Origin of the sequence: Nonomuraea rhodomycinica, from assembly GCF_013363995.1 — a bacterium.
Lineage (GTDB): Bacteria > Actinomycetota > Actinomycetes > Streptosporangiales > Streptosporangiaceae > Nonomuraea > Nonomuraea rhodomycinica.
Window position 1 is genome coordinate 1 of record NZ_JABWGO010000003.1, and the last position, 57,431, is coordinate 57,431.

The window sequence follows — 57,431 nt, forward strand, 5'->3', positions numbered from 1 at the left end:
CTTGAGATGAGGTCTCCCACCCTGTGAGGGGGTAAGGCTCCCGGTAGACGACCGGGTTGATAGGCCGGAGGTGGAAGCGCGGTAACGTGTGGAGCTGACCGGTACTAATAGGCCGAGGACTTGACCACAAAGCAGACTTTTTGAAGTGTTTTGCTCGCGTCCACTAGGCAATTCTGAGACAGCAAGCGGTGCTTGTGTGTTTCGGAGGGTTACGGCGGTTATGGCGGGAAGGAAACACCCGGTTACATTCCGAACCCGGAAGTTAAGCTTCCCAGCGCCGATGGTACTGCACTCGGGAGGGTGTGGGAGAGTAGGTCACCGCCGGACAATCTTTTGAGAAGGGGTTCATGCGGGCCTGGCTTGATGCCGGGTTCGTGTGGGCCCCTTCTCGCATGTCCGGGATCGGTATCGCATGCCGGATCGAGGCATCCAGCGTCGGGCACCGCTTCGACGTCGGAGCCGGTAGCGCACGGCCGCGGTCGTACGCCCGCTCTCGCTGGCCAGAGGGTCGCGAACACCCGGACGGTGAGACGGGGGAAGCCGGCGTCGGCGAGAGTGGAGGCGAACCGCTCGATGAAGCCGCCGATCTCGTCGATCTCGTCTTTGCGCACGGAGCGGCTCTTCTTCGGGCTGTGTTGCGACGAGCCTGTTTCTGCTGAATCGTAGATCGGGCGCCTGTTGTGGGCGGAGGAGAGAGATGCTCCAGCGTGCGAAGGATCGGACGTTCTGGCAACGGCTCGCCGACCAGCAGTGGACGAAGTACGCCCGGCTTCCGGCTCCGACGAGCGACTACACGGTGACCCGCGACGCACGGATCCCGATGAGGGACCGCGTCGACCTGCTCGCCGATCTCTACGAGCCGAAGGGACCGGTGTCGGGAACGATCCTCGTCACCTCGCCCTACGGCTACAACGTGATCGGCGCGGCGATGACCGGCGGAGTGTTCGCCTGCCGTGGCTATCGGGTCGTGCTGGTCCGGTGCCGGGGGACGTTCGGATCGGGGGGAACGTTCGAACCGCACATGCGGGACGTCGACGATGCGGCTGACATCGTCGCTTGGATGCGCGAGCAGCCATGGTTCGATGGGCGCTTCGCCGCGCACGGCTATTCGTCTGTCGGCTTCGCCGTGTGGGCGTCGCTGATGGATCCGCCTCCAGAGCTGGTGACCGCGGTCATCGCGTGCGCGCCGTACGACTTCGGCGCCTTCGTCTACACCGGCGGGGCGTTCCAGCTCAGCACGATGTTCGAATGGTCGTTCGTCACGAGCAGGCAGGAGGAGCCGCTCCTGCCTCGCATCCTCGGGGTGCTCTCGTCCCGGGGCCGCGTCCGGGAGGCGCTGGCGGCCCTTCCGTTGACCGACGCCGCCGACAAGCTGATGGACGGGAAGGCGCCCTGGTACCGCGAGTGGGTCAGCCGGCGGGATCTCGGCGACCCATGGTGGCAGCGCGCCGACCTGACCGACGCGCTGGAACGGGTGCACGTCCCCGTGCTGCTGCAGGGTGGCTGGCAGGACGGCTTCCTCCGCCAGACACTGGCCGGGTACGCGCGGCTGGCCGGTCGCGGCGTCGATGTCGGGCTCACCATGGGCCCGTGGACGCATGCCCAGGGCGGCGCCGCGGGCGCCCGGGTGCTGCTTCCCGAAGCTCTCGCCTGGTTCGACGAGCACCTGGCCGGGTCGGGCGACCGGCGTCGCGCCATGCCGGTCAAGGTGTTCGTCAGCGGCCCCGGCGAGGGGTGGCGCGACCTTCCGGCCTGGCCGCCGGCGACGGTTGACCAGGTCTTCCATCCACGCTCCGGCAAGACCCTGGCCGCACAACCGGCCCAGCCGGGCGAAGTCGGCGAGTTCACCTACGACCCGGCGAACCCGACCCCCACCTACGGCGGCGCCTTCGTCACCCAGCTCTCCCCGGGAGTATCCGCCGGCTACACCGACGACAGCGCGCTCGCCTCGCGTCCCGACGTGCTGACCTTCACCTCGGACCCGTTGACCGCACAGCTCGCGGTCATCGGCAGCCCCGTCGTGGAGGTCGGGCACGGCTCCGACAACCCCTTCGCCGACCTGTTCCTCCGCCTGTCGGAAGTCGACGCCGACGGCCGCTCACGCAACGTCAGCGACGGATACGTCCGGCTCGACCCTTCCCGACCCACGGGCGTGGTCCGGCTGGAGCTCGACCCGGTCGCCCACTGCTTCGCGCCGGGCAACCGTCTGCGGCTGATCATCGCCGGCGGATCGCATCCCCGCTGGGAACGCAACCTCGGAACAGGCGACGACCCAGCCACCTCGACCAGGATGCAACCGTCACACCGGACGATCGACCTCTCGACCACGCGGGTTCTCGTTCCGGTCGCCCATCCAGGACATGACGCGGGGTGAACCCACGTCAGCCGGCCGATCCGCCCTTCCACAACGCCCTTCTGACGCGGTGATCAGCCCGGTCACGGCGCACGGGAAGCACGCCGCACTTGTCGCCCGGCCCGGTGATGAAGCCAAGGAGGCCGGCGTCCCCGCGTACCGTTGAGCGAGGGAGTGATGCCGGCGGCCCGCCCGGACACCGCTCCCTCGGCGACGGAGGACGTCAGGAGCTCGTGAGGATGACGAGCCGCTGGGTCGCCCTGGTCATCGCGACATAGCGGTCCACCGCCCCCTCGACGCCCTCCCCGAACCTCTCCGGGTCGACGAGGACCACCAGGTCGAACTCGAGCCCCTTCGACAGCTCCGGAGCCAGCGACCGTACGCGGGAGGTCTCCTCGAACGTCGGATCGCCGATGACGCAGGCGGTGCCCTCGGCGTTCGCGGTGAGCCAGGCGTCGAGGATCGAGCTCAGCTCCGCGACCGGCCCGTGGACGACCGGGACGCCGCTGCTGCGGATCGAGGTCGGGACGTTGGCGTCCGGGAGCGCGGCCCGGATGACTGGCTCCGCCTCCGTCATGATCTCTTCCGGCGTCCGGTAGTTGATGCTCAGGGAGGCCAGGGTGATCCGGTCGAGCCCGACCCGCTCCAGCCGTTCCTGCCACGACTCCGTGAACCCGTGCCTGGCCTGCGCCCGATCGCCGACGATGGTGAAGCTGCGGGACGGGCACCGCAGCAGCAGCATCTGCCACTCCGCGTCCGTCAGCTCCTGCGCCTCGTCCACGACGACGTGCGCGAACGGCCCGGCGAGCCGGTCCAGGTCGAGGGCGGGCAGCTCGGACTCGTCGACCAGGTTGCGCTGGAGGTCGGCGCGGCGCAGCTGCGTCACCAGGCCCTCGCCGTCGTCATCGGCCTCGATCAGGTTGTCGACGACCTGGGCCATGCGTTCGCGCTGCGCGGCCAGGGCCGCTTCCCGCCGTCGCTTGCGCCGTGACGTCTCCGGGTCGCCGAGGCGCTGCCGCGCCGCGTCCAGGAGCGGCAGGTCGGAGAGGGTCCACGCCTGGGCCTCCTCGCGCTGGAGCTTGCGTACCTCGTCGGGACTGAGCCAGGGGGCGCACATCCGCAGATAGGCGGGTACGGTCCACAGGTCTCCCACCAGGTCGGCCGCCTCGATCAGCGGCCAGGCCCGGTTGAACGCCGTCAGCAGCTCCCGGTCCCGCAGCAGCGACCGGCGGAGCAGGTCGGGCGCGACGTCCTCGTCGTCGTGCTTGTCCGCCAGGATCCTGAGCAGTTCCTCCCAGATGAGGTCGCGCGCGTCGTTGTGCGCGATGCCGGGCTCCGCCGCGTCGAACGCCTCCGCCCAGTCGTCGGGGCTCAGCCAGACGTCGGACCAGGGCGTCGTGACCGTCATCCCCTGGGTGGGCGGGTTCTCGTAGAACCTGACGGCCGGCTCGATCGCCTTCACCATGTCCGCCGACGCCTTCAGGCGGGCCACCTCCGGGTCGGTCTCGGCCGCCGCCGCGGCTCCCTCGGCGACGAGGTCCCGCAGGGTGCAGGTCTGCACGCCCTCCTCGCCGAGGCTAGGCAGGACGTCGGCGACGTACGCCAGGTAGGGCTGATGCGGGCCGACGAACAGCACGTCGCCCCGCCGGTGGCCGAGACGGGGGTCGGAGTACAGGAGGTAGGCGGAGCGGTGCAGGGCGACGACGGTCTTGCCCGTGCCCGGGCCGCCGTCGACGACGAGGGCGCCGGCGGATCCCGCGCGGATGATGGCGTCCTGGTCGGCCTGGATGGTGCCGAGGACGTCGCGCATCCGCGGCGACCGGCTGCTGCCGAGGCTGGCGATGAAGGCGGACTGGTCGTCGAGCGCGGCGTGCCCGGCCAGCCCCTCCGAGGTGAACACCTCGTCCCAGTAGTCGCTGACCCGGCCGCGGGTCCAGCGGTACCTGCGGCGGCTCGCCAGGCCCATCGGGTTGGCGTGGGTGGCCCCGAAGAACGGCTCGGCCGCGGGGGAACGCCAGTCGAGCAGCAGCCGGCGGCCCTCGCCGTCGGTGAGGCCGAGCCGACCGATGTACGCGGGTTCGTGGCCGTCCACGCTCACCATGTGCCCGAGGCACAGGTCCAGGCCGTAGCGGCGGAGCGTGCGCAGGCGAGCGGCGAGCCGGTGGATCTCCAGGTCGCGGTCCAGCGCCGCCCGGCCTTTCCCGCCGGGCGCCCTGCGCGCGGCGTCGAGCCGCTCGGACAGGTCGGCGATCGCCTGATCGAGGCTGCGCGCGATGGCCGCGAAGTGCTGCTCGTCGCCGCCGATCAGCGCCGGGTCGGCCTTGGCGGCGAGGTGGTCGGGAAGGTCAAACGCGCTGGTGGTCAGCGGGTTCACGGGAGATTCAGCTCCGATCTGAGGGCGCTTGCGTCTGGCTCGGTGAAACACGCGCCCGGCTGGGCGAAACACGCGCCCGGCTGGGCAGGACACGTGCCCGGCTGGGCAGGACACGCGTCTGGCGCGGCGGGACATGCGTCTGGTTGGGCGGGAGCGGCGCGCGAGTGGTGCGACCGCGACGATCCGGTGTGGTTCAGGCGGAGACGGGCGGCCTTTCCCGGCTGACCGTGTCGAGCAGCAGCCGGGCGGCCACCGTCGCTCCGTCGGTGCGGACCGCGCCCGCCACGGCGGCCGCCCGGGCGCGGGTCCCGGGGGCCAGGGCGGTCGCCAGCGCGGCCGACAGGGACTCGAAGGTCGGCGCCGGCCCGTCGTGCGCCGCGCCGATGCCCAGCTCGGCCACCCGGCCGGCCCAGTACGGCTGGTCCGCCAGCTGGGGCACCACCACCTGAGGCGCGCCGGCCCGCGCGGCCGTCGTCGTCGTGCCCGCCCCGCCGTGATGCACGACGGCCGCCACCCGGCCGAACAGCTCCTGCTGGTTGACCTCGCCGACGACGAAGCAGTCGTCCCGGTCGTCGATCCGGCCGAGGCTGGCCCAGCCGCGGGCCAGGACCGCGCGGCGGCCCTGCGCGCGGACCGCCTCGACCGCGACCTGGGCGACGTCCGTCGACCCGCGCATGGGCATGCTGCCGAACCCCACGTACACCGGAGGCGCGCCCGCCTCCAGGAACGCCGTCAGCTCGGCCGGGAGCGGGCGTTCGTCCGGCAGGATCCACGCGCCGGTCTGCACGACGTCGAGATCTGGCGAGCCGAGCCACGGGTCCAGGACGGGGTCCGTCGCCAGCCACGGCCGGTCGCCGATGACGTGGTCGCGGACGTCGTCCACCGGAGGCAGGCCGATCGAGGCCCGGTTGCTGTTCAGCGCCTCACCGAACAGGGCGTTGACGCTCTGGGCGTCCAGGTCCCACAGCACCCGGCTGTCCGTCACCTCCGGCGGGAGCGGCCGGCCCGGATACGCCAGCGGCCGGTGGTGCGGCGACGGCAGCGTGAGCTGCTGGAACGTGACGGACACGGACGGGATGCCCAGCTTCTCGGCCACCGACCGGGCGCCGGCCGCGGCCGGCATCATGCCGGTCACCACCATCGCGTCGCACCCCTCGGCCGCCGGCATGACCGCGTCCAGCTGGCCGGCGATCACCTCGGCCGCGCGCCGGGGCAGGTCCGCCGGCGCCGACGGCGCGGAGGTCGTCAGCGCGCGCGCCGACCGGCCGACCGGCACCATCGGCACGCCTACGCCGGCGAGCCGCCGCGCGAACTCCTCGTCGGGCGGCGCGCACACCCGCACCTCCGCGCCGAGCTCCCGCAGCCGCACCGCGAGTCCCGCCACCGGCTCGACGTCCCCGCGCGACCCGTACGTCGACAACAGCACTCGCACTTCGCATCCCCATTTCCGCAGGCTGTGGCCTCACCATTCGGCCTCGGCGGACGATTCTGGGGGATGACCGGGGTCTTGCCGCAAGCCCCCCGGTGCGCTATACGTTGAGAGTGGAAAGGAGCGGGTACTTCCCCTTTCCCGCGCTCCCCCTACCGCCGGGCCACGAAGACGCCCCATCCCAGGTACTGCCGGCCGTACTCCAGATGCGTCCGGCGTGACTTGTCGAGAAAGTCGCGGATGGCGGAGGCGTCCGGGTCGTCCGGGTTCGCCCGCAGCCAGTCACTCAGCGTCCACCACTGGCTGGCCACGTACCGGTCCCAGCTGTCCGGGTCGGACAGCACCATCTCCACCAGCTCGAAACCGGACGCCTCCAGCCGCTGCGCCGTGCCGGCCAGCGAGGTGAAGGCGTCCTCGGGGATCTCCAGCGCCTCGCACGCCTCCACGGGTGGCGGCGCCAGCCAGAAGCACTCGCCCACCAGCACGATCCCGCCCGGCCGCAGCGGGCGGCGCATGAGCTCCAGGGTGCCCTGCAGCCCGCCGCCGATCCACGTCGCGCCGATGCAGGACACGATGTCGTACGACTCGGGTTCGTCCGTGTACGTGCCGGCGTCGGCCTCGACGAAACGTACCTGGTCACCGACCCCGAGGTCGGCGGCGCGCTCCCTGGCGGCCTCCAGGAACACCGAGCTGACGTCCACGCCCACCCCGTGCAACCCGTAGCGGGAGGCCCAGCGACTGAGCATCTCGCCCTTGCCGCAGGCCAGATCGAGCTGCCGCGTGCCGTGACTGATGCGGCAGATCTCGCCCAGAAGGTTGAGCTTGTCGGGGCTGAGGGGGTTCAGGATGCGGTGACGCGACTCGGCGATCTCATGGAAGCGAAGTGACATGGCTGGCAGTCTTCACGAAAACGGCAAAGTGGGCGACCGGATTCACTCCTCGTCGAGTCACGTGGACGTTCGGCGGCTTGCTAGGCTGGAGCGAGCGGGCCACCCCCACGGGTGGCCTTCGTCGCGTAAGGCCCGAGGGCGGGCGGCGGCGAGCCACGGCGGCCGCCATGTGCGATGCGGGTCCGCTGAGTGATCCAACGAAATGGACCAGAAGTGAACAGAGACAACGGACCCGACAGCGGACAGCGCGGGGGCGGCGAATACGGGGAGAGGCGTACGTACGGTAGCAGCAGAGGCGGCGGCTACGGCTCCCGGGGCAGTGACCAGGGGGGCTCGCGAGGCGACCGCCCGTACCGTTCCGACCAGCGCTCCGGCTCCGACCAGCGCTCCGGCGGCCGCGACGACCGGGGGCCGCGCCGCGACGGCGACGACCGCCGCTCCTCCCAGGACCGCGGCGGCGACCGGCCCGTGTACCGGAGCCGCGACGACTTCGACGACCGCGGCTGGCGCCGCGAGGGCGGGTTCCAGGGCGACCGTGGGCCGCGTCGTGAGGGCGGCTTCCAGGGCGACCGTGGGCCGCGTCGTGAGGGCGGCTTCCAGGATGATCGGGGTCCGCGTCGTGAGGGCGGGTTCCGTGACGACCGCGGGCCACGCCGTGATGACGACCGTCGTCCGTTCCGCGACCGCGACGATCGTGGTCCTCGGGGCGAGGGCGGGTTCCGGGGTGACCGTGGGCCGCGTCGTGAGGGTGGCTACGGCGGCGAGCGTCGTTCGTTCGGTGACCGTGATGATCGTGGGCCGCGTCGTGAGGGCGGGTACGGCGGCGAGCGCCGTCCGTACCGTGATCGCGACGACCGCGGGCCGCGTCGCGAGGGTGGCTACGGTGACCGTGGGCCGCGCCGCGAAGGCGGGTTCCAGGGTGACCGTGGGCCGCGTCGTGAGGGTGGCTACGGCGGCGAGCGTCGTTCGTTCGGTGACCGTGATGATCGTGGGCCGCGTCGTGAGGGCGGGTACGGCGGCGAACGCCGTCCGTACCGTGACCGCGACGACCGCGGGCCGCGCCGTGAAGGTGGCTTCCAGGGTGACCGTGGGCCGCGTCGTGAGGGCGGGTTCCAGGGTGATCGGGGCCCGCGCCGTGAGGGCGGGTTCCAGGGTGACCGCGGTCCGCGTCGCGAGGGTGGGTTCCGTGACGACCGCGGGCCGCGCCGTGATGACGACCGTCGTTCGTTCCGCGACCGTGACGACCGGGGTCCCCGCCGTGAGGGCGGGTACGCCGATCGGGGCCCGCGCCGCGACGACGAGCGCCGCCCGTTCCGCGACCGCGACGACCGCGGGCCGCGCCGTGAGGGCGGGTTCCAGGGCGATCGGGGTCCGCGTCGCGAGGGTGGGTTCCAGGGTGACCGGGGTCCGCGTCGCGAGGGTGGCCACGGCGATCGGGGCCCGCGTCGTGAGGGCGGGTTCCGTGACGACCGCGGGCCGCGCCGTGATGACGACCGTCGCTCGTTCCGCGACCGCGACGACCGGGGACCGCGCCGTGACGGCGGCTACCGCGACGGCGGCGCCCGCCCGTTCTCCCGCGACCGTGACGGCGAAGGCGGCGGCAACCGTGACGACCGTCCGGGCGCCGGCACCCGCGCCAGGTACGGCAGGGCGGACCGCGAGGACGCCCCTCAGCGCGAGCGGCTGCCCGAGATCGCCCCGGACGTCACCGCCGACGAGCTCGACAAGGAGGTGCGCGAGGAGCTGCGCTCCCTGCCCGGTGATCTGGCCGAGCTGGTGGGCAGGCACCTCGTGGCCGCCGAGCGGGCCCTGGAGGAGGACGACCCCGACCGGGCGCACGAGCACACCAAGGTGGCGCGCCGCTTCGCCGCCCGCATCGGCGTGGTCCGGGAGGCGGCGGGCATCGTCGCCTACCGCGCCGGCCACTACTCCGAGGCGCTCAGCGACCTGCGCGCCGCCCGGAGGATGACGGGCTCCGACGCGTACCTGCCGGTGATGGCCGACTGCGAGCGCGGCCTCGGCCGCCCGGAGCGCGCCCTCGACCTGGTCCGCTCTCCCGAGGCCGAGCGCCTCGACCGGCCCGAGCGCATCGAGCTGGCCATCGTCGAGTCGGGCGCCCGGCGCGACCTGGGCCAGAACGACGCCGCCGTCATCACGCTCCAGCGGCTTCCGGAACTGCGTGACCAGGACGTGAAGCCGTGGTCGGCGCGGCTGGCGTTCGCGTACGCCGACGCGCTGCTCGACGCCGGGCACCAGGAGGCGGCGACCGACTGGTTCGCGCGGGCGATGGCGTTCGACGGTGACGGCGAGACCGACGCCGCCGAGCGGTACGCCACGCTCACCGGGGCCGTCATCGACGACCTCGAAGAGGACTACGAGGACGGCGACGACCTCGACGTGCCGTTCGACGACGACATCGCCGTCGCGGCCACCGCGGGCGAGGCCGAGGACTCCGTCGACACCGAGGAGCCCTCCTCGGAGTCCGAGGAGCACGCCGAGGCCCTGGACGAGGACCTGGCTGAGGACCTGGACGAGGACGAGGTGTCCGAGGACGAGGTGCCCGAGGAGCAGCCGGTGCCGGACGAGGCCCCGCAGGGTGCGTCCGCTCCGGCGACCGCCGAGGCCGCCGACTCGGCCGGCCCCGGCAAGGGAGCCGACTCGGCCGAGGCAGCCGACTCGGCCGACTCCGCAGAGGCCGCGGCCCCGGCCGCCGCCGACGAGCAGAGCGACGTCCCGTCGGCGCCGGACATCAACCTGGCGTTCATCGAGCCCGACTTCGGCGACATCCTCGACGGATCCACTCAGGACAAGCCCAAGCGGGACGACTGACGCCTCGGCGCTCAGACGCGTGAGCAGACGGTACGGCCGGCACCATCAGGGGGTGCCGGCCGTACCGTCTGCGCGTTTTCCGGCTCATCCGGTGGCGCCGGGTGGGCTCAGGCGGACGGGGACGCCCGCCGGGCCGCACCCCCCGGTCGCTACGGGTTGACGCGGTTGAGCCAGTGCAGGATGCCCGCGACGTTGGACGGCGCCCCGCTCAGCAGCTCGAACTGCTCGGCCGCCTCGCCCTCCATCTCCAGCGCCGCATAGCGCTCCTTCGTCCGGTCGCGCACCATGGCGACGGCGTGGTCCAGGTCCATGCCCTCCGCGTGGGCCTGACGGGTCAGGTCCACCCAGATGCGCAGCTCTTCCGCGGAACGTTCGAGAGTGTCCTCGACGGCGTCGACCGGTCCGTAGTGGCTGAACAGCAGCCGTTGCGGACCGAGCGCCTTGAACAGGGCGATCGAGTTGAGCGCAGTGTCCAGGTCGAAGTCCGGCGGCGGCGTGGCGGGACGCAGGTCGCCGGTCTCGGGGAGGTAGACGCCGGCGGCGTCGCCGACGTAGAGGTCGCCGGTGCCGGAGTCGACGAGGCCGACGTGGTGTTTGGCATGGCCCGGCGAGTAGTGGCTGCTGAGGGTGCGGCCGTTGCCCAGGTCGACGGCGCCGGTGTCGCCGAGGGCGACGATGCGTTCCGTCTCGGTCGGCGACAGCTCGCCGAACAGCGTGTCGAGCTTGTCACCCCACACCATCCGGGCGCTGGCCATGAGACGGGACGGGTCGGCCAGATGCCTCGCGCCCTTCTCGTGGACGACGATCTGCGCGGAGGGGAAGAACTTCGCGATGTCGCCGACTCCGCCCGCGTGGTCGAGGTGGATGTGCGTGACCACCACGCTCGCCAGGTCGTCGGGTCCCACCCCGAGCGAGGCCAGGGCGTCGCGCACCACGGGCGCGGAGGTCGACGTCCCGGTCTCCACCAGGCAGGGCCGATCGGACAGGATCAGGTAGCCGGCCGTGATTCCCGAGTAACCGGCCATTTTCGTGTCGATCTCATAGACGTCGCCGCCAAGGGCGGTGATGTTGTCCACAGGAACTCCCGAGCAGCGGTCCGCTATCCCCAGAACGACATTCGAGCCGTCCTGGCCATGTCCACATCGTAGAGAGTGATCCCCGCCGGAGCATCGGATGGGAGGACGACAGTGGACCGCAACGAGGTCGTGCTGGCAGGGAGGGTGTCCGTGGCAGCCGAGGACAAGCCGCTGCCCAGCGGTGACACCTTGACGAGGTGGCGCCTGGCCGTGCGCAGGGATCGCCCGCACCCGAAGGGCGGCGTGATGACGGACAGCATCCCGTGCATCACGTTCGTCCCCGAGGTCGCGGCCGTCGTGCGTGACGCGGGGCCGGACGATCCGCTGGAGGTCAGAGGCGCGTTCAGGTGCCGCGTCTACGGCCCGCCGTCAGGGAAGACCTGGCGGTACGAGGTGGAGGTCTTCCGCGTCGAACCGGTCGGCGTCGATCAGGCGTCGCCTCCTCCCGGAGCGCGACGGCGCACGACCAGAGGACCGCGCACGCCCAAACCCTCGCCCGCCACCCCGCCTGGCGGCGGGGGCGCTCTGGGGCGCGCCTCCCTCGGGGAGGGCGCTCTTGCGGCGCCCGCCGCATCGCCTCGCCCGCCCGCGGAGTCGCCTCGTGCGGAGCCGCCTCACGTCGGGCCGCCTCACGTTGAGCCGCCTCGTGTCGGGCCGCCTCACGTCGGGCCGCCTCGCGTTGAGCCGCCTCGCGCCGAGACCGAGTCGCTCGTGGACGAGAAGGCTCATGAGCCCACCCCGAAGGACGATTCTTACGCTTCCCCACACATGTCGTCCGCGCCGAGCCGCCTCCAGGCAGTGCTCGACAGCTGTAGATCCGCGGGGAGAGGCGTGCTTTCACGTTCCAGCCGCTGAGGGCGTGAGCACCGCCGCTTCACGAGCGAAGAGCGTGCCGACGGGAGCGTTGGGGCGAGGCCGAGGTCGTGCGGGTGGACTGGTCGCGCCGCCGAGGTGCTGGCGCCAGGGATGTCGGCGCTCACCGAGGAGCGCCTGACGGTGGCCCAGCCCCATGGAGTGCCCCCGAACGGACGCAGCCTCGCGGGCGGGCCATCGAACAACCACAAACGCGGATGGAACCCGAAGGGCGGCAGGAGGGGGGAGGCGGCTCGGCCCTATGTAGGTGGATCTCGCTGGTCGGACGGGCGGCTCAGCCGGTGGCGAAGGTGCGCAGGACCAGGCCGGTTCGGGGCTTGGGGCCGAAGGAGGTGGACTTGCGGGGGACGCGCTCGCCGGACGCGGCGACCGCGAGCACCTCGGCGACGAGGAGCGGCTTGAGGATCACCGCTGTTCCCCCCGTCTGCACGGCCTGCTCCACCGCGGCATGGGCGTCGTGGTGGACGATCCGTACCGACTGCTCGTCGTCCCGCACGCCCCACACCTTGGGCATCAGGAACTCCGTCAGGATGGAGGTGTTCAGTGCGTTCCACCGGTCCGAACGGTCGGCGGGCATGGCGCGGGCCAGCTGCATCGGGTCGGGATCGGTCAGCAGATGGGCTCCGCCTTCACCGGCCACCAGGAACGCCAGACCGGGGGCAGCCTCCAGCGCGGCAAGGCCCTCGGCCAGATCGGGACACTCCTGGACCCGCCACGATCCCCTCGCCTTGGAGACCGCCTCAGCCAAGGGCAGCGCCGGGATGACCCGATGGATGGCCTTGAGGTCCGGCGGGTAGGCCGTGGCATCCACCAGCAACGCCAGGCCGAAGTCCCAGGGGCCGGAAGGCGGCCGTCCCGCCTCGGCCTGCCCCTCCACGTGTGTGCTCGCGGCGTTGTCCGCGGCGGCCTCATGAGTCTGCGGCGCGTCTGGCGAGGCGATCGGCGCGGATGAGTCGTCGGCGTCTGGCGCGCTGCCGTCGGGGCGGCTTGGGGTGGGTGGTGCGCTGCCGTCCGCGCGGGCTGGGGAGGGTGGCGCGCTGCCGTCGGGGCGGGCTGGGGTGGGTGGCGCGCTGCCGTCCGCGCGGTCTTGGGAGGCCTCCGGCGAGGGCTCCTCCGCGGACGCCAGCCGTGCCGGCGCGGCTTGCGGGGCGCTTGCCTGGGCGCGCGCCGTGTGCTCCTGGCGTTGCAGGACTCGGTACGTGGCGTACCGGTGATGGCCGTCCGCGATCAGGGCTTGGCGAGGGCGCAGATCGGCGTTGATCGCGGCGATCTCCGCCTCGTCGGTGATCGCCCACAGCCGGTGGGTCAGGCCGTCCTCGGTCCTGGCCACGACCAGAGGCTCACGCGTGGTGGCCACCTCGTCCACGAGACGCGTCGCCTGCCCGTGGTCCCCGTCGTACAGGAGGAAGATGGGTTCGAGGTTCGCCTGGGTGGTGCTCATGAGAGCGAGCCGGTCCGCCACCGGGCCGGGGAAGACGTGCTCGTGGGGCAGGATGACGCCCTGAGTCGGATCGGCGATGCCCACGTCACCGATGAGGCCGCGCTGCAGGACCGTGGGGCCGCTCTGCTCGTACACGTACAACGCGGGAAGCTCGTCCGTCACGAGGATGCCCGCGTCGAGCCAGGCGCGCAGGGTGTCGCGGGCCTCGGCGTAGCGTCTTCCGTCGATCCCGGGCACCTGCTGCGCGAAACCGCCCTCGTCCGGGCCACCCTGGTCTCGCGTGACGGGGCCGCCCTCGTCCGGGCCACCCTGGTCTCGCGTCACGAGGCTGCTCTCCGCGACTCTCTCGGCTGCGCCGCGCCCGCCTCGCGTCTCCGGGCCGGGCGCGTCCGGCGCCTCTGTCCCGCTCGTGGTGTGCCGTATTTGCGGGTTATCCGCTTGCGGGGCCTTTGCCGCCTCTGCGCCGCGTATTTGCGGGTTATCCGCTTGTGGTGCCTCTGGCCTGTCTGCGCCGACTGTCTGTGGGTTGTTCTCGTGTGGCCCCTCTGGCACGCCGCGTGCCTGCGGGCTGTTCGCGTGCGGTGCCTCCCGCAGGTTCGCGTCCGGCTCGCGTGCGCCGTTCACGTGCGGCGCCTCCGGGGCGTTCGGGGCTCGCGTGTCCGGGCTGCCCGCGTCTTGTCGGTCGGGTACCGGGGCTGCGTGCGGATGTCTCTCGGTCTCGTCGGCGGCTGCCCGGGTATCGGGGGCCGTTAGCGACCCGCTGGGTGCTGAGGCCGCCTCCGAGGCGCCTGAAGGGGTGCTGACCCGTACGGGTGGTGTGGTGGGGCGGGGAAGGATGAGGCGTACCACGTTGTTCGGATGAGAGTGCAGCAACGCTCGGACGTCGTCGTCCGAGATCAGGTCATACGGCGGGGAGGTGACCTTGGCGGGGTCGTCCACGGCGAAACGGACACCGCGGAAGGGACGCAGCACCAGCCCGTCGGGCACCGGCAGTTCAGGACTCCCCATATCGGGCATGCTCCCATCAACATCCGAGTCTTCCAGAAGCCGCCCCAGCACCCCCGCCGCGTCCGACTCCGTGGCGAGCCGAGCGGAGCCGTCGTCTGCCGATGAAGGAGGCCTCACGCAATGGTCCAAGGAAGAAACGTCCACGATGATTCCCCCGGCGCCCCCGAAGGTGACGTTTACGACTGGTACCAGCGTGGGGTGAAGCTGCTCAAGGACGGCAGCCCGGCCGCGGCGGCCGCGCTGCTGGAGCGGGCGGCCCTGGCCGAGCCCGACTCCCGCAGCATTCTGGAGGCGTTGGCGCGGGCGCAGTTCAACTCGCGGCAGTACGCGGAGGCTGCGGAGAGTTTCCGGCAGATCGTGGACGCCAACCCGGCTGAGGATTACGCCCATTTCGGGCTCGGGTTGTCGCTGTGGCGCACCGGTGACATCGAGGGCGCTCAAGAGCCGCTGGCCATCGCCGTGGCGATGCGCCCCGACGAGCGGCACTACGTGTCGGCGTTGAAGAGTGTTCGGGCGACATTGCGCGCCCGGCGGGAGATCTGACGGGCGAGGGCTGCAGGCGCGTCGCTTCCCCTCACGTTCACGGCCGTGTGAACCGGGAAGAGCGTCACCGTGCGGAGAGGCGTGCGGCCCCCACGGCGGCGGCCGGCCCGGCGGCCGGCCTGGGTGGTCGCGCGCCAAGGGTGAAGACGGCGGCGCTATTGTCTCGGTGATGGCGCCGACGTGTGGTCACACGCGGACGGCGTATGGCACACCCGCTCCGCGTAGGGCCGCCCGTCCCCAGCGTGCGGTCGCACGCGCACAGCGCGCGGCCACACGCGTCCCGTCAACCGTCGCACACGCCCCGTGTGCGGCCACACCCGCTCGGCGGGCGGCCACACCGCGCTCGCCGTGCGCACACCAGCGCTCGGCGTGCGGCACCAGCGCTCGGCGGGCCCACCGCGACCGAAAGGCGACCCGTGCTGATCGACGGCTACGACACCCTGCTGCTCGACCTCGACGGCGTGGTCTACCTCGGCAGCCACGCAGTCCCGGGCGCCCCCGAGGCGCTCGGGGAGGCGCGGGCCAGGGGCGTGCGGCTCGCGTACGTGACCAACAACGCCTCACGCACCCCCGCCGCCATCGCCGCCCACCTGCGTGAGCTGGGCGTGCCCGCCGTCGCCGACGACGTGGTGACGTCGGCGCAGGCCGCCGCGCGGCTGGTGTCGGAGCGGGTGCCCGCGGGCTCGAACGTGCTGGTCGTGGGCGGTTCCGGGCTGCGCATGGCCGTACGGGACCGGGGGCTCAGGCCGGTGACCACGGCGATGGACGCGCCCGCCGCCGTCGTGCAGGGCATCGCCCCCGGGCTGGCGTACGGGCTGCTGTCCGAGGGGGCCCTCGCCGTGCGGCAGGGCGCGCTGTTCGTGGCGTCCAACGGCGACAGCACCATGCCGACCGGCCGCGGCGAGCTGCCCGGCAACGGGGCGATGGTGCGGGTGATCGCCGCCGCCACGGGGGTCGAGCCGGTGTACGCGGGCAAGCCCGACCCGCCGCTGCACCGCGAGTCCATGATCCGTACCGGGGCCCAGCGGCCCCTGGTGGTGGGCGACCGGCTCGACACCGACATCGAGGGCGCCACCAACGCGGGCGTCGACAGCCTGCTCGTGCTCACCGGTGTGGCCACACCGCTCGACCTGCTCACGGCCGGACCGGAGCACCGGCCCACCTACGTCGCCGACGGGCTCGGCGCGCTGTCGCGACCGTACCCGGAGGTGCGGGACGGCGTCTGCGGAGGGTGGCGGGCCCGCTGGCAGGACGGCGCGCTGCGGCTGGAGGGCGACGGCAGTCCGATCGACGGTCTGCGCGCCGCCTGCGACGCCGTCTGGACGGCCGTGGGGGAGGGGCGGGCCGAGGAGGACGCGGTCAAGCACGCCCTCGACCGCCTCGGGTGAACGGCTTCGGCCCCCCGGTCACACCCCACAGTCTCCCGGCAACACAGCTCGCGGGACTACGGTCTCCCGGCGACGCCGCGTCAGAGCCCGTGAGACGTCGCGTCAGAGCCCGTGAGGCGTCGCGTCAGAGCCCGTGAGGCGTCGCGTCAAAGTCCGTGAGGCGTCGCGTCAGAGCCCGTCAAACGGCCGCCCGTCAAGCGTCGAAGCGCGGGCAAGCCCACCGTGCGTCAGAGGAGCCGCCGCAGGCGCAGCAGGTCGCCGAAGCTGGCGTCGACCTTCACCCGGCCGCCCAGCAGCGCGCGCGCCATGTCCAGCTCCCCCTCCACCAGCGCCACCAGGTCATCACTGCCGATCGTCAGCCGCACGTCGGTCCGGCCGTCCGCGGGCGGCTCCTCCACGAACGGGTCGAGCCCGTCGTGGTGCAGCCGCCCGTAGAAGGTCACGCCCAGGTCGGACACGCGGCAGCTCACCGTGCGCTCCACCACGTGCCGCGCGCGGTCCGCCGCGTCGATCTCGTCGAACTGGGCGACGAGCTTGACCAGTGCCGCCCGGCACTCCTCGACGCTTGCCATGGTGTCCACCCTTTCGTTCACCTTTACGGACGCCTGACCTTCACCGACGTAGCGTTCCACATCGGTGGCGTGCCGTATGCCCCGTCAACGTGTGACACACCCGCGATGGTGCCTGGGCGCTCGCGGAAGGCGTTAACGTCGTCTCATGAGTGCGCTGCCAGAGGAGACCGGGGACGAGCGGGTCGACGCGGTCGTCGCGGGGCTCGGCCGGCTGGCCGGCCTGCCGGTGAGCGAGCACGTCGCGGTGTTCGACGAGGCGTTCGCCGGGCTCGAGGCCACGCTCGCGGCCGTGGACGACCAGTGAGCCGCAGGATACGCCTGGACAGCGAGATGGTGCGCCGCGGGCTGGCCAGATCGCGCGAGCAGGCCGTGCAGCTCATCGAGGCGGGCCGGGTCAGCGTCGCCGGGCAGCGGGCGGGCAAGCCCGCCACCCAGGTCGACACCGCCTCGCCCATCGTCGTCGCCGAGTCGGCCGAGGGTCCCGACTACGTCTCGCGCGGCGCGCACAAGCTGCTCGGCGCCCTCAAGGCGTTCGGCGGGCTGACCGTCGAGGGGCGGCGCTGCCTCGACGCGGGCGCCTCCACCGGCGGCTTCACCGACGTCCTGCTGCGCAACGGCGCCGCCCACGTGCTCGCCGTCGACGTCGGCTACGGCCAGCTCGCCTGGTCGCTGCGCACCGACGAGCGGGTCACCGTGATGGAACGCGTCAACGTGCGCGACCTCACCCCCGACATGGTCGGCGAGCCGCCGTCGCTGGTGGTGGGCGACCTGTCGTTCATCTCGCTGCGGCTCGTGCTGCCCGCGCTGGCCGGGGTGGCCGCGCCGGCGGCCGACCTGGTGATGCTGGTCAAGCCGCAGTTCGAGGTGGGCAAGGACCTCGTCGGCGCCGGCGGCGTCGTCCGCGACCCGGCGCTGCGGGCCCGCGCCGTGCGCGACGTGGCCGGCCGCGCGCTGGAGCTCGGGCTGACGGTACGCGGCGTGACGGCCAGCCCCCTGCCGGGCCCCTCGGGCAATGTGGAGTACCTCCTCTGGATGGGGAAGGGAGAGGGCGCGCCTCCGGTGGAGGACCTGGAGGCCGCGATCGAGCGCGCCGTCGAGGAAGGGCCGCGATGAACCGTACCGTGCTGGTCACCGTGCACACCGGGCGCGAGGCCGCCGTCGAGAGCGCCCGCCTGGTCATCGACCGCCTGGTCGACGCCGGGATCACGGTCCGCGTGCTCGACACGGAGGCCGACGAGATCGGCTGCGCGGGCGCCGACGTGGTGCCCGGCGACCCGGTCGCCACCAAGGACGCCGAGGTCATGATCGTGCTGGGCGGCGACGGCACGCTGCTGCGCTCGGCCGAGCTGGCCCGGCCCGCCGGCACGCCGCTGCTGGGCGTCAACCTGGGACATGTCGGGTTCCTGGCCGAGGCCGAGGTGGCCGACCTCGCCGCCGCCGTCGACAGCGTCGTCGCGGGCCGCTACGACGTCGAGGAACGCATGACGATCGACGTCCTCGCCCGCCAGAACGGCCAGATCATCGCCGACACCTGGGCGCTCAACGAGATGTCGGTCGAGAAGCGCGACCGCATGCTGGAGGTCGTGGCCGAGATCGACGGCCGGCCGCTGTCGCGCTGGGGCTGCGACGGCGTGATCTGCGCCACCCCGACCGGCTCCACCGCCTACGCCTTCTCGGCGGGCGGCCCCGTCGTGTGGCCGGAGGTGGAGGCCCTGCTCATGGTGCCGATCAGCGCCCACGCGCTGTTCGCCCGGCCGCTGGTGGTCTCGCCCCGCTCCACGCTGGCGGTCGAGACGCTGCCCGACACGCCCGGCGGGGTTCTGTGGTGCGACGGGCGGCGCCGCTTCGACCTGCCCTCCGGCACGCGCGTGGAGGTCCGCCGGGGCGCCCGTCCCGTGCGCCTGGCGCGGCTGCACGGCGTCGAGAGCACCGGCGCGCCCTTCACCGACAGGCTGGTCGCCAAGTTCGAACTACCCGTTCAGGGCTGGCGCGGAAGGGTGCGTCCCTGAGTGAATGGGCTGTGAGGCGCGTAGGATCACATGCGCACTGGTGTTCGGATTCAGGAGCGACGGGAGTGGGCAGTGCGACCTAGGGTCGAGGAGGTCCGCATCCAGGGACTCGGCGTCATCGATGAGGCCGTGCTCGAGCTTTCGCCGGGCTTCAACGTGGTCACCGGCGAGACCGGAGCCGGCAAGACGATGGTCGTCACCGGGCTCGGCCTGCTGTTCGGCGGCCGGGCCGACCCGTCGCGCATCCGGCCCGGGGCCGAGCGCGCCAGCGTCGAGGGCACGCTCGTCATCGAGCCCGGCGGCCGGGTCGCCCAGCAGGTGGAGGACATCGGCGGCGACGTCGAGGACGGCGAGCTCATCATCTCCCGCACGGTCTCGGCCGAGGGGCGCTCGCGTGCCTGGCTGGGCGGGCGGGGCGTGCCGGTCGGCACCCTGACGTACCTCGCCGACGACCTGGTCGCCGTGCACGGGCAGATGGACCAGCAACGGCTGCTGCAGCCCGCCCGCCAGCGCGCCGCGCTCGACCGCTACGCCGGCAACGAGCTGGTCAAGCCGCTGCGCGCCTACACCCAGGCGTACAAACGGCACAAGCAGGTCGCGGCGCTGCTCGACGAGCTGACCACCCGGGCCCGTGAGCGGGCGCAGGAGGCCGACCTGCTGAGGTTCGGCCTGGAGGAGATCGAGAAGGTCGACCCCAAGCCGGGCGAGGACGTCGAGCTGCGCGGCGAGGAGGAGCGGCTCTCGCACGCCGACGCGCTGCGGGGCGCGGCGACCGGCGCCCACACCGCGCTGCTCGGCGACCCGATGGAGGCGGTCGACGGCGCGCACGACGTGATCTCGCTGCTCGGCGAGGCCCGCGCGGCCATCGAGGCGGTCCGCGACTTCGACGCCGAGCTGGCCGGCATGGCCGACCGGCTGGCCGAGGCCGGCTACCTCGTCTCCGACGTGGCCACCGACCTGGCCGCCTACGCCGAGTCGATCGAGGCCGACCCGGCCCGGCTGGCCGCCGTCCAGGAGCGCAGGGCGCTGCTGTCCGGCCTGGTCCGCAAGTACGGCGAGGACGTCGCGGGCGTCCTGGAGTGGGCGCGCGGCTCGGCCGCCCGCCTGAGCGAGCTGGAGGGCGACGACGAGCGCATCGAGGAGCTCGCGCGCGAGCACGAGGAGCTGACGGCCCGGCTGACCGAGCTGGCCGCCGAGCTCACCCGCGTGCGCGAGGCGGCGGCCGAGCGCTTCGGCCAGGCCGTCACCGAGGAGCTGGCCGCGCTCGCGATGCCGCACGCCCGCGTCGTGGTGCAGCTCACGCGGGCCGCCGACTTCGGGCCCGAGGGCGTCGACGAGGTCGAGCTGCGCATGGCCGCCCACCCCGCCGCGCCGCCGCTGCCGCTCACCAAGGGTGCCTCCGGCGGCGAGCTGAGCCGGGTCATGCTGGCCATCGAGGTGGTGTTCGCGGGCGCCGACCCGGTGCCGACGTTCGTGTTCGACGAGGTCGACGCCGGGGTGGGCGGCAAGGCGGCGGTCGAGATCGGCCGCCGGCTCGCTCGGCTGGCGCGCACCGCGCAGGTGATCGTGGTCACCCACCTGCCGCAGGTGGCCGCGTTCGCCGACCAGCACCTGGTGGTGGAGAAGGCCAGTGACGGCAGCGTCGTGCGCAGCGGCGTCGTCACGCTCGACCACGAGGGCCGGGTGCGCGAGCTGTCGCGCATGCTGGCCGGCCTGGAGGACTCAGAGCTGGGCCGGGCGCACGCCGAGGAGCTCCTCGGGCTGGCCGCCGCGGAGCGGTGACCTGGAGCCCCCGGCCCGTGACGACCTGCCGTGACAAAGCGGACACGCACCGTGATGATGGGCCGCTCAGCTGTTTCCCTCTGGCAGGATGTTCTTGATGAAGGTTCCGGGAAGCAGGATGCCGGGCCTCCGCGTCAGGAAGGTCGAGGACCTTCCCGGTGTCACGGCAGTGGCGAGAATCGATCGACGGACGAAGAGGCTGACCAAGCGCCTCCAGCCCGGTGAGATCGCGATCATCGATCACGTCGACGTCGACCGGGTCAGCGCGGAGGCGCTCGTGGCATGCGGTGTGGCGGCCGTGGTCAACGTCGCGGCCGGCATCTCCGGCCGCTATCCCAACCTTGGGCCCCAGATCTTGCTGGAAGCCGGAGTGCCCTTCGTCGACAACGCCACGCCGGAGCTGTTCGAACGGGTCAAGGACGGCGACGTCGTCCGCGTGCACGAGGGCGTCGTCTACCTCGACGACGAGGTGGCGGGCAAGGGCGAGGAGCAGACGGCCGAGGCGGTCGAGGCCGCCATGGCCGAGGCCCGTGCCGGGCTCGCGGTGCAGATCGAGGCGTTCGCCGTCAACACGATGGAGTACGTCCGCGGCGAGGGCAAGCTGCTCATCGACGGCGTCGGGGTGCCCGAGATCCGCACCCCCATGGAGGGCCGGCACGTCCTCATCGTGGTGCGCGGCTACCACTACAAGGAGGACATCGCCACCCTCCGCCCCTACATCCGCGAGTACCGCCCCGTCCTCATCGGCGTCGACGGCGGGGCCGACGCGCTGCTGGAGGCCGGCTACCTGCCCGACGTCATCGTCGGCGACTTCGACTCCGTCTCCACCAAGGCGCTGAGCTGCGGCGCGGAGCTGGTCGTGCACGCCTACCGCGACGGGCGCGCCCCCGGCCTCGAACGCGTCCACCAGCTCGGCCGCGAAGCCGTCATCTTCCCCGCCACGGGCACCAGCGAGGACATCGCGATGCTGCTGGCCGACGACAAGGGCGCCGAGCTCATCGTCGCCGTCGGCACCCACGGCACCCTGGAGGAGTTCCTCGACAAGGGCCGCTCGGGCATGGCGAGCACCTTCCTCACCCGGCTGCGCATCGGCAGCAAGCTCATCGACGCCAAGGGCGTGAGCCGGCTGTACCGCAGCCGCATCTCCACCCCGCAGCTGCTCCTGCTCGTGATCACCGCGCTGATCACGATGGGCGTGGCCCTGTTCATCTCGCCGATCGGCCAGACCTGGCTGAACGGTCTGCAAGACGCGTGGAACGCGTTCATCTTCTGGCTGGTCGGACTCTTCTCGTGATCGATTTCCGCTATCACCTCGTCTCCATCGTCGCCATCTTCCTGGCGCTGGCCGTGGGCATCGTCATGGGCACCACGCTGCTGCAGTCGCCCGCGATCGAGACCGCCAAGAAGACCAGCGACCTCATGGCCAAGACCAACAACGACCTGCGCTCCGAGCTCGACGCCCTGCGCGGCCGGGAGGCCGCCGACGACGCGTTCGTCACCGCGTTCACCCCGCGGCTCGTCGCCGGCGAGCTGAACGGCGAGCGGGTGCTGCTCGTCGAGGCGCCCGGCTCCAGCACCACCTACCGCGAGGCGCAGCAGCAGGTGCTGCTCCAGGCGGGCGCCGCCATCACCGGCCGGGTGACGCTCAGCGACAAGTTCCTCGACCCCAAGAACCAGGGCGTGATCGACGGGCTCGTCACCCAGCTCAAGCCGGACGACATGGCCCTGGCCCCCTCCACGAACGCCTACGACAAGGCCGCCACCCTGCTCGCGGCCACGCTCCTGACCACCGACCAGGCGCAGGCCGGCACCGCCAACCCCGCCACCGCTGCCGTGCTCGGCGGGTTCGAGGCGGGCGGCCTGCTCACGGTCGACGACGAGCCGGCCAAGCGGGCCACGCTCGTCGTCATGTTCGCGCCGGAACGGCCTCTCGACGGCGAGAACGCCGAGTCGCAGGCCGCCGCCCTGCTGTCCCTGGCCCGCGGCCTCGACGCCGCCGGCAAGGGCACCGTCATCGCCGGCAGCGTCACCGCCGCCTCGGCCGGCGGCCTCATCACCGCCGCGCGCGACGAGAGCGACCTGGTCAAGCGTGTCTCCACCGTCGACACCGTCGACATGCCCGCGGGCCGCACCGCGATCGTCTACGCTCTGCGGGAGCAGCTCAATGGGCGGGCCGGCCAGTACGGCATCGGCGCCAACGCCACCGCGCCCATGCCCGCCGTGCCCAACCCCACCACCACCCCCACCTCCTCAGGGAGCTGACATGGCCCGTGGCCTGCTCCACGCGCTCGCCGGCGCCGCCCTCGGCGCCGTAGCCGCCCGCGCCGCCTACACCCTCCTCACCCGGAACAGGCCCCAGGACCCGGGCGACCGCTGGACCCGCAAGAACCACCGCGGCGAGCCCATCACCCTGCTCGAAGGCCCCGCGTTCGTCGCCGGAGCCGCTGCGGCCACCGCGCTCGCACCCGGCCTGCCCGCGCGCGCCCGCATCGCGGCGCTGCTGGCCGGAGGCGGCAGCGGAGCGCTCGGCGCCTACGACGACCTGTACGGCACCACCTCCTCCAAGGGGTTCAAGGGCCACCTGAGCGCGCTCGCGCGCGGCGAGGTGACCAGCGGGGCCGTCAAGATCCTCGGCATCGGCGCGACCGGGCTCGGCGCCGCCGCGCTCGTCTCCCGCGGCCCCGCCGACACGCTCGTCAACGGCGCGCTCATCGCCGGATCGGCCAACCTCGCCAACCTCTTCGACCTGCGGCCCGGCCGGGCCATCAAGGTGGGCCTGCTCACCGGCGGGCCGCTGCTGGCCGCCGCCCTGCTGCGCGGGCGGCCGATGGGGGCCGCGCTGGCCGCCGTGCCCCTCGGCGCCGCCGCCGCGCTGCTGCCCGACGACCTCGGTGAGCGGGCCATGCTCGGCGACGCGGGCGCCAACGCGCTCGGCGCCCTCGCCGGGCTCGCGGCGGTCACCACGCTGGACCGGCCGGGCCGGCTGGCGGTGCTCGGCACCGTGGCCGCGCTGACGGCCGCCTCCGAGAAGATCAGCTTCACCAAGGTGATCGCGGGCAACCCGGTGTTCAACCGCATCGACATGCTGGGCCGCCGTCCGGTCGACGCCGTGTGACCGCCGCACCGCCGGCCCGGCCGGGGTCCCGGATGACGCGAGTGCCGGTGCGGGCTGCCAGGATGTCAGCGTGATCGGGGGTGTGGTGATGCGCGCGGGCGCGGCTTCGTGGCGGTCCCGCGCGGCGAGGGTGTCGGACGCGGCGCCGCGTCCGGGCACACGCTGGGGGCGCGTTGTGCGCCGTGAGCGCGTCAGGCGTCCGGAAGGGGTGCTACGTCCCGACGACCTGCGGCCTCCAGAGGGCGTGTGGCTTCGAGAGGGCGTGCGGCTTCGAGAGGGCGTGGTGCCTCCAGAGGGCGTGCGGCTTCGAGAGGGCGTGCTGCCTCCAGAGGGAATGCGGCTTCAAGAGGGCGTGCGTCACGAGGGCGTGGTGCGTCGACAGGGCGTGAAGTTCTCCGAGGGCGTGGTGCGTCCAGAGGGAGTGTTGCGCCGGGAGGGTGTCGTGAGCGGGCGGCCCGGCGCGGGGCGTTGTGTCACCCGGGGCGTGGCGGCGTGGGGCGTCGCGAGGGGTGCGTTGTGACGGCCCGGCTGGCGCGGGGCGTCGCCGGGGGAGCCATGCTCATCGGCGCGATCACGATCCTCGCCCGTGTGGCCGGCTTCGCCAAGCAATTCGCCTTCGCAAGCACCGTCGGCACCAACTGCCTGGCCACGGCCTACTTCACGGCCAACCAGATCCCCAACATCATCTTCGAGGTCGTCGTCGGCGGCGCGCTGGCCGGCATGGTCGTCCCCGTCCTGGCGGGCACGGCCGCCACCACCCAGGACGACGGGTCCGGCGGCGGCGGGCGGGCGCGGGTGGAGGCGATCAGCTCCGCCCTGCTCACCTGGGTGCTGGTCGTGCTCGTCCCGCTGGGCGCGCTCACCGCGCTGCTCGCCGGCCCGCTCGTCGAGCTGTTCTTCGGCGCCGACGTGAAGGGCTGCGACGTCGCGGGCGTCCAGGCCGTGGCCGCGCGCATGCTCGTCGTCTTCGCGCCCCAGATCCCGCTGTACGGGGTCGCGGTCGTCCTCTACGGCGTGCTGCAGGCGCACAAGCGGTTCGCCGGGCCCGCGCTGGCCCCCCTGGTGTCGAGCATCGTGGTCATCGTCGCCTACCTGCTGTTCGTCCCGCTCAGCGGCGACTGGGCCAAGTCCGGCGGCGGGCGGGCCGACCTGTCCGCGCTGCCAGGCGCGGCCGAACTGGCGCTCTCCGTGGGCACGAGCCTCGGCGTGCTCGCCCTCGTGCTCACCGTGGTGGGGCCGATCGCCGGGCTCGGGCTGCGCTGGCGGCCCTCGCTGCGCTTCCCGCCGGGCGTGGCCGTACAGGTGCGGCGGCTGGCCCTGGCCGGGGTGGCCGCGCTGCTCGCCCAGCAGGCCGCGATGGTCGTCGTGCTGCTGCTGGCCAACAAGGCCGTCGGCACCGGGGCGATCGCGGTCTACAACTACGCGTGGGCGATCTACCTCGTGCCGTACGCGGTGCTGGCCGTGCCCATCGCCACCAGCGCCTTCCCCCGGCTGTCGGCGCGGGCCGAGGCGGGGGAGACGCAGACGTTCTCCGACCTGGCGGCCGGGGCGACGCGCGCGGTGGTGATCGTGTCGGGGCTGGCGGCCGGCGTCCTGGCGGCCACCTCCGAGCCGGGAGCGGCGGTGTTCCTGTGGACCAAGAGCGAGGTGCCGCCGGATCAGCTGGCGCGCACGATCGCGCTGTTCGCGCCCGGTCTGGTGGGTTACGGGCTCATCGCCCACCTCAGCCGCGTCCTGTACGCGGCGGGCCACGGCCGGGCGGCGGCCACGGGCACGGTCGCCGGGTGGGTGGTGGTGATGGCCGCGCAGACGGTGTTCGCGCTGACGTTCCCCGACGGGTGGCGGATCGCCGGGATGGCGCTGGGCATGAGCGTGGGCATGACGGCGGGGGGCGTGTCACTGCTGGTGTCGGTCGTCCGCGTGCGGGGACGCGGCGCCGTGGCCGGCCTCGGGCGCGCGGGGGCGGCGGCGGTCGCCGGGGGTCTGGCCGGTTACCTGGCCGGGGCCGGAATTGTCGCGGTGCTGGGGGCGGAGAGCTTCTGGGGGCAGATCGGTGCGGTGCTGGCCGGGGCGGTCGCCGCGCTGGCCGCGGGTGGGCTCGTGGTGGCGCTGGTGGACCGCGCCGACGCCACGGCGGTGGCCGGCACGCTCGTACGGGGGAGACGTGGCTGAGGCACCCCGGGAATCTACTTTGTAAAGGCGCTCTCCCGGGAGATGGCGTCTGGGAGCGTAGGCAGGAAGCGGCAGATAAGGGAGGAGCGGCGGTGCGGGTGGCATTCGTGCTGGGCACCACGTCCGGCGGCACCGGCAGGCATGTACGCATGCTGGCCGCCGGGCTGGTGCGGCGCGGGCACCGGGTTCTGGTGGCGGGGCCTCCGGAGGTGGAGGAGAGCTTCGCCTTCACGGAGGCGGGCGCCCGGTTCGTTCCAATCCGCGTCTCGGATCGGCCGCATCCGCTCGACGACGCGCGGTCGGTGCTGGCCCTCCGGCGGCTGACCAGGGACGCCGACGTGGTACACGCCCATGGGCTGCGCGTCGGCGCCCTCACCGCGCTCGCCCTTCCCGGCCGCGCGGCGCTCCTGTCCGGGGCAGGCGGTCGGTCTTCGGCGTCGCGAGAGGCGATGGAACGCGGGCGGGAGTCCGGCTCCAGGTCCGCGTCCGGGTCCGCGTCTGGGTCTGGGTCCGGGTCCGGAGTCGGGGCCGAGGTCGGAGCCCGGGCCGGAGCCGGGGCTCCGACCTCGCGGGCGGGCAGGGGGCGGCCGGCGCTCGTCGTGACGCTGCACAACGCTCTCACCGCCGGAGGGTTCGTCGGGGCGGTCTACGGGGCGCTCGAACGCGTCGTCGCCCGTCGCGCCGACCACCTGCTCGTGGTCTCGCCGGACCTGGGCGAGCGGATGCGCGCTCTCGGGGCCCGAGACGTACGGCCCGCCGTGGTGCCCGCCCCGGTGCCGAGGCCGGCCAAGAGGACGCCGGAGGAGGTGCGCTCCGACCTGGGCGCCGGGCACAGGCCCATCGTGCTGACCCTCGCCAGGCTCGCCCAGCAGAAGGGCTTGGAGACTCTTCTTGATGTCGCCCGCGGCCCCTGGGCGCCCCTGGACGCCACTGGTGAAGGTGCCGGTGGTGGGATCGTCGGCGGCGAGGAGGCTGTCGGCGGTGAGGTGGCCGTGCCGTTGTTCCTGGTGGCGGGTGACGGGCCCCTGCGGGGCGAGCTGCAGGCCAGGATCGACGCCGAGCGGCTGCCCGTGAGGCTGCTGGGCTGGCGCGACGACGTGCCCGATCTGCTGGCCGCCGCCGCCGTCGTCGTCTGGCCGAGCCGCTGGGAGGGCCAGCCGCTCAGCCTCAGCGAGACCCTGATGATCGGCCGCCCCGTGGTGGCCACCGCCGTCGGCGGCGTCCCGGACCTGCTGGGCGGGGCGGGCAAGCTGGTCCCGTACGGCGACGCCGCCGCGATGCGCGCGGCCGTACGGGAACTGGTGGAGGACCCCGCCGAGGCGGCGCGCGTGGCGCGGGCCGCCGCCCGGCGCGGCGCGAAGCTGCCCGGCGAGGATGACGCCGTGGACAGTGTTCTGTCCGTATACCGGGCCGCTACAGCGGGGGATGATTAGGCGGACCTTACGCGTTCTCGTATACTGCGTGCGTTAGGGAGGGGAGTATCCCTTCGCGGCAGCCTCGTCATCACGGTGCAGCCCCGCTCCACGGGGCCCCCGGGGCTGCCGGTCCGCCGATCACGCGACGGTGGGCGGGAGAGACCTCCGGCAGTCAGTTCTGCATGCCGGAGGAAAGACGTGACCGTACCCGTCTGGGCTTATATCGCCGTCATCGGCGGTCTGCTTGTGGTCCTGGCAGTGGACCTGTGGATCGTCGACCGCGGCGAGGCGCGCGAGTTCTCGATGCGCCAGGCCGGTTACTGGGTCACGTTCTACGTCGCCCTGGCCGTGCTCTTCGGCGGCCTGCTGTGGCTCACGATGGGCCCCGGCAAGGCGGGCGAGTTCTTCGCCGGATACATCACCGAGTACAGCCTGAGCGTCGACAACCTGTTCATCTTCTTCATCATCATGAGCAGGTTCGCCGTGCCCCGCGCCTACCAGCACAAGGTGCTGCTCGTCGGCATCGTGCTGGCGCTGGTCATGCGAGGCATCTTCATCGCGCTCGGCGCCGCCGCCCTGCAGCGTTTCAGCTGGCTGTTCTACGTCTTCGGCGCTTTCCTCATCTACACCGCGGTCAACCTCGTCCGTCAGCACCTGAAGGGCGAGGAGGACGAGTTCAACGAGAACGTCCTGCTGCGCTGGGTGCGCAAGGCGTTCCCCACGACCGAGGGCTACGTCGGCTCGAAGATCACCGCCAAGATCGACGGACGGCGCATGGTCACCCCGATGCTCATCGTGATGATCGCCATCGGCTCCACCGATCTGCTGTTCGCCCTCGACTCGATTCCGGCGATCTTCGGGCTCACCACCGACCCGTTCATCGTCTTCACCGCCAACGCGTTCGCCCTGATGGGACTGCGTCAGCTGTACTTCCTGCTGGGCGGCCTGCTGCAGCGGCTTGTTTACATCAGCTACGGTTTGGCGTTCATCCTCGGGTTCATCGGGGTTAAGCTGGTATTGGAAGCCCTGCACGCCAGCGGGGTTTCCTGGGCGCCCGAGATCCCCATCTGGCTGTCCCTCACGGTCATCGGCGGCACCATGGTCATCACCACCGCGGCCTCCCTGATCAAGGCCCGTGTCGACAGCCGCCGTAGCGAGGAAAGCAGTCCTACCGGGGCTAGCTAAATGGCTTTCGAGGCGCTTTGCTTGTGTAGTCGCGCCGTGTAATAGTTGCTGACTCTGTAACATCACGGCAAAGCGCCCAGTCCAGTCATTCACCAAAGGTTGTCCGTGTCAGACGATTCTGCCAAGACGAGCCGGATCCGGCTCGCACGCGGGGTGTCCCCGTGGCTCCTCCCGACCGCGGCCTCCGCCGCCGCGACCGCGCTGCTGGCGCGCAGGGACCGCCGATGGGCGCTCGCGGCGGTGCCGCTGAGCGCTCTGACCGGGGGCATGCTCTGGTTCTTCCGCGACCCCGAGCGGGTCCCCGGGTTCGGCCGCGTCCTGTCGCCCGCCGACGGCGTGGTGCAGAGCATCGACCCGTGGCCGGACGGCCGCACCCGCGTCGCGATCTTCATGAGCCCGCTGAACGTCCACGTCAACCGGGCGCCTCTTGCGGGAAATGTCACGTCCGTGCAGCATGTGGCGGGTGGGTTCCTGCCGGCTTTCAACAAGGACAGTGACCAGAACGAGCGCGTGGTGTGGCATTTCGAGACCGCGCTCGGCGACATCGAGATGGTGCAGATCGCAGGCGCGGTGGCGCGCAGGATCGTGCCGTACCTGAGCGCGGGGGCCAAGGTCGAGCAGGCCGAGCGCATCGGCCTCATCCGGTTCGGCTCCCGGGTGGACATCTACCTTCCCGAAGGGATCTCTCCCGCCGTGTCGGTGGGCGAGAAGACGGTTGCGGGGGTGACCAGAATTGACCACGGCTGACGCCGGAAGCTGGCAGGCCGAAGAGGAGGAGCAGCCCCGCGGGCCGGTCGGCAAGGCGTTCCGGCTCTCCGCGGCCGACTCGCTGTCCCTCGGCAACGCGCTCTGCGGCTTCCTCGCGGTCTGCGTCCTCGCCTCCTCGGCGATCCGCTCGCTGCAGGAGGGCGACGGGTTCCGGCCCGCTCCGAGCTACTTCGCCACCGCGGTGGTGCTGCTCCTCATCGGCGCCACCTGCGACCTGTTCGACGGCCTCGTCGCCCGGCGCTTCCGCGCCTCGGCGATGGGCGCCGAGCTGGACAACCTCGCCGACGTGATCAGCTTCGGGTTCGCGCCCGCGTTCATGATCGTGATCTGGGGCGGCTTCACGCCGGACCTCCCGTTCCCGGCCGTGCTGGTGGCGGCGGGCGCGGTGCTGCTCGCCGGCGTCGTACGGCTGGCGAGATTCGCCTGCGTGAAGACCAAGAGCGGCGACTTCATGGGCCTGCCCATCCCCATGGGCGCCATGACGGTGATCTCCATCGTGCTGCTGTTCGAGCCGAGCATCCCCGCCCTGCTCGGGGTGCTGGGCGTGGCCTGGCTGATGGTCAGCCGCATCGAGTACCCCAAGCCGAAGGGGCAGCTCGCCGCCGTCGTCCTCGGCTGGATCATGGTCAACGTGGCCTTCCTGGCCTTCTGGGTGGCCTGGCCCGAGGGCGGCGACCTGCCGATCAAGATCGGCGCCTCGATGCAGATCGCGCTCGTCGCGGCGATCCCGCTGCGGGTGCTGTTCTACAAGCGGGAGCAGCGCAAGGAAGCCGAGCGCGTCGGCGACTGACGCCGAACCGCACGTCCGGGCACCCGACGGATGGAGCCGCCCATGCCGGACACTCCACGCGAGCACACCCGTACGTACTTCCTCGGCAAGCTGGCCCAGGAGCTGGAGGCGCGCGGCCTGGCCGTCACGCTGCGCGCCCACCCTCCGGCGCTGCGGGTCAGCGACCCCGACACGGTGCTGCTGGCCGAGACCGTCGACTGCGTGCCGTTGTCCGACGGCTGGTTCTACCGGTGGTCATGGGGCGAGGTCGTCGGTCTGGCCGACGACCCGGGCCTCGCGGCGCACCGCATCGCCCGGGTCCTGACCGGCCGCTGACGAGCACCGATCCACCGCTCCGGCCCGAGACGGCCGCGTCACCGATTCCATCGCTCGGGCCCGACCGGTCGCGTCACCGATTCATTGCCCGCGGGTCACCACCCGCGGGCTTTCCATTCGGGCAGCGAGGGACGCTCGGTGCCCAGCGTCGTGTCCTTGCCGTGGCCCGGGTAGATCCACGTCTCGTCCGGCAGCCGGTCGAAGACCCGCTCCACCACGTCGGCGTAGAGCTGCTCGAAGCGCTCCGGGTCGTTCCACGTGTTGCCCACCCCGCCCGGGAACAGCGAGTCGCCGGTGAACAGGTGCTGCTCCGTGCCGCCGCCGTCGTACAGCAGCGCGATCGAGCCGGGCGTGTGACCGCGCAGGTGGATCACCTCCAGGGTCACCACGCCGACCGTGATCCGGTCGCCGTGCTCGACCTCGCGCTCCACCGGCACCGGCAGCGCGGGAGCGTCGAGCGGGTGGGCGATCGTCTGCGCCCCCGTCACCTTGGCCACCTGCTCCAGGGCCTGCCAGTGGTCGCCATGCTGGTGGGTGGTGACGATGGAGCTGAGCGGCTGGTCGGCGATCAGCGCGAGCAGCCGGTCGGCCTCCGCCGCCGCGTCGATGAGCACCCCGTCGCCGGTCTCGTTGCAGCGCAGCAGGTAGGCGTTGTTGTCGTACGGTCCGACGGCGAGCTTGCTGATCGTCAGCTTCGGCAGCCGGCGCACGTCGGCTGGGCCGCCGACCTGGACGTCGCCTGTGTACGTCATGGGTAGTCCTCCGGGGGCGTCGCGGGCAGGTCAGCCGGAGCGGGCATGGTCAGCCACGGCGGCGCCGCGGGAAGCGCCGGACCCGCCGGGCCGGGCACGGACGACTGCCCCTCCAGCACCACCCTAACCCCCTCACCCGCTGATCTGCCGGTGAGCCAGGCCAGCATGTCCGCCGGACGGCCTTCCACGACCGGTCCCGCGCCGAGCTCGGGCCAGAGCGCCGGCAGCGTCCCGCCGTCCGGTACGTCCAGGAGGCGGATCGCACTCACCGCGCTCCGCTCGTACGGCCAGCACCGCAGGCAGTCGTGCAGCTCCCGCAGGACGAACCGCCGCGGCCAGTCGGCGGGGCCGTACCCCGCGCCGAGGTCGACGTGGTGCATGCCGAGCTCGCGCAGCCGCCTGACCAGGACGTACCAGGCGGGGTGCGGCGGCGGGCGCAACGCCTCCACCGGTGAGCCCCACGCCTCCCGCGGCATCCGCCCGACGACCGCGTCCAGCCGCTCCGAGCTCTCCCGCAGGTCGGCCAGCTGCTCGGCGGCCGGGCGGCGGGCGCCGGCCTCGATCTCCGCGTCACGGGCGGCGTCGCTCACGTACTGCGGGACCCGCACGCCCGTCCTGGCCCAGGTCAGGAGGTTGACGAGGCTGTCGGCATTGCGGGCCACATGGGTCAGGACGTGGCCGCGGGTCCAGCCCGGCAGGAGGGAGGGCGCGGCGAGGTCCTCGTCGCGCAGCGCCGCCGCGGTGTCGAGGAGGGCCGAGGTCGCCGAGGCCAGCTCAGCTCGTAAGGTCGAAACAACCGTCATACCAGATATTTCAGCATCTGCGGGGTCAAGGGCCGGCGGCGGGCATAAAAGGGCAGGTCATGGCGTTGACGTGGGAAGGTCTCCCGCCGCCAGGGAGGCCGGCCCCGGAAGGCCCCCAGCCGTGGGGGAGGCCGACCTGGGAAGGCCTCCTGCGGCGAGCAGGCAGGCCGTACTCTGAGAGGGACGGATTTTCGGGGGGGCGGCATACGGCCCGCCGAAATTGTCGGTGCCCCCGTCTACCATCCCCGTGGACCTATCCGCCTTCTTGACATCGGGATCGCTGTGGCAGACCGCCTCATCGTGCGTGGTGCGCGCGAACACAACCTCAAAGACGTCTCGCTGGAGCTGCCGCGGGACTCTCTGATCGTCTTCACCGGCCTGTCCGGTTCGGGCAAGTCGAGCCTGGCCTTCGACACGATCTTCGCCGAGGGCCAGCGGCGCTACGTCGAGTCCCTCTCGGCCTATGCCCGCCAGTTCCTCGGCCAGATGGACAAGCCCGACGTCGACTTCATCGAGGGCCTGTCGCCGGCGGTGTCGATCGACCAGAAGGCCACCAGCAAGAACCCCCGCTCCACGGTCGGCACCATCACCGAGGTCTACGACTACCTGCGGCTGCTGTGGGCGCGCATCGGCAAGCCGCACTGCCCGGTCTGCTCCCGCCCGATCGCCCGGCAGACGCCGCAGCAGATCGTCGACCGGGTCATGGACCTGGAGGAGGGCACCCGCTTCCAGGTGCTCGCCCCGGTCATCCGCGGCCGCAAGGGCGAGTACACCGAGCTGTTCCGCGAGCTGCAGACCAAGGGCTTCGCCCGCGCGCGCGTCGACGGCACCGTGGTGCGCCTGGAGGAGCCGCCGACGCTGAAGAAGTACGAGAAGCACGACATCGAGGTCATCGTCGACCGCCTGTCGGTCAAGGACTCGGCGCGGCGCCGGCTCACCGACTCGGTCGAGACCGCCCTGCAGCTGTCCGGCGGCACGATCACCCTCGACTTCGTCGACCTGCCCGAGGACGACCCGGGCCGCGAGCGGTTCTACTCCGAGCACCTCTACTGCCCGTACGACGACCTGTCGTTCGAGGAGCTGGAGCCGCGCTCGTTCTCCTTCAACTCGCCGTTCGGCGCCTGCCCCGAGTGCACCGGCCTCGGCACCAAGATGGAGGTCGACCCCGAGCTGGTCGTCCCCGACCCCGAGCGCACGCTGCGCGAGGGCGCCCTGCATCCCTGGTCCGGCGGCCACACCAGCGAGTACTTCGTCCGGCTGGTCGAGGCGCTCGGCCACACCATGGGCTTCACGCTCGACACCGCCTGGGAGAAGCTGCCGAAGAAGGCGCAGAAGGCGCTGCTGTCCGGCCACGACGAGCAGGTCCACGTCCGCTACAGCAACCGCTACGGACGTCAGCGCTCCTACTACACCACCTACGAGGGCGTCATCCCGTGGGTGCAGCGCCGGCACGCCGAGGCCGAGAGCGACGCGACCCGCGAGCGCTTCGAGGGCTACATGCGGGAGATCCCCTGTCCCGCCTGCCGGGGCACCCGCCTCAAGCCGGTCTCGCTGTCGGTCACCGTGTCCGACCGCTCGATCGCCGAGGTGTCGGCCATGTCGATCGGCGAGTGCGCGGCGTTCCTGTCGGAGCTCACGCTGTCCGACCGCGACATGCAGATCGCCGAGCGGGTGGTCAAGGAGATCAACGCCCGGCTGGGCTTCCTGCTCGACGTCGGCCTCGACTACCTCACCATGGACCGCGCCGCCGCCACCCTGGCGGGCGGCGAGGCGCAGCGCATCCGGCTGGCCACGCAGATCGGCTCCGGCCTCGTCGGCGTCCTGTACGTCCTGGACGAGCCGTCGATCGGCCTGCACCAGCGCGACAACATGCGCCTGCTCGACACCCTGATCCGGCTGCGCGACATGGGGAACACCCTGATCGTGGTCGAGCACGACGAGGACACCATCGCCGCCGCCGACTGGGTGGTCGACATCGGGCCCGGCGCGGGCGAGCACGGCGGCCAGGTCGTCGTCTCCGGCACCGTGCCCGAGCTGCTGGCCAGCGAGGAGTCGCTGACCGGCCAGTACCTGTCCGGCCGCAGGAGCATCACGATCCCGGCCCAGCGCCGCAAGCGCGACCGCAAGCGGCAGATCACGGTCAAGGGCGCGCGCGAGCACAACCTCAAGGGCGTCGACATCGACTTCCCCCTCGGCCTGTTCACCGCCGTCACCGGCGTGTCCGGTTCGGGCAAGTCGACGCTGGTCAACGACATCCTGTACGCCGCCCTGGCCAAGGAGCTGCACGGCGCCCGCACCGTGCCGGGCCGCCACTCCCGCATCAACGGCATGGACCACGTGGACAAGGTCGTCCACGTCGACCAGTCGCCGATCGGCCGCACCCCGCGCTCCAACCCGGCCACCTACACCGGCGTCTTCGACCACATCCGCAAGCTGTTCGCGGCCACCACCGAGGCGAAGGTCCGCGGCTACCAGCCGGGCCGCTTCAGCTTCAACGTCAAGGGCGGCCGGTGCGAGGCGTGCGCGGGCGACGGCACCATCAAGATCGAGATGAACTTCCTGCCCGACGTCTACGTCCCCTGCGAGGTCTGCCACGGCGCCCGCTACAACCGGGAGACGCTGGAGGTCCACTACAAGGGCAAGACCATCTCCGAGGTCCTCGACATGCCGATCGAGGAGGCCCTGGCCTTCTTCGACGCGATCCCGGCGATCAAGCGGCACCTGCAGACGCTGCACGACGTCGGCCTCGGCTACGTCCGGCTCGGCCAGCCCGCCACCACGCTGTCCGGCGGGGAGGCGCAGCGGGTCAAGCTCGCCTCCGAGCTCCAGCGCCGGCAGACCGGCCGGACGATCTACGTCCTGGACGAGCCGACCACGGGCCTGCACTTCGAGGACATCCGCCGGCTCCTCGGCGTTCTCGGCCGGCTGGTCGACGGCGGCAACACGGTGATCGTCATCGAGCACAACCTCGACGTCATCAAGACCGCCGACTGGATCATCGACATGGGGCCGGAGGGCGGCTCCCGGGGCGGCACCCTCGTCGCCGCGGGCACGCCCGAGGAGGTCGCCCGGGTCGAGGAGAGCCACACCGGCCGCTTCCTGCGCAAGATCCTCCAGCTCTAGCCGGCCGGGCCGGCGGCCGGGCCCGCGTTTCAGGCGTCGGCTGCCGGAGCGCGCAGCGACGGAGCGGGCAGCGGCGGAGCGGGTGCCGATGGTGCGGGCGCCGAGGGTGCGCGGGTGGCGGCGCGGCGGCGGGCGCGGCGCCTGGCGTCGCCGCGCTCCAGCCACCACTCCGCCGCCAGCAGCGGCAGCACCCAGCCGAGCCAGCCGCCCAGCCCGGCGGCCGTCTGCGTGAGCAGCGCCTGGTCTCCGTGGTACGTCGTCGCCAGCTCCGGCTGCAGGAGCACGATGAGCACCGCCGTGTGGATGCGGTTGGTGATGATCGACATGGTCAGGGCGAAGCTGCGCACCATCCACCGGCGGTGCTCCACGAAGCTGCGCCGCCGGGCCGCCCGCCACCCGGCGATCGTGCAGCCCAGCCACAGCAGCGCCAGCAGCACGTTGCTGGCCCTGATGACGTGCCCGAACGGCGTGGCCAGACCGACCACCAGGCCCATCAGCCCGGCCGGCAGGCACCCGCCGAGCACGTACACGCGGCCGACGATCCGGTGCGCCCGCGGATAGCGGTCCCGGAACCACGGCCAGATCTGCAGGCAGCACGTCAGCATCGCCACCGAGCCGAACACCACGTGCAGCGACAGCATCACGTAGTGCGGGGGGAAGAACGCCGGGGCGGGCACGCGCGAGCGTGCCGGGTCGAGCGAGACGTACGGCGGCAGCGAGAAGGCCACGAACGCCACCGCCACCACGGCCAGCGGCGCCACCCACGGCCGCCGCCACCAGCGTGGCCGCGCCCGGCCGGTCGGCCCTGGCCGTTCGGGCGGCTCGGCGGCGGCCGGGCGGCGCGACGGGGGCGGTGGGGGAGAGGGTTCCGGCGAACCGGTGAGAGCGGTCATGGCGACAGCGTCGCCCGCCCCGCTGACCGATCACGCACCACCCGCTGACGGGACCGGAGGGGAGCGCCCCTACAGTGATGTCCGGTCTTATGGGCCTGACCTGCAGGGGGTCAGCGGCGACGCGGAAGGGTCGGCAGCACATGAGGGGTTCGGAGCGGGGCTCGGCCACGCCCGCGATCGAGGAGGAGCCGGTGGGCGCTCGGAGCGGCCGGGGGGTCGGGCGGCGCGAGGCCCTGGGCATCGCGGGCGCGGCCGTGTGCGGGCTGGCGGTCGCCGGCTGCGGAGCCGGAGGCCAGGAGAGCGCCCCCGTCCAGAGCATCAAGGGGCAGGTCCTCGCGAAGACGGCGGACGTGCCGGTCGGCGGCGGAACCCTCGTCGAGCAGTGGAAGATCATGATCACCCAGCCGGCGGAGGGCGTGTTCAAGGCGTTCAGCGCCATCTGCCCCCATCGCGGCTGCGCCGTCGGCTCCCCGCAGGACTCCGTCATGACCTGCCCCTGTCACGGCAGCGAGTTCGCCGCCGACAGCGGCAAGTGCCTCAAGGGCCCCGCCACGGCCCCGCTCACGGCGTACCAGGTCAAGGTGGTCGGCGACGGCATCGTCGCCGTGTGACGCCAGGCGGGTCGTGGCCGTGTGAGGTCAGGCGGGTGAACCGGTAATTGTGCGTGGTTCTCCGGATCGGCGCGCGCGACGCTGAACCGGTCGGCGCGCGCCGGCGTACCTGGGATTGAGACCCGAACCTGGAGGAACGCACCATGACGGATACGACGCGCAGGGCGGTTGTGCTGGGAGCCGGAGGCGCCGGGCTGGCCGCGGTCCTGACCGCCTGCGCCGCCTACGGCGACCCGGCCACCCAGGGCAGCCTCCCTCCCGTCACGGAGGAGCCCGCGACCGAGGAGTCTCCGGCCGACGAGCCCCAGGCCGAGGAGTCGTCCGCGGCGCCGAAGAAGAAGTCCGCGTCAGGCGGCGGCAAGGCGCTCGCGGACACCTCCGACATCCCCTCCGGCGGCGGCAAGGTCTTCGAGAGCCAGAAGATCGTCGTCACCCAGCCGGCGGACGGGGAGTTCAGGGCCTTCACGGCGGTCTGCACCCATGCGGGTTGCACGGTGGCCAGCGTCTCGAACGGCACGATCAACTGTCCCTGCCACGGCAGCAAGTTCAAGATCGATGACGGCTCCGTGGCCGCCGGGCCCGCCGACCAGCCGCTCGCCGAGAAGAAGATCAAGGTGGACGGCGACAAGATCATGCTCGTCTGATTCAACTTTCATGCTTTTCTCACCTGAGTGCGGTTAGGTGAGACGTATGGCAGACGACCTTCAGAGCCGCAGGGCGGTGATCGCGGGCGTGGGCGTGGGTGGCCTCTCGCTGGCGCTGACCGCCTGCGGCGGCGGTGAGAGCGGCACGACCACCGCCACCCAGTCCACCGGACAGTCCACGAGCGGGTCCGGCGCGCCGAGCGCCGAGAGCACCGGCTCGTCCGCGGGCGGCGCCCTGGCCAAGACGGGCGACATCCCGGTGGGAGGCGGCACGATCCTCAAGGAGCAGAAGATCGTGGTGGTCCAGCCCGCGGCCGGTCAGTTCAAGGCGTTCAGCGCGATCTGCACGCACAAGGGATGCCTGGTCGCCAAGGTGGCCGACGGGACGATCGACTGCCCGTGCCACGGCAGCAAGTTCAAGATCCAGGACGGCTCGGTCGCCAACGGGCCGGCCGACCAGCCGCTGCCCGAGAAGCAGATCAAGGTGGAGGGCGACCAGATCACCCTGGCCTAGGCCGTTCCGTACGGCCCTGCACAGGTCCCTCGCCGGGCCCACGCCACACCCGCGAGGCTCCTGTGCAGGGCCACGACCATGCCCTCGGCGCTTTCCGGCGCGGCGGGGGTTGTCGGTGGGGGCCGTTAGTCTGTGAACGTGGCGAGATCAGCGGGCACCCCCTTGAGCTTCCGGCCCCGGCCCGGGTCCATCCCCGAGTCGCCGGGGGTCTACCGGTTCAGGGACGCGCACGGCCGGGTGATCTACGTCGGCAAGGCCAAGAGCCTGCGGCAGCGGCTCAACTCGTACTTCGCCGACTTCTCGGCCCTGCACCCCCGCACCCAGTCGATGCTGACCACGGCGGCCGGCGTCGACTGGACCGTCGTCGGCACCGAGGTCGAGGCGCTGCAGCTCGAATACTCCTGGATCAAGGAGTTCGACCCCCGCTTCAACGTCAAGTACCGCGACGACAAGTCCTACCCCTACCTCGCCGTCACCATGGGCGAGGACTTCCCGCGCGTGCAGGTGATGCGCGGCGCCAAGCGCAAGGGCACCCGCTACTTCGGCCCCTACTCCCACGCCTGGGCCATCCGCGAGACCGTCGACCTGCTCCTGCGCGTCTTCCCGGTGCGCACGTGCAGCGCCGGGGTGTTCAAGCGGGCCGGGCAGATCGGCCGGCCCTGCCTGCTCGGCTACATCGACAAGTGCTCGGCGCCGTGCGTCGGCCGCGTCACCCCGCAGGAGCACCGCGAGCTCGCCGAGGACTTCTGCGACTTCATGGCCGGCAACACCAGCCGCTTCATCAAGCGGCTGGAGAAGGAGATGCGCGACGCCGCCGCCGAGCAGGAGTACGAGCGCGCCGCCCGGCTGCGCGACGACATCCAGGCGCTCCAGCGCGCTCTGGAGAAGCAGGCGGTCGTGCTCGGCGAGGGCACCGACGCCGACGTCGTCGCCCTGGCCGAGGACCCGCTCGAAGCCGCCGTCCAGGTGTTCTACGTGCGCGGCGGCCGCATCCGCGGCCAGCGCGGCTGGGTCGTCGACAAGGTCGAGGAGACCACGCCCGGCGAGCTGGTCGAGCAGTTCCTGCTGCAGATGTACGGCGAGGCGAGCCCCGAGTCGATGCCCCGCGAGGTGCTCGTGGCCGCGCTGCCGCCCGACGCGGCGGCGGTCGCCGAGCTGCTGTCGGAGCAGCGCGGGGCCCGGGTCGAGGTGCGGGTGCCGCAGCGCGGCGACAAGAAGGCGCTGCTGGAGACCGTGGGCCGCAACGCCCTGGAGTCGCTGGCCCAGCACAAGATCCGCCGCGCCAGCGACCTGACCACCCGCAGCAAGGCGCTGCAGGAGATCGCCGACGCGCTCGACCTCGACCAGGCGCCCCTGCGCATCGAGTGCTACGACGTCTCCCACCTCCAGGGCGAGAACGTCGTGGCCTCCATGGTCGTCTTCGAGGACGGCCTGGCCCGCAAGAGCGAGTACCGCCGCTTCGCCGTCAAGACCAAGGAGGGCGACGTCGCCTCGATCCACGAGGTGATCAACCGCAGGTTCCGCCGCTACCTGGAGGAGCGCTCGGCCACCGGCGAGCTGGCCGCCGACGACGAGGCCCAGGGGCTCATCGACCCCGAGACCGGCAAGCCGCGCAAGTTCGCCTACCCGCCCAACCTCGTCGTCGTCGACGGCGCCGGCCCGCAGGCCGCCGCCGCCCAGCGGGCGCTCGACGAGCTCGGCATCGACGACGTCGCCGTGTGTGGCCTGGCCAAGCGGCTGGAGGAGGTGTGGCTGCCGGGCGACGACCAACCGGTGATCATGCCGCGGTCCAGTGAGGGCCTCTACCTGCTGCAACGGGTGCGTGACGAGGCGCACCGGTTCGCCATCACCTACCATCGGTCCAAGAGGTCCAAGACCGTGAAGGAGAGCGCGCTCGACGGCGTGCCCGGTCTCGGCCCGGCGCGGAGGCAGGCGCTGCTCAAGCACTTCGGCTCCGTGAAACGGCTTCGCGAGGCCACCGTGGCGGAGATCTGCGAGGTCCCCGGCATCGGCCGGTCGACCGCGGAGGTGATCGCGTCGACGCTGAAAGGGGAGTCAACCGTGACCAGCAGCGAGGCGGCGCCCGCACAGCCGGCCGCCGGCGCGGGCGGCCCGAGCGGCGCCGACGCCCCGGTCGAGGCGGGAGCCGCGAGCGGCGTCGCCGTCACGGTCCCGGGCGAAGCCGCCGGACCTGACCGACCGAGCGGCCGAACGGAGTGAGACGATGAGCGCCGCCGAAGACAACGACAAGCGCAGCGCCGCGCCGGAGGGCGTGGCGGCAGAGGGCGCGGCGGCGGTCGCGGCCGCCGCTGCCGCCGCCGCGGCGCAGAGCGACAGGGACGACAGCCGGGATCCGGCGTTCGTCATCGTCACCGGCATGTCCGGGGCGGGACGCAGCACCGCCGCCAAGGCCCTGGAGGACCTCGGCTGGTTCGTCATCGACAACCTGCCGCCCGGCCTGCTGTTCGCCATGGCCGAGGAGGCCGGCAAGGTCAAGCTGGCCGCCGACAAGGTCGCGGCCGTGGTCGACGTGCGCAGCCTCGCCTTCACCACCGACCTCAACGCCGCCATCGAGGAGCTCGAGGGCCGCGGCGTGCGGGTGCGCGTGGTGTTCCTGGAGGCCAGCGATGAGGAGCTGGTGCGCCGCTTCGAGAACGTCCGCCGCCCCCACCCGCTCCAGGGCGAGGGCCGGCTCGTCGACGGCATCGCCCGCGAGCGCGGCATCCTGCGCGAGGTGCGGGCCAACGCCGACCTGGTCATCGACACCTCCTCGCACAACGTCCACGAACTCCGCAACAAGATCGTCGCCTACTTCGGCGGCGAGGACCGTCCCGGCCTGCGGGTCAACGTGGTGTCCTTCGGCTTCAAGTACGGCCTGCCGGTCGACGCCGACCTCGTGGTCGACTGCCGGTTCCTGCCCAACCCCCACTGGGTGCCCGAGCTGCGGCCGATGAACGGCCTCGACACGCCGGTGCGCGAGTACGTGCTGGGCCAGCCGGGGGCCAAGGAGTTCCTCGACGCGTACGAGGAGGTCCTGAAGGTGGTCGCGGCCGGCTACGCCCGCGAGGGCAAGAGCTATGCGACGCTCGCGGTGGGCTGCACGGGCGGCAAGCACCGCAGCGTCGCGATGGCCGAGCAGGTCGCCGGCCGCCTGCGCGACCGCGGGATGGAGGTCCAGGTGAGTCACCGGGATGTGGGGCGGGAGTGACCCGTGACCACCAGGGCCGGAGCGCTTCCTTCGCGGAGCGTCCGTCCACAGGCACCGGACCGTCCGCAGGGGCATCGACCTCGGGAATGACCTCGGGATCGCCTTCCCCAGGAACGCCGCCTGCGGAACCGCCGCCCTCGGAGGTGCCATTTGCGGGTCCGTCTTTCCCGGAGGCGCCGTCTGCGGGACCGGCTTCTTCTGGAGCGTCGTCTGTGGGATCGCCGTCGGCGGGAGTGCCGGTTGCGGGCGTCATGCCGTCCGTGGCCGCCTCTGCGGGGAGCGGGAAGCGGCCGCGGGGGCCGCGCGTCGTGGCCCTCGGCGGCGGGCACGGCCTGTACGCCTCCCTGTCCGCCCTGCGCTCGGTGACCGACGCGCTCACGGCCGTCGTCACCGTGGCCGACGACGGCGGCTCCAGCGGCCGGTTGCGCCGCGAGCTCGGCGTCCTGCCGCCCGGCGACCTGCGCATGGCGCTGGCCGCGCTGTGCGGCGACGACGAGTGGGGCATCACCTGGAGCGAGGTCGTCCAGCACCGCTTCCGCAGCGAGGGCGAGCTGCACGGCCACGCCGTCGGCAACCTGCTCATCGTCGCGCTCTGGGAACTCCTCGGCGACCCCGTGGCCGGTCTCGACTGGGTGGGACGGCTGCTCGGCGCCCAGGGCCGCGTGCTGCCCATGGCGTCCGTGCCGCTCGACATCGTGGCCGAGGTGGAGCTCGACGGCGTCATCTCCACCGTGCGCGGCCAGGTGGCGTGCGCGCTGACCCCCGGTCGCGTGCAGGCCGTCTCCCTGGTCCCCGAGGACCCGCCGGCCCGGCCGGAGGCGATCGAGGCGGTGCTGGAGGCCGACTGGGTGGTGTTCGGGCCCGGATCCTGGTTCACCAGCGTCCTGCCGCACCTCAAGGTGCCCGAACTCGCCAGGGCCCTGCACGAGACCCGGGCCAGGCGGCTGGTCACGCTCAACCTCGCCCCGCAGGCCGGCGAGACCGACGACTTCTCCCCCCAGCAGCACCTGGAGGTGCTCCGGCAGCACGCGCCCGACCTGACGGTCGACGTGATCCTGGCCGACACCGGCGTGGTCGACGACCTCGACGCGCTGGAGAAGGCGGCGGCCGCGCTGGGCGGGCGTACGGTGCTGGCCGACGTGGCCGCCGCCGACGGCTCGCCCCGGCACGACCCACGACGTCTTGCCTCCGTCCTGGACGAGATTTTCCTCCAGAAGCGTTGATCCTGGTCGGCGCGGTGCGAAGGTGCGAGAGACTGCTGGGAGCCGGTCTGAATGGGGGAGGACTAACGCTTATGGCGATGACGGGTGTGGTCAAGGACGAGCTGAGCCGACTACCGGTGCTGAAGCCCTGCTGCCGCAAGGCCGAGGTCTCCACGCTGCTGCGGTTCGCCAGCGGTCTGCACCTGGTGGGCGGGCGCATCGTGATCGAGGCGGAGCTCGACACCAACGCCACCGCGCGACGGCTGATCAAGGACATCGGCGAGGTGTTCGGCCACAAGGCGGAGGTTCTCGTCCTCGCGCCGGCCGGCCTGCGCAAGGGATCGCGCTACGTCGTACGCGTCTACCGCGACGGTGAGGCGCTCGCCCGGCAGACGGGCCTCATCGACAACCACGGGCGGCCCGTGCGCGGGCTGCCCCGCCAGGTCGTCGCGGGGGCGGCCTGCGACGCCGAGGCGGCCTGGCGGGGGGCGTTCCTGGCGCACGGCTCGCTCACCGAGCCTGGCCGTTCCATGTCGCTCGAGGTCACCTGCCCGGGCCCGGAGGCGGCGCTGGCGCTCGTCGGCTCGGCGCGGCGGCTGAAGATCCACGCCAAGGCGCGCGAGGTGCGCGGCGTCGACCGGGTCGTGGTCCGCGACGGCGACGCCATCAGCGCCCTGCTCACCCGGCTCGGCGCGCACGACAGCGTGCTGGCCTGGGAGGAGCGCCGCATGCGCCGGGAGGTTCGCGCCACCGCCAACCGGCTCGCCAACTTCGACGACGCCAACCTCCGGCGCTCGGCCCGCGCCGCCGTGGCCGCCGGCGCGCGGGTGCAGCGGGCGCTGGAGATCCTCGGGGACGAGGCGCCGGACCACCTGGTGGTGGCCGGGCGGCTGCGGGTGGAGCACAAGCAGGCGTCCCTTGAGGAACTGGGGCAGATCGCCGATCCGCCGCTGACCAAGGACGCGATCGCAGGCCGTATCCGGCGGCTGCTCGCCATGGCCGACAAGCGCGCCTCCGACCTCGGCATCCCCAACACGGAGGCCAACCTCACGGTCGACATGCTCGCCCCGTGACCACCCGGGTGCTCTGACCGCCAGGGTGCCTCGGGTGCTGCGCGGCCGGTGGGCGTGGCGGGAATCCCGGCGCACTGGCGTCTTCGGCGGGTGACCGCCGGGGGGATCGCCGACGCCGCTGTCGCCGTTGTGTGCTGGGTGTGGCCGCTGGGGCGTAGCTCGCGCCGCTGGTGCCCATGTGCGCTGGGGTGACCGCTACAGAGAACGCCGGGCGCCGATGCGCCCTTGTGCGGTGGATGACCACTGCGGGGACCGCCGGCGCCATGGGTGCCCTTGTCCGGTGGCTGACCGCTACGGAACGTCCGGTGTCGCTGGCGTCCTTGTGCGCTGGCTCGGACGCGCGCGTGACGGCGCGCGCTCGCGAACCCGGCCGCGCCCGGCCCGCAGCGTGCCTGCGTTGCGTCGTACGCGCGGCGTCGTACGCGCGGCGCCGCTCGCGCAAAACGACCCGGGCGCACGCGTGCGGGGCCGCGCCAGCGAAGCGCCGTCCACGGCCCACGGCGACGTGCCCGTACGGCCCGAGCCGCACCTCCCGTACGGCCCGGGCGACGTGCCCGTACGGCCCGAGCCGCACCTCCCGTGTGGCCCGGGCGACGTGCCCGTACGGCCCGAGCCGCACCTCCCGTACGGCCCGGGCGGCGGGCAAGCGAGGCGCCTCGGCGAAGGCGGCCGCACCTGGGCCCGGGCGGAGGGCGGACCGCGCGGCAGGATGCCCTCGCCGGGCCAGGGTTCAGCTCTGGCCCGGCTCCCGGGGCGCGAAGAGGTTGGCCGCCGGGGCGGCCGGCGTCGGCTTGGGCGGCTGGAGCGGCTCGAACGGCGCCCGGTACTCGGGTTCGCCCTCCGCCGAGTCCGCCGGCTCCGCCCGGTCCGCCGCCCGCTCGTCGCCGTCGCGCCGGCGGTGGGCGGACGGGCCCGCCTCGGCCCGCCACCGGCGGCGCACCCGCACGACCCGTACGAGGGTCAGCAGGAAGGCCGGCACGGCGGCGGCGGCCACCGCGGCCCAGAACTGCCAGGACGTCCGCATGGTCAGCCACACGCCCTGCGCGATGCGGTCGAGGTTATCGGCGAACCACGTCGTCAGGGGGAACCCGTTGTCGGCGGCCCAGAGCACGAGACCGCCGACGCTGCCCGCCGCGCGCACCCCGAAGGCGTACAGCAGGACGACCAAAGGCAGGAGCAGGCTGCGCGGCCTGACCGCCCACATCGCCAGCCCCAGGATCAGCCCGGCCAGCAGGCAGCAGGCGATCGGGAAGACGAGCGCCGGGTCACCCGCGAACCAGCGCACGTCGTAGGACAGGCGGTTGGAGTAGGCCACCATGGCCGCATATCCCGCGACTCCTATCAGCATCGCGACAAAGCCCACGATCAGGCCGGACAGCAGGCCGGACCTGCGGTGTGACATCTCAGCCCCCAGAGAATGCCGGAATTTACTCCGATGAGTCGGGCACTTTACTCGAACGCTACAAATTACGCCTCCGGAATGGTGATACGCAGGGCGGGGGTTGCAGTGGTCTAAACCAATTTGGGTCCGATAGGCTTGGGCGTTGAGGTTTCAGCCCGCATCACGCACGAGGAGATCGGTTTCCGTGAGCATCCGCGTAGGCGTCAACGGCTTCGGCCGCATCGGTCGCAACTTCTGGCGCGCGGTCGCCGCCAGCGGCAAGGACATCGAGATCGTTGCGGTCAACGACCTGACCGACACCGCGACGCTCGCCCACCTGCTGAAGTACGACAGCATCCTGGGCCGCCTGCCGTACGAGGTGAAGGCGACCAGCGACGAGATCAGCGTCGACGGCAAGGCCATCAAGGTCTTCGCGGAGCGCGACCCGGGCAAGCTGCCGTGGGGCGACCTCGGGGTGGACGTCGTCGTCGAGTCGACCGGCCTGTTCACCGACGCCACCAAGGCCAAGGTGCACGCCGACAACGGCGCGAAGAAGGTCATCATCTCGGCCCCGGCCAAGAACGAGGACGTCACCATCGTCATGGGCGTCAACCACGACTCCTACGACCCGGCCAACCACACGGTCATCTCCAACGCGTCCTGCACGACCAACTGCCTGGCCCCGATGGCCAAGGTCATCCACGACACCTTCACCATCGAGAAGGGTCTGATGACCACCATCCACGCCTACACGCAGGACCAGAACCTCCAGGACGGCCCGCACAAGGACCTGCGCCGCGCCCGCGCCGCCGCGCTCAACGTGGTGCCCACCTCCACCGGCGCCGCCAAGGCCATCGGCCTCGTGCTGCCCGAGCTGAAGGGCAAGCTCGACGGCTTCGCCATGCGCGTGCCGATCCCCACCGGCTCGGCCACCGACCTGACCGTCGAGGTCGGCCGCGACGTCACCGTCGAGGAGGTCAACGCCGCGCTCAAGGCCGCCGCCGAGGGCCCGCTCAAGGGCATCCTCACCTACACCGAGGACGAGATCGTCTCCTCCGACATCGTCACCGACCCGGCCTCCTGCATCTTCGACGCCGGCCTCACCAAGGTGATCGGCAACCAGGTCAAGGTCGTCGGCTGGTACGACAACGAGTGGGGCTACTCCAACCGCCTGGCCGACCTCATCGAGCTGGTGGGCGCCGACCTCTGACGGGTCCGCGCCGAGCGAGACATCCATCACCCGGGACCGTCCGAGCCGCGCTCGGCGGAAGGAGCACAGTTGCGCACGATCGACGATCTCGACGTGAAGGGCCGGCGCGTGCTCGTGCGCGCCGACCTGAACGTCCCCCTCGACGGTGAGACGATCACCGACGACGGCCGCATCAGAGCGTCGGTTCCGACGATCCAGGCCCTGACCGGGCGCGGCGCGAAGGTCGTCGTCTGCGCCCACCTCGGCCGGCCCAAGGGCAAGGCCGAGCCGAAGTACTCGCTGAGGCCGGTGGCCGCGCGCCTCGGCGAGCTGCTCGGTCAGGACGTCGCCTTCGCCACCGACGTGGTCGGCGACAGCGCCCAGGCCACCGTCGCGGGGCTCCAGGACGGCCAGGTGGCCCTCCTGGAGAACCTCCGCTACGAGCCGGGCGAGGAGTCCAAGGACGACCAGGCGCGCCGGGAGTTCGCCGAGAAGCTGGCCGGCCTGGCCGAGCTGTACGTGGGCGACGGCTTCGGCGCCGTCCACCGCAAGCACGCCAGCGTCTACGACGTGCCCAAGCTCCTGCCGCACGCGGCCGGTGGGCTGGTCGTGGCCGAGGTCGAGGTGCTCAGGCGCCTGACCGAGCACCCGGAGCGGCCGTACGTCGTGGTGCTGGGCGGCGCGAAGGTGTCCGACAAGCTCGGCGTCATCGCCAGCCTGCTCACCAAGGTCGACCGGCTGCTCGTCGGCGGCGGCATGGCCTACACCTTCCTCAGGGCCCAGGGCCACGAGGTGGGACAGTCGCTGCTGCAGGAGGACCAGCTCGACCAGGTGCGCGGCTTCCTCGACCAGGCCGCCGAGCGCGGCGTCGAGCTGGTGCTGCCGGTCGACGTGCTGGCGGCCACCGAGTTCGGCAAGGACGCGCCGCACGACGTGGTCGAGGCGAGCGCGATCCCGGCCGACCGGCAGGGGCTCGACATCGGCCCGAAGACCCGCGAGCTGTTCGCGGCCAAGCTGGCCGACGCCCGCACCGTCTTCTGGAACGGCCCGATGGGCGTGTTCGAGTTCGACGCGTTCGCGGGCGGCACCCGCGCGGTGGCGGAGGCGCTGATCGCCTCCGACGCCTTCACCGTGGTCGGCGGCGGCGACTCGGCGGCCGCCGTGCGCCGGCTCGGCCTGCCCGAGGACGGCTTCTCCCACATCTCCACCGGGGGCGGGGCCAGCCTCGAATACCTGGAGGGCAAGACCCTCCCCGGACTCGCCGCCCTGGAGGACGCGGAGTGACGCGACAGGCAGACCGCCCCGCGGCGGGCGGCCGCAAGCCGCTCATCGCCGGCAACTGGAAGATGAACCTCAACCACCTCGAGGCCATCGCCCTGGTGCAGAAGCTCGCCTTCGCGCTCGGCGGCAAGGACTTCGACAAGGTGGAGGTCGCCGTCCTGCCGCCGTACACCGACCTGCGCAGCGTGCAGACGCTCGTCGACGGCGACAAGCTGCGCATCGTGTACGGCGCGCAGGACCTGTCCCAGCACGACGCCGGCGCCTACACCGGCGAGATCTCCGGCGCGATGCTGGCCAAGCTCGGCTGCACCTACACGGTGATCGGCCACTCCGAGCGGCGCCAGTACCACCACGAGGACGACGATCTGGTCAACGCCAAGGTCCGGGCCGCCTACCGGCACTCGCTGACGCCCATCCTGTGCGTCGGCGAGGGCCTGGAGGTGCGCAAGGCCGGCGGCCACGTGGCGCACACCCTCGCGCAACTGGAGGCCGCCCTGCGCAAGGTCACCGCCGAGCAGGTCAAGTCGATCGTGGTGGCCTACGAGCCGGTGTGGGCGATCGGCACCGGCGAGGTGGCCACACCGCAGGACGCGCAGGAGGTCTGTTCGGCCCTGCGCGGACGACTCGCTGAGCTGTACGACGACGAAGTGGCCTCCGCTGTCCGTATCCTGTACGGAGGGTCGGTCAAGTCGAGCAACATCGCCGGCATCATGGCTCAGCCCGACGTCGACGGCGCTCTCGTGGGAGGCGCCAGCATCGACGCCGCTGAGTTCGTCAAGATCTGCCGTTTCACCGATATGCCCGGCTAGCTGAGCTGTTCCGGAGGCGCGACTTGACACCAGGTCGTACCCTCTAGAGGCAAGTTTGAATCGTCACGCGTCACAGAGCACTGAAGGAACAGGCATACCGTGGTAATCGGAATCTCCATCGCCCTCATCCTGGCGAGCTGTCTCATGGTCCTGCTGGTGCTGCTCCACAAGGGCAAGGGTGGCGGTCTGTCCGACATGTTCGGCGGAGGTTTCTCGTCGAGCTTCGGCGGCTCGTCCGTGGTGGAGCGCAACCTTGACCGGCTGACGGTCATCACGGGCGTGATCTGGTTCGTCTGCATCATCGCGCTGGGCCTCCTGCTGAAGCCCTGAGCGTTTGGCGCGTGACAGTGATTCTCCCCCCGTGTCTCGCGGGGCGATCGAGCGAGGAGTTCATCCGTGGGTAGTGGCAACGCGATCCGTGGCAGCCGTGTCGGCGCCGGCCCGATGGGGGAGGCCGAGCGCGGCGAGGCAGCTCCGAGAGTGCGGGTCTCGTTCTGGTGCGCGAACATGCACGAGACGCGCCCCAGCTTCGCCAGTGACGCGGCGGTCCCCGAGATGTGGGACTGCCCGCGCTGCGGCCTCCCGGCAGGACAGGACGAGCAGGCCCCGCCTGCCCCGCCCAAGAACGAGCCGTACAAGACGCACCTGGCCTACGTGAAGGAGCGCAGGAGCGACAAGGACGGCAAGGCCATCCTCGAGGAGGCGCTCGAGCGCCTGCGCAACAACAGGTCCCCCTGGTAGGTCCCGTTCCGGCGCGAGCCGGACGGGCGGCGGGACATCACGTCCGCGCGGCATGACGTGCCGCGAAGGGCCCCGGCGATGACGCCGGGGCCCTTCGCGTCGGGTACGCCCCTGCGGCGGACGTCCGGGGTACGGGCGGCCGGTCTGCGCGCGGGCCGCTGGTACACCGAGCCGGTCTCCGCGCACGCCTGCTGGTGCGCCGAGCCGGTCTAGGCGCCGGCCCGCTGGTACACCGGCTCGCCGTCCACGAAGGTCAGCGTCACCCGGGTCGTCCAGATCTCCCCGGCGGGCAGCGCGAACGGGTCACGGTCCAGCACGACGAGGTCCGCCGGGCGGCCCGGCTCGATCACGCCGGCCGGCGAGCGGTTGATCCACGCCGACCCGGCCGTGTACGCGGTCAGGGCGGTGGCCAGGTCGAGCCGCTGCCCCGGCAGGAACGGCGTCTGCGCGGTCGGGTACCCCGCGTGCACGGAGCCGCCCGGCTCGGTGCGGTTGACCGCCACGTGCATGCCCTGCAGCGGGTCGGCGTCCGACACCGGCCAGTCGCTGCCCGCGCAGAAGCGCGTGCCGTGCGCCAGCAGGTCGGCGAACGGGTACTGCCACGACGAGCGCGGCTCGCCGAGGTAGGGCAGGGTCAGCTCGTCCATCTGGGCGTGGTGGGTGGCCCACAGCGGCTGCAGGTTGGCGGTGACGCCGAGCCGGGCGAAGCGCGGCACGTCCGACGGCTCGATGATCTGTAGGTGCGCGATGTGGTGCCGGTTGGCGGGGTCGGTGCCCTCGCAGCTGTCCAGCGCCTCGCGCACCGCCCGCTCGCCGATGGCGTGGAAGTGCACCTGGAAGCCGAGCCGGTCCAGCTCGGCGACGTACTCCTTGAGCTTGGCCGGGTCCACGTACGACAGGCCGGTGCCGCCGCACAGGCAGTACGGCTCCAGGGTGGCGGCGGTGAAGTTCTCGGTGATGCCGTCCTGCATGATCTTGACCGAGGTGGCGGCGAACCGGTCCAGCCCTTCGGCGGAGGCCCGGCGCTCGACCAGGTCGGCGATCTGGTCGGCGCCGCGCGTGCGGTCCCACCACAGCGCGCCGACCACGCGGGCCCGCAGCCGGCCCGAGCGGGCCGCCGACAGGTACGTGGGGAGCTGGTCGTCCGAGCCCGCGTACGAGCCGACGATCGCGTCCTGCCAGCCGGTGATGCCGAGCGAGAACAGGTGGCGCTGGGCGTCGTCGAGGGCGGCGTCCTGGTCGGCCGCGGTGGGGCGCGGCGTGAGCAGGCCGACCAGGTCCATGGCGCCCTCGTGCAGGACGCCGCTGGGCGTGCCGTCGGGGTCGCGCTCGATGCGGCCGTCGACGGGGTCGGGGGTGTCGCGGGTGATGCCGGCCAGCTCCAGGGCGCGGGTGCTGACCCAGGCGGCGTGGTGGTCGCGCTGGATGAGGTAGACCGGGCGGCCGTCGGCGTCGAGCTGGGTGCGGTGGGGGAGGCCGCCGGGGAAGGCTGACATGTCCCAGCCGCCGCCGTCGATCCACTCCTTGTCCGGATTTCTGGCGGCATAGTCGGTGATCTTCGCCTGGTACGCGTCGAGTCCGTACACCTCGGACAGGTCGCACTTCGCGCGCTCCAGCCCGGCCTGCACCGGGTGGATGTGCGCGTCGGTGAAGCCGGGCGTCAGCAGCCCGCCGTTCAGGTCCACGGTCTCGTGCGGCCCCGCCTCGCGGGCGAGGTCGCGCTCGTCGCCGACCGCGGCGATCACCCCGTCGCGTACGAGCACGGCCTCGGCGAACCCGCCCGCCGCGGTGAAGACCCGGCCGCCCCGGAACAACGTCGTCATCGGCCCTCTCCGCCCTTCCCGCGCCGTCCCTCGGGGTGGACGCCGTCGTTGATCCTCACGCTGATCCTCACGCTGTGAAAGTTCGCGGGGCTTAGCAAACCCGGCGAAACCGGAACATGTGCGTTCATAGGCGCATATCTTGCTACATGAAACGCGACGTTAGCGGCCGTGTAACAGCCGCCCGGCATGCTGGTGCCCATGGGATTCTTGCGCATCCGCACCACGGTGGACGAGCGGCCGGGACGGCTCGCCTCGCTGGCCGCAGCCCTGGCCGACCGGGGCGGCAACATCCTGGGCCTGAGCGTCCAGTCCGACGCCGACGGCACGGTGGACGAGTTCGTCGCCGACATCCCCGCCCACCCCGAGACCGTGCGCGAGGCCCTGGAGGCGGCCGGCGGCCGCCGGGTCCAGGTCGTCCCGGCGACCGCGCACGAGCTGACCGACGAGCCCACCCGGGCCCTGCTGCTGGCCTCCCGGCTGCGCTCCATGCCCTGGCGGCTGCCCGAGCTGCTGGCCGAGCTGCTGCGCGCGGACGACGCCCGGTGGATCTATGGTGAGGCGGTGAGTGATCTTCCCGACCCGACCCAGCTCGTCGTGCCCGTGGCGCCGCGCCGCGCGGTCCGGCTGCGCCGAGCGGAGCTGCCGTTCACGCTGACCGAGGCGGCCCGCGCCGCCTCCTTCGCCCGGCTGGCCCAGCCGCCGGCCGAGCAGTCCGCCGCGAACCGCTCCGTGAAGCTGGCCGACGGCGTGGAGGTCGTCATCCGGCCGCTCACCTCGATCTACCGCGAGGCCGTGCGCGACCTGCACGACCGGTGCTCGCCCGAGGCGCGCCGCTTCCGCTACTTCACCTCGATGCCGGCGCTGCCGCCGCGCATGTTCGACAAGCTGTGCGACCGCAGCCGCGGCCACTCGCTCGTGGCGGGCCACGACGGGCAGGTCGTGGCCATGGCGAACCTGATGTTCGGCTCCGATCCCGGCACCGTCGAGATGGCCTTCCTGGTCGAGGACCGCTGGCAGGGGCGCGGTCTGGGCTCGGCGCTGGCCAGGGCGCTGATCCGGGCGGCGCGCGACCTCGGGTACGCCGAGGTGCGGGCGACCATGCTGTCGGACAACGTCCGGATGCGGCGGCTCATGGCCTCGCTCGGCGCCTCGATCTCCTACACCGAGGACCCGGGGGTGCTGGAGTCGCGGCTGCCGGTGGGCGCGATGGTCTCAAGCTGACCCCGCGGCGCCCGGCTCCTCGCCGGGCTCCCTCCCGTGCTCCTCGCCGGGCCGGTCGTCGCGGGCCTGCGGGGCATCCGGCTGCGAGCGTTGCGGGGCTTCCGGGGCTTCCGGGGCTTCCGGGGCCGGCGGGGTCTCGGCGGGATGGCCGCCGCTCTCCCCGGTCGCGGGTCGCTCGGCGGGGTCGCCGGGCGGGCCCGCGATGCCGAGATGGCGTTCGATGCGCTCCAGGCTCTCCTCGATGCGCGTCAGCCGCTCGACCAGCGTCGGGCCGCTCGTGTAGTACGGCTCGGCCGGCTTGTCCCGCGGGCCGGCGGCGACCAGCGCCAGCACGCGTTCGCGCAGCCGCTCCAGCGGGACCCCGGCGTCCAGCAGGGCCTGCGCGGCGAGCCCGTCGGACTCCCGGATGAGCCCGAGCAGGATGTGCTCCGTGCCGATGTAGTTGTGGCGCAGTTGCAGCGCCTCACGCAGTGAGAGCTCCAGCACCTTCTTGGCGCGCGGCGTGAACGGGATGTGCCCCGGCGGGCCCTTGGTGCCGCGCCCCACCTGCTGCTCCACGTACCGCCGCACCGGCCCCAGCTCCACCCCGAACCCCTCCAGGGCCCGCGCCGCGACGTCGTCGCCGTCACCGGCGTGCAGGAGGCCGAGCAGGATGTGCTCGGTGCCGATGTAGTTGTGGTTCAGCATCCGCGCCTCTTCCTGGGCGAGGACGACCACTCTCCGGGCACGATCGCTGAATCGCTCGAACACGAGAGAACTCCGTTCGGCAGGCCTTGCCTCCACTATGCGCTACAAACCCGCCCATGTGGGGTATCTCACTGGTGTGGATCTTGACGAGGTGGCCGACCGCCTCTATGGGCTGCCGCCGTCCGAGTTCACCGCCGCGCGCGAGGCCGAGGCCCGCGCGGCCAAGGACGCGGGCGACGCGACGCTGTCCCGCGAGATCGGGCGGCTGCGCAAGCCGACGGTCTCGGCGTGGGCCGTGAACCGGGCCGTCCGCGAGCATCCGGACGAGCTGCGCGAGCTGCTGGAGGTGGGGGAGGAGCTGCGCCGGGCCTGGGCCGCCCACGACGCGGAGGCGCTGGCCGGGGTCGCGCGCCGGCGCGGCGCCGTGGCCGAGCGGGTCGGCCGGCTGGTCAAGGAGGACGTGGCGCTGTCGGCGGCGGCGGCGGTGGAGGTGGACCGGACGCTGGACGCCGCCGTGGTGGACGAGGGCGCGGCGGCCGAGGTACGGCGGGGCCATCTGGTGCGGCCCCTGGAGTACAGCGGCTTCGCCCCGGCTCCCGCGCCGACGTCCGCCCCGTCCCCGTCCCCGCCGTCGGCGTCGGGGGCGGAGCCGCGGACGGGGGAGGGATCGCGGGCGGCGCCGGCCCGGACGGCGCGGAGGGCCGGGGCGCCGGCGGAGGAGCCGGGGGGCCGGGCGGCGCGGAAGGCGGCGGAGGAGCCGGGGGGCCGGGCGGCGCGGAAGGCGGCGGCCGAGGAGCGGGCCAGGCGCGAGGCCGAGGCGCGTGCCGCCCGTGAGGCCCGCCGGGCCCAGGAGCGCGTGGATGCCGAGGCCGCCTACCTCGAGTGGCGCGAGGCGCTGACGGAGGCCGTGCGCGAGCACGACAAGCGCGCGGAGAAGGTGGCACGGCTGGAGCGCAAGCTCACCAAGGCGCGCGCGAAGCTGCGGGAGAGTGAGCAGCGCCTGGAGGTGGCCCGCCGCGAGGAACGCCACGCCCGCCACCGCCTGGAGGGCTAGCGCCGCCCCGGGGCCGCGCGGGCGCCGCCGGGTCTCGTTCGGGCGCCGCCGGGTCTCCTGCGGGCCTCACAGGGCATCGCGTGGGCGTCACAGGGCGTCGCGCGAGCGGCTCGGGACGGCTATGGTGTACGAAACCGTTCCGTACACTTGGACATCACAGGAGTGGCGATGACCACCTGGACCCCCGACGACATGCCGCGCCTGGACGGCCGCACCGCGATCGTCACCGGCGCCAACAGCGGCATCGGCCTGCCCACCGCGCTGGAGCTGGCCCGGCACGGCGCGCGCGTGATCGTGGCCGCGCGCTCCGACGCCAAGGGCGCGGAGGCCGTGGCGGCGATCCGGCGGGCCGTCCCCGCCGCCCGCGCCGAGCACGCCCGGCTGGACCTCGCCGACCTGGCCTCCGTGCGCGCGTTCGCCGAGGGCGTGGACGAGGTGGACCTGCTGGTCAACAACGCCGGCGTCGGCATGAAGGCGCGCAGCCTGACGAAGGACGGGTTCGAGCTGCAGTTCGGCACCAACCACCTGGGCCACTTCGCGCTGACCGGGCTGCTCCTGCCCAAGCTGCTCGCCCGCCCGGGGGCGCGCGTGGTGACCGTCTCCAGCGACGCCCACGCCCGCGGCCGGCTCGACTTCGACGACCTCACCCTGGAGCGCGGCTACGGCCGGATGAGCGCCTACGGCCGCTCCAAGCTGGCGAACCTGCTGTTCACCCTGGAGCTCCAGCGGCGCGCTGAGCGGGCCCAGGCCGACCTCAAGAGCGTGGCCACGCATCCGGGGGCCACCGCCACGAACATCGTCAAGGTGGGGCCGCTCAAGCCCCTCATTGCGCTGTTCCTGCTGAGCCCCGAGACCGGCGCGCTGCCGTCCCTGTACGCCGCCACCTCGCCGGACATCCGCGGCGGCGAGTTCGTCGGCCCGAAGCTGCGCCTGCTCACCCCGTCCGCCGACGCCCGCTCCGAGGAGCTGGCCGCGCGCCTCTGGGACGTGTCCACCGAGCTCACCGGCGTACGATTCGAACGGATCGCCGTACGGTGACGCACCGGCGGGCACCCGGCGACCCCGTGACGAGCTGACCACCATCGCCGGGCGGACCCGCCGGGCAGGACCGGAGGACGTGGACGTGGCCCCACTCGACCCCGTGCGCGAGAGGGCCATCCTCGACGCCACGCTGGAACTGCTGTCGGAGATGGGCTACGACCGGATGTCGGTCGACCAGATCGCCAAGCGCGCCCGGGCCAGCAAGGCGACGATCTACCGCCGCTGGGCGGGCAAGCCCGAGCTGGTCGTGGACGTCATCTGCAACCGCTTCGACATGGACACGCCCCGCCCGCGCGACACCGGCTCCCTCCGGGGCGACCTGGCCGAGCTGGTCAGGGAGCTGTGCGGGACGGCCGAGCGCAAGCACACGCTCATCATGGGCCTGTCCTCGACGCTGGTGTCGAACCAGGAGCTGGCCAGGGCGCTGCGCGCGCACATGCCCAGCCGCGACCTCAGCGGGGTGGAGGCGCTGCTGGAGCGGGCCGGCGGGCGCGGCGAGCCGGCGAGGAGCGCGGACACCGCCCGGCTCGCCGCCGTCGCCGAGGCCCTCGTGTGGCATCGGCTGATCTTCGTCGGGCCGCCGCTGGACGACGCCTTCGTGGCGGAGGCGGCCGACGACGTGCTGCTGCCGCTGGTGCGGGCCTGGGCCGAGGCCCCATCCGGCCGAAGCTGACAGCTTTGTGTGAGATTCGGCCGCCAAAGCTGTCCGTACGAGAGGAGAGCGGCCTAAGGTCGTCGCCATGACGACCGACGCCACCATCCCGGCCCGGGCGGACGCCTCCTCAGGCGACGCCGCCCTCGACGCGTTCATCGACGCCCTGCCCAAGGTCGAGCTGCACGTCCACCTCATCGGCTCCGCGTCCGTCCCCACGGTCCTGGAGCTGGCCCGCCGCCACCCCGGCGGCGGCGTGCCGACGTCGGAGGAGGAGCTGCGCGCCTTCTACCGGTTCACCGACTTCCCGCACTTCGCCCGGGTCTACAAGGCCGTCAACGCGCTGGTGCGCGAACCGGAGGACGTCGCCACCCTGGTGCTCGGGCTGGCCCGCGACCTGGCCGCGCAGGGCGCCCGGTACGCCGAGCTCCAGGTCACCCCGTACGCCCACCACATCGTCGGGATGCCGCGGCGCAAGGTCACCGAGGCCCTCGACCTGGCCGCCCGCCGCGCGCCGGAGGAGTTCGGCGTGGAGATGGCCTACATCTTCGACATCCCGGGCGAGTACGGCGTCGAGGCGGCGGAGATCACCGTGGCCCACGCGCTGGAGGAACCTCCCGCGGCGTTGGTAGGTTTCGGCATCGGGGGCATCGAGCAGGAGCGCGTCCACTACCGCGACGCCTACCGCGACGCGTTCACCGCCGCCCGCAACGCCGGCCTGCACAGCGTCCCGCACGGCGGCGAGATGACCGGGCCGGAGACGATCTGGGAGGTCGTCGAGGCGTACGGCGCCGAGCGCATCGGCCACGGCATCGCCTGCCTGGGGGACGAGCGGCTCGTCGCCCACCTGCGCGAGACGCGGCTGCCGCTCGACGTCTGCCCCACCTCCAACGTCTGCACGGGGCAGGTGGCCCGCATCGAGGACCACCCGCTGCCGCGCCTGCTGGAGGAGGGGCTGTTCGTGACGCTCAACACCGACGACCCGCCCATGTTCGACACCACGCTGAACGGGGAGTACCGCACCGCGGCCCGGGTCTTCGGCCTCGGCCGGCGCGAGCTGGCCGACCTGGCCCGCAACGGCGTGAGCGCCTCCTACCTCCCCGCCGAGCGCAAGCGGGCGCTCCTGGCCGAGATCGACGCGCTGGAGACGGCCACCGCCTGAACGGCCCGACGACCGCCGAGGGCCTACCGCTCACGCCTGACGCTCGGAGGGGGACCGCTCAGAGCCGACCGCTCAGGGCCGACCGCTCAGGGCCGACCGCTCAGGGCCGACCGGTCAGGGCCGACCGGTCAGGGGGAGGCCAGGCGGCCGAGGCCGGGCGGGATCTTGCCGGCGGCCGTGCGGTCCAGCAGGAACAGCGTGCGCGAGCGGCCCCGCGCCCCCGCCGCCGGCACCTGCACCGGGCCGGACTCCGACAGGGCCAGCCGCACCGCGCCCGCCTTCTCCGCCCCCGCAGCGATCACCCACACCTCGCGGGAGGCCTGGAGCGCGGGCAGCGTGAGGGAGATGCGGGTGGGCGGCGGCTTGGGCGCGCCGTGCACGGCCACCACCGGCCGCGTGTCGTACAGCGCCGGCATGCCGGGGAACAGCGAGGCCACGTGCGCGTCGGGCCCCATGCCGAGCAGCGTCACGTCGAACGACGGCGACGGCCCGTGGTCCTCGGGCCGGGCCGCCTTGGCCAGCTCGGTGGCGTAGGCGTCGGCCGACTCCTCGGCCGTCAGCCCCGAGTCGGGGCCGAGCATGACGTGCACCCGCTCCGGGTCGACGTCGACGTGGTCGAGCAGCGCCCGCCGGGCGCCCGTCTCGTTGCGCTCGGGATCGCCGTCGGGCAGGAAACGCTCGTCGCCCCACCAGATGTCGAGGCGCCGCCAGTCGACGGCGTCGCGCGCGGGCGTGCCGGCGATGGCCGCCAGGGTGGCGATGCCGATCGTGCCGCCGGTCAGCACCAGCGACGCGGTGCCCTTGGCGGACTGGACGTCGACGAGCCGGGTGATGATCCGCGCGGCCACGGCCTTGGCCAGGATGTCGGCGTCACGGTGGACGACTACGGTTGGAACGCTCACGGGGACCAGTCTTCCATCCCCGCGGCCCCGGCCACGCCACGCCCCGCGGCAAGAGGCGACAGAGGACAGACGGCCGGGCGCCCCGCGTGGGGCGCCCGGCCGTTTCCGCCGAACCGGTCCGGACCTCAGGGCTTGTACGAGCGGGCCAGCCGCTTGACGGCCGCCGCGTAGGTCTCGTCCGGATCGAGCCGCCGCAGCTCCTCGGCCAGCAGCTCGGGGGTCTGCCGCCGCGCCAGCGCCACGTTCCGGTCGGGCTGCCCCGGCCGGGACAGCGTCGCCAGCCGGGCGTCGGTGCGGGCCACCGACAGGTCGCCCTCGGACGTGGTCAGCCGCACGGT

Annotated in this window: 50 protein-coding genes, 2 rRNA genes and 2 pseudogenes (1 of these 54 running past the window's edge); 38 read left to right on the forward strand and 16 right to left on the reverse strand. The window is 72.7% G+C overall.

All coding sequences use genetic code 11. The features are described from left to right. The 3 genes from HT134_RS15770 to HT134_RS15780 all read left to right on the forward strand — a co-directional run. Positions 1-128, forward strand: a 23S ribosomal RNA gene (locus HT134_RS15770); the annotation flags it as partial. An 82-nt stretch (positions 129-210) separates the two neighbouring features. Next, a 5S ribosomal RNA gene (rrf, locus tag HT134_RS15775) occupies positions 211-327 on the forward strand. A gap of 370 nt (positions 328-697) precedes the next feature. Next, a complete protein-coding gene (locus HT134_RS15780; protein WP_175601162.1) occupies positions 698-2,374 on the forward strand; it encodes a CocE/NonD family hydrolase in 1,677 nt (558 codons plus the stop codon). A 202-nt stretch (positions 2,375-2,576) separates the two neighbouring features. Here HT134_RS15780 and helR read toward each other — a convergent pair whose 3' ends face one another. The 4 genes from helR to HT134_RS46980 form a co-directional block, all read right to left on the reverse strand. Beyond that, the gene (gene helR, locus HT134_RS15785; protein ID WP_175601163.1) at positions 2,577-4,727 is read right to left on the reverse strand and encodes an RNA polymerase recycling motor ATPase HelR; all 2,151 of its coding nucleotides are present in this window, start codon (positions 4,725-4,727) and stop codon (positions 2,577-2,579) included. Positions 4,728-4,920: 193 nt separating this feature from the next. After that, positions 4,921-6,159, reverse strand: coding sequence for a glycosyltransferase (locus HT134_RS15790; protein WP_175601164.1), 1,239 nt, complete (start codon positions 6,157-6,159; stop codon positions 4,921-4,923). A gap of 149 nt (positions 6,160-6,308) precedes the next feature. Then, a complete protein-coding gene (locus HT134_RS15795; protein WP_175601165.1) occupies positions 6,309-7,046 on the reverse strand; it encodes an SAM-dependent methyltransferase in 738 nt (245 codons plus the stop codon). Positions 7,047-7,103: 57 nt separating this feature from the next. Then, a complete protein-coding gene (locus HT134_RS46980) occupies positions 7,104-8,834 on the reverse strand; it encodes a hypothetical protein (RefSeq protein ID WP_175601161.1) in 1,731 nt (576 codons plus the stop codon). On the opposite strand from HT134_RS46980, the gene HT134_RS15805 reads away from it, so the two are divergent. Further along, a complete protein-coding gene (locus HT134_RS15805; protein ID WP_217707953.1) occupies positions 8,778-9,875 on the forward strand; it encodes a hypothetical protein in 1,098 nt (365 codons plus the stop codon). The genes HT134_RS46980 and HT134_RS15805 overlap by 57 nt on opposite strands. Before the next feature lie 149 nt (positions 9,876-10,024). Here the strand turns inward: HT134_RS15805 and HT134_RS15810 are convergent, their stop codons facing one another. The 3 genes and pseudogenes from HT134_RS15810 to HT134_RS47645 all read right to left on the reverse strand — a co-directional run. Further along, positions 10,025-10,951 (reverse strand): MBL fold metallo-hydrolase, encoded by a 927-nt coding sequence (locus HT134_RS15810; protein WP_175601166.1) that lies wholly within the window; start codon positions 10,949-10,951, stop codon positions 10,025-10,027. A 1,147-nt stretch (positions 10,952-12,098) separates the two neighbouring features. Continuing rightward, entirely contained in the window at positions 12,099-13,589 is a 1,491-nt protein-coding gene (locus HT134_RS45640; RefSeq protein ID WP_312888218.1) for a DUF1015 family protein, read from the reverse strand. A 501-nt stretch (positions 13,590-14,090) separates the two neighbouring features. Then, a pseudogene (locus HT134_RS47645) lies at positions 14,091-14,282 on the reverse strand (DUF1015 family protein); the annotation flags it as partial. A gap of 111 nt (positions 14,283-14,393) precedes the next feature. On the opposite strand from HT134_RS47645, the gene HT134_RS15830 reads away from it, so the two are divergent. Continuing rightward, positions 14,394-14,816 carry a tetratricopeptide repeat protein gene (locus tag HT134_RS15830; RefSeq protein WP_175601167.1) on the forward strand — a complete coding sequence of 141 codons (423 nt, stop codon included), beginning with the start codon at positions 14,394-14,396 and terminating at the stop codon, positions 14,814-14,816. Positions 14,817-15,232: 416 nt separating this feature from the next. Further along, a complete protein-coding gene (locus HT134_RS15835) occupies positions 15,233-16,204 on the forward strand; it encodes an HAD-IIA family hydrolase (protein WP_175601168.1) in 972 nt (323 codons plus the stop codon). Between the two features lie 227 nt (positions 16,205-16,431). Here HT134_RS15835 and HT134_RS15840 read toward each other — a convergent pair whose 3' ends face one another. After that, the gene (locus tag HT134_RS15840; RefSeq protein ID WP_175601169.1) at positions 16,432-16,776 is read right to left on the reverse strand and encodes an SCP2 sterol-binding domain-containing protein; all 345 of its coding nucleotides are present in this window, start codon (positions 16,774-16,776) and stop codon (positions 16,432-16,434) included. Positions 16,777-16,921: 145 nt separating this feature from the next. Here HT134_RS15840 and HT134_RS15845 point away from each other — a divergent pair, with 145 nt between their 5' ends. The 13 genes from HT134_RS15845 to HT134_RS15905 all read left to right on the forward strand — a co-directional run bounded on the left by HT134_RS15845 (position 16,922) and on the right by HT134_RS15905 (position 30,327). Further along, entirely contained in the window at positions 16,922-17,080 is a 159-nt protein-coding gene (locus HT134_RS15845) for a hypothetical protein (protein WP_175601170.1), read from the forward strand. Next, complete coding sequence (locus tag HT134_RS15850) at positions 17,077-17,889, forward strand: TlyA family RNA methyltransferase (RefSeq protein ID WP_312888145.1); 813 nt, start codon at positions 17,077-17,079, stop codon at positions 17,887-17,889. Before HT134_RS15845 ends, HT134_RS15850 begins: the two co-directional genes overlap by 4 nt. Further along, positions 17,886-18,785, forward strand: coding sequence for an NAD kinase (locus HT134_RS15855; protein WP_175601171.1), 900 nt, complete (start codon positions 17,886-17,888; stop codon positions 18,783-18,785). The genes HT134_RS15850 and HT134_RS15855 overlap by 4 nt, the downstream gene beginning before the upstream one ends. 30 nt (positions 18,786-18,815) lie before the next feature. Then, on the forward strand, positions 18,816-20,567 hold the full coding sequence (gene recN / locus HT134_RS15860; protein ID WP_175601172.1) for a DNA repair protein RecN: 1,752 nt from the start codon (positions 18,816-18,818) through the stop codon (positions 20,565-20,567). Between the two features lie 97 nt (positions 20,568-20,664). Further along, a complete protein-coding gene (steA, locus tag HT134_RS15865) occupies positions 20,665-21,861 on the forward strand; it encodes a putative cytokinetic ring protein SteA (protein WP_175601173.1) in 1,197 nt (398 codons plus the stop codon). Continuing rightward, positions 21,858-22,829 carry a copper transporter gene (locus HT134_RS15870; RefSeq protein WP_175601174.1) on the forward strand — a complete coding sequence of 324 codons (972 nt, stop codon included), beginning with the start codon at positions 21,858-21,860 and terminating at the stop codon, positions 22,827-22,829. The genes steA and HT134_RS15870 overlap by 4 nt, the downstream gene beginning before the upstream one ends. A 1-nt stretch (position 22,830) precedes the next feature. After that, positions 22,831-23,682, forward strand: coding sequence for a hypothetical protein (locus tag HT134_RS15875; RefSeq protein WP_175601175.1), 852 nt, complete (start codon positions 22,831-22,833; stop codon positions 23,680-23,682). 516 nt (positions 23,683-24,198) lie between these two features. Beyond that, a complete protein-coding gene (gene murJ / locus HT134_RS15880) occupies positions 24,199-25,854 on the forward strand; it encodes a murein biosynthesis integral membrane protein MurJ (protein ID WP_312888146.1) in 1,656 nt (551 codons plus the stop codon). Between the two features lie 92 nt (positions 25,855-25,946). Next, positions 25,947-27,287: a glycosyltransferase gene (locus tag HT134_RS15885; protein WP_312888147.1), complete on the forward strand. Its 1,341-nt coding sequence runs from the start codon at positions 25,947-25,949 to the stop codon at positions 27,285-27,287. Positions 27,288-27,467: 180 nt separating this feature from the next. Then, positions 27,468-28,454 carry a TerC family protein gene (locus tag HT134_RS15890; RefSeq protein WP_175601176.1) on the forward strand — a complete coding sequence of 329 codons (987 nt, stop codon included), beginning with the start codon at positions 27,468-27,470 and terminating at the stop codon, positions 28,452-28,454. A gap of 105 nt (positions 28,455-28,559) precedes the next feature. Then, complete coding sequence (locus HT134_RS15895; protein ID WP_175601177.1) at positions 28,560-29,201, forward strand: phosphatidylserine decarboxylase; 642 nt, start codon at positions 28,560-28,562, stop codon at positions 29,199-29,201. Then, the gene (pssA, locus tag HT134_RS15900) at positions 29,188-30,012 is read left to right on the forward strand and encodes a CDP-diacylglycerol--serine O-phosphatidyltransferase (RefSeq protein WP_175601178.1); all 825 of its coding nucleotides are present in this window, start codon (positions 29,188-29,190) and stop codon (positions 30,010-30,012) included. Before HT134_RS15895 ends, pssA begins: the two co-directional genes overlap by 14 nt. 42 nt (positions 30,013-30,054) lie before the next feature. Continuing rightward, complete coding sequence (locus tag HT134_RS15905) at positions 30,055-30,327, forward strand: hypothetical protein (protein WP_175601179.1); 273 nt, start codon at positions 30,055-30,057, stop codon at positions 30,325-30,327. Between the two features lie 95 nt (positions 30,328-30,422). On the opposite strand, the gene HT134_RS15910 is transcribed toward HT134_RS15905, so the two are convergent. Both HT134_RS15910 and HT134_RS15915 read right to left on the reverse strand, forming a co-directional pair. Beyond that, positions 30,423-31,079 carry an MBL fold metallo-hydrolase gene (locus tag HT134_RS15910; RefSeq protein ID WP_175601180.1) on the reverse strand — a complete coding sequence of 219 codons (657 nt, stop codon included), beginning with the start codon at positions 31,077-31,079 and terminating at the stop codon, positions 30,423-30,425. Further along, complete coding sequence (locus HT134_RS15915; RefSeq protein WP_175601181.1) at positions 31,076-31,882, reverse strand: maleylpyruvate isomerase family mycothiol-dependent enzyme; 807 nt, start codon at positions 31,880-31,882, stop codon at positions 31,076-31,078. The genes HT134_RS15910 and HT134_RS15915 overlap by 4 nt, the downstream gene beginning before the upstream one ends. A gap of 282 nt (positions 31,883-32,164) precedes the next feature. On the opposite strand from HT134_RS15915, the gene uvrA reads away from it, so the two are divergent. Continuing rightward, complete coding sequence (uvrA, locus tag HT134_RS15920; protein WP_175601182.1) at positions 32,165-35,005, forward strand: excinuclease ABC subunit UvrA; 2,841 nt, start codon at positions 32,165-32,167, stop codon at positions 35,003-35,005. A gap of 29 nt (positions 35,006-35,034) precedes the next feature. On the opposite strand, the gene HT134_RS15925 is transcribed toward uvrA, so the two are convergent. Then, on the reverse strand, positions 35,035-35,898 hold the full coding sequence (locus HT134_RS15925) for a DUF2306 domain-containing protein (protein ID WP_175601183.1): 864 nt from the start codon (positions 35,896-35,898) through the stop codon (positions 35,035-35,037). Between the two features lie 140 nt (positions 35,899-36,038). Between HT134_RS15925 and HT134_RS15930 the strand changes: the two genes are divergently transcribed. The 7 genes from HT134_RS15930 (at position 36,039) to whiA (ending at position 43,150) form a co-directional block, all read left to right on the forward strand. Continuing rightward, positions 36,039-36,509: a Rieske (2Fe-2S) protein gene (locus HT134_RS15930; protein ID WP_175601184.1), complete on the forward strand. Its 471-nt coding sequence runs from the start codon at positions 36,039-36,041 to the stop codon at positions 36,507-36,509. Positions 36,510-36,652: 143 nt separating this feature from the next. Next, positions 36,653-37,153, forward strand: a complete 501-nt coding sequence (locus HT134_RS15935; protein WP_175601185.1) for a Rieske (2Fe-2S) protein — start codon at positions 36,653-36,655, stop codon at positions 37,151-37,153. Positions 37,154-37,199: 46 nt separating this feature from the next. After that, a complete protein-coding gene (locus HT134_RS15940) occupies positions 37,200-37,667 on the forward strand; it encodes a Rieske (2Fe-2S) protein (protein WP_175601186.1) in 468 nt (155 codons plus the stop codon). Positions 37,668-37,829: 162 nt separating this feature from the next. Continuing rightward, positions 37,830-39,887 carry an excinuclease ABC subunit UvrC gene (gene uvrC, locus HT134_RS15945; protein WP_246364524.1) on the forward strand — a complete coding sequence of 686 codons (2,058 nt, stop codon included), beginning with the start codon at positions 37,830-37,832 and terminating at the stop codon, positions 39,885-39,887. A 4-nt stretch (positions 39,888-39,891) separates the two neighbouring features. Further along, the gene (gene rapZ / locus HT134_RS15950; protein WP_281387528.1) at positions 39,892-40,875 is read left to right on the forward strand and encodes an RNase adapter RapZ; all 984 of its coding nucleotides are present in this window, start codon (positions 39,892-39,894) and stop codon (positions 40,873-40,875) included. Positions 40,876-41,126: 251 nt separating this feature from the next. Then, entirely contained in the window at positions 41,127-42,098 is a 972-nt protein-coding gene (locus HT134_RS15955) for a gluconeogenesis factor YvcK family protein (RefSeq protein ID WP_175601658.1), read from the forward strand. Positions 42,099-42,169: 71 nt separating this feature from the next. Beyond that, positions 42,170-43,150: a DNA-binding protein WhiA gene (whiA, locus tag HT134_RS15960; RefSeq protein ID WP_138670245.1), complete on the forward strand. Its 981-nt coding sequence runs from the start codon at positions 42,170-42,172 to the stop codon at positions 43,148-43,150. 730 nt (positions 43,151-43,880) lie between these two features. Here the strand turns inward: whiA and HT134_RS15965 are convergent. Continuing rightward, on the reverse strand, positions 43,881-44,552 hold the full coding sequence (locus tag HT134_RS15965) for a hypothetical protein (RefSeq protein WP_175601187.1): 672 nt from the start codon (positions 44,550-44,552) through the stop codon (positions 43,881-43,883). A 184-nt stretch (positions 44,553-44,736) separates the two neighbouring features. Between HT134_RS15965 and gap the strand changes: the two genes are divergently transcribed. The 6 genes from gap (at position 44,737) to HT134_RS46985 (ending at position 48,764) form a co-directional block, all read left to right on the forward strand. Beyond that, positions 44,737-45,741, forward strand: coding sequence for a type I glyceraldehyde-3-phosphate dehydrogenase (gap, locus tag HT134_RS15970; protein WP_175601188.1), 1,005 nt, complete (start codon positions 44,737-44,739; stop codon positions 45,739-45,741). Between the two features lie 69 nt (positions 45,742-45,810). Further along, on the forward strand, positions 45,811-47,004 hold the full coding sequence (locus HT134_RS15975) for a phosphoglycerate kinase (RefSeq protein ID WP_175601189.1): 1,194 nt from the start codon (positions 45,811-45,813) through the stop codon (positions 47,002-47,004). Further along, positions 47,001-47,810, forward strand: coding sequence for a triose-phosphate isomerase (gene tpiA / locus HT134_RS15980; protein WP_312888149.1), 810 nt, complete (start codon positions 47,001-47,003; stop codon positions 47,808-47,810). Before HT134_RS15975 ends, tpiA begins: the two co-directional genes overlap by 4 nt. 99 nt (positions 47,811-47,909) lie before the next feature. After that, positions 47,910-48,140 (forward strand): preprotein translocase subunit SecG, encoded by a 231-nt coding sequence (gene secG / locus HT134_RS15985; protein ID WP_175589639.1) that lies wholly within the window; start codon positions 47,910-47,912, stop codon positions 48,138-48,140. A gap of 66 nt (positions 48,141-48,206) precedes the next feature. After that, positions 48,207-48,551, forward strand: coding sequence for an RNA polymerase-binding protein RbpA (locus HT134_RS15990; RefSeq protein WP_175589638.1), 345 nt, complete (start codon positions 48,207-48,209; stop codon positions 48,549-48,551). Between the two features lie 78 nt (positions 48,552-48,629). Then, entirely contained in the window at positions 48,630-48,764 is a 135-nt protein-coding gene (locus HT134_RS46985; protein WP_281387529.1) for a hypothetical protein, read from the forward strand. On the opposite strand, the gene HT134_RS15995 is transcribed toward HT134_RS46985, so the two are convergent. Then, positions 48,761-50,374, reverse strand: coding sequence for an amidohydrolase (locus HT134_RS15995; RefSeq protein ID WP_175601190.1), 1,614 nt, complete (start codon positions 50,372-50,374; stop codon positions 48,761-48,763). The genes HT134_RS46985 and HT134_RS15995 overlap by 4 nt on opposite strands. Before the next feature lie 198 nt (positions 50,375-50,572). Between HT134_RS15995 and HT134_RS16000 the strand changes: the two genes are divergently transcribed. Next, positions 50,573-51,595 carry a GNAT family N-acetyltransferase gene (locus HT134_RS16000; RefSeq protein WP_175601191.1) on the forward strand — a complete coding sequence of 341 codons (1,023 nt, stop codon included), beginning with the start codon at positions 50,573-50,575 and terminating at the stop codon, positions 51,593-51,595. Between the two features lie 264 nt (positions 51,596-51,859). Here HT134_RS16000 and HT134_RS45645 read toward each other — a convergent pair. Then, a pseudogene (locus tag HT134_RS45645) lies at positions 51,860-52,345 on the reverse strand (Clp protease N-terminal domain-containing protein); the annotation flags it as partial. Between the two features lie 73 nt (positions 52,346-52,418). Here HT134_RS45645 and HT134_RS16010 point away from each other — a divergent pair. From HT134_RS16010 to add, 4 genes are all read left to right on the forward strand, one after another. Next, positions 52,419-53,336: a hypothetical protein gene (locus tag HT134_RS16010; RefSeq protein ID WP_175601192.1), complete on the forward strand. Its 918-nt coding sequence runs from the start codon at positions 52,419-52,421 to the stop codon at positions 53,334-53,336. Between the two features lie 168 nt (positions 53,337-53,504). Beyond that, complete coding sequence (locus HT134_RS16015; RefSeq protein ID WP_175601193.1) at positions 53,505-54,374, forward strand: oxidoreductase; 870 nt, start codon at positions 53,505-53,507, stop codon at positions 54,372-54,374. A gap of 79 nt (positions 54,375-54,453) precedes the next feature. Beyond that, the gene (locus tag HT134_RS16020; RefSeq protein WP_217707956.1) at positions 54,454-55,050 is read left to right on the forward strand and encodes a TetR/AcrR family transcriptional regulator; all 597 of its coding nucleotides are present in this window, start codon (positions 54,454-54,456) and stop codon (positions 55,048-55,050) included. 67 nt (positions 55,051-55,117) lie between these two features. Next, complete coding sequence (add, locus tag HT134_RS16025; RefSeq protein WP_175601195.1) at positions 55,118-56,191, forward strand: adenosine deaminase; 1,074 nt, start codon at positions 55,118-55,120, stop codon at positions 56,189-56,191. 128 nt (positions 56,192-56,319) lie between these two features. Here add and pgl read toward each other — a convergent pair whose 3' ends face one another. Both pgl and HT134_RS16035 read right to left on the reverse strand, forming a co-directional pair. Continuing rightward, positions 56,320-57,093: a 6-phosphogluconolactonase gene (gene pgl, locus HT134_RS16030; protein ID WP_175601196.1), complete on the reverse strand. Its 774-nt coding sequence runs from the start codon at positions 57,091-57,093 to the stop codon at positions 56,320-56,322. Positions 57,094-57,218: 125 nt separating this feature from the next. Next, positions 57,219-57,431, reverse strand: the 3' end of a protein-coding gene (locus tag HT134_RS16035) for a glucose-6-phosphate dehydrogenase assembly protein OpcA (RefSeq protein ID WP_175601197.1). Its footprint extends 702 nt past the window's final position; only the last 213 of its 915 coding nucleotides appear in the window; its start codon lies off the right edge, out of view; the stop codon is at positions 57,219-57,221.

What these genes read in the sequence shown, in the direction of transcription:
- HT134_RS15780 (WP_175601162.1), top strand. Translation starts at nt 698, where the DNA reads ATGCTCCAGCGTGCGAAGGATCGGACGTTCTGGCAACGGCTCGCCGAC.
- HT134_RS15795 (WP_175601165.1), bottom strand. Translation starts at nt 7,046, where the DNA reads ATGTCACTTCGCTTCCATGAGATCGCCGAGTCGCGTCACCGCATCCTG.
- HT134_RS15830 (WP_175601167.1), top strand. Translation starts at nt 14,394, where the DNA reads ATGGTCCAAGGAAGAAACGTCCACGATGATTCCCCCGGCGCCCCCGAA.
- HT134_RS15840 (WP_175601169.1), bottom strand. Translation starts at nt 16,776, where the DNA reads ATGGCAAGCGTCGAGGAGTGCCGGGCGGCACTGGTCAAGCTCGTCGCC.
- HT134_RS15845 (WP_175601170.1), top strand. Translation starts at nt 16,922, where the DNA reads ATGAGTGCGCTGCCAGAGGAGACCGGGGACGAGCGGGTCGACGCGGTC.
- HT134_RS15855 (WP_175601171.1), top strand. Translation starts at nt 17,886, where the DNA reads ATGAACCGTACCGTGCTGGTCACCGTGCACACCGGGCGCGAGGCCGCC.
- recN (WP_175601172.1), top strand. Translation starts at nt 18,816, where the DNA reads ATGCGCACTGGTGTTCGGATTCAGGAGCGACGGGAGTGGGCAGTGCGA.
- steA (WP_175601173.1), top strand. Translation starts at nt 20,665, where the DNA reads ATGAAGGTTCCGGGAAGCAGGATGCCGGGCCTCCGCGTCAGGAAGGTC.
- HT134_RS15875 (WP_175601175.1), top strand. Translation starts at nt 22,831, where the DNA reads ATGGCCCGTGGCCTGCTCCACGCGCTCGCCGGCGCCGCCCTCGGCGCC.
- HT134_RS15905 (WP_175601179.1), top strand. Translation starts at nt 30,055, where the DNA reads ATGCCGGACACTCCACGCGAGCACACCCGTACGTACTTCCTCGGCAAG.
- HT134_RS15910 (WP_175601180.1), bottom strand. Translation starts at nt 31,079, where the DNA reads ATGACGTACACAGGCGACGTCCAGGTCGGCGGCCCAGCCGACGTGCGC.
- HT134_RS15915 (WP_175601181.1), bottom strand. Translation starts at nt 31,882, where the DNA reads ATGACGGTTGTTTCGACCTTACGAGCTGAGCTGGCCTCGGCGACCTCG.
- HT134_RS15925 (WP_175601183.1), bottom strand. Translation starts at nt 35,898, where the DNA reads ATGACCGCTCTCACCGGTTCGCCGGAACCCTCTCCCCCACCGCCCCCG.
- HT134_RS15930 (WP_175601184.1), top strand. Translation starts at nt 36,039, where the DNA reads ATGAGGGGTTCGGAGCGGGGCTCGGCCACGCCCGCGATCGAGGAGGAG.
- HT134_RS15935 (WP_175601185.1), top strand. Translation starts at nt 36,653, where the DNA reads ATGACGGATACGACGCGCAGGGCGGTTGTGCTGGGAGCCGGAGGCGCC.
- HT134_RS15940 (WP_175601186.1), top strand. Translation starts at nt 37,200, where the DNA reads ATGGCAGACGACCTTCAGAGCCGCAGGGCGGTGATCGCGGGCGTGGGC.
- rapZ (WP_281387528.1), top strand. Translation starts at nt 39,892, where the DNA reads ATGAGCGCCGCCGAAGACAACGACAAGCGCAGCGCCGCGCCGGAGGGC.
- HT134_RS15955 (WP_175601658.1), top strand. Translation starts at nt 41,127, where the DNA reads ATGCCGTCCGTGGCCGCCTCTGCGGGGAGCGGGAAGCGGCCGCGGGGG.
- whiA (WP_138670245.1), top strand. Translation starts at nt 42,170, where the DNA reads ATGGCGATGACGGGTGTGGTCAAGGACGAGCTGAGCCGACTACCGGTG.
- HT134_RS15965 (WP_175601187.1), bottom strand. Translation starts at nt 44,552, where the DNA reads ATGTCACACCGCAGGTCCGGCCTGCTGTCCGGCCTGATCGTGGGCTTT.
- HT134_RS46985 (WP_281387529.1), top strand. Translation starts at nt 48,630, where the DNA reads ATGACGCCGGGGCCCTTCGCGTCGGGTACGCCCCTGCGGCGGACGTCC.
- HT134_RS15995 (WP_175601190.1), bottom strand. Translation starts at nt 50,374, where the DNA reads ATGACGACGTTGTTCCGGGGCGGCCGGGTCTTCACCGCGGCGGGCGGG.
- HT134_RS16000 (WP_175601191.1), top strand. Translation starts at nt 50,573, where the DNA reads ATGGGATTCTTGCGCATCCGCACCACGGTGGACGAGCGGCCGGGACGG.
- HT134_RS16015 (WP_175601193.1), top strand. Translation starts at nt 53,505, where the DNA reads ATGACCACCTGGACCCCCGACGACATGCCGCGCCTGGACGGCCGCACC.
- add (WP_175601195.1), top strand. Translation starts at nt 55,118, where the DNA reads ATGACGACCGACGCCACCATCCCGGCCCGGGCGGACGCCTCCTCAGGC.